Here is a 57,671-nt window from a genome sequence, read left to right as displayed (position 1 = left end):
CGAGAGACAATTGAGAAACAAATGAACATGATCCGGCATAAATTTCCATCGCAAGAATCAGCCAGTCGTTTTGGGCGCAAATCTCGCTTGCCAGTTCCTTGAACCGTGATTCCACTTGACCAACGAGAACTTTCCGCCGATATCGCGGACAGAACACGAAATGATAGTTGATGAGCGATACGGTAGTTTTCGTATGGCGATATTCTTGTCCCATGCCATAATTGTATCGGTTCAACGAATAAACTCCAACACACTTCATACCACTTCTGAAGGAGTGGGCTTTCGCGCGGGATTTCTGTAACATCTTCAATGTAACATCCAAAATTTCAGAATTCAAATCCCAAATCCGTCATTCGCCAGAGATTACATAAAATGGCGGAATCAGTGGAAAGGTATGGATAACCTGGGAGTGCAAGGGGGGAATGGTCGTGAGAAGGAAGCGGCGCTCCAAAGTGAAAGCGCGCAAACAGCCAAAAGTGTGGAACATTCCCGCCGATCAACCGGATCGCGAAGTGTCGCCCGATCTGGATGAGACGTTGTCCCATCTGTCCAATGTGTGGGAGAAGTGCCACGATCTGGAGATCCGCCGGCTGGATGCAGGGGGCAACCGCTTGGCCATCGTGTGGCTGGACACCCTGGTGGACAAACTGTTGCTGCAGGAGGGCATCGTGGAACCGCTCACCCGCGCGGACAGGCGGATTGTCTCACAGGCGCAGCTGGGCAATCTCCTCCAGGTTGGAAGCCTCCAGTGGAAAACGGGGTGGCGGGATGTTGACGCCTGTCTGGCCGCAGGGAAAGTGGCCGTCTTCGCGGAAGGGATTGCCGGAGCAGCCATCGTGGAACTCATCAAAACGCCAGGGCGGCAAGTCGAGCGGCCCGTCGTCGAAGCAGCGGTCCTGGGACCGCAGGAGGCGTTCATCGAGGACATCGAACAAAACATCGGCCTCATCCGCAAACGGATCAGAAGCCCCCGCCTCAAGATGGAAATGGAGACCAGAGGAACAGTAACCCGCACCCGTATCGCCCTGCTCTACGTCGAGGGCATCATCAAGCCAAGCATTGTAACGGAACTGAAACAGCGGCTGAAAAAGGTACAGCTGGACGGGATCCTGGAAAGCAATTACGTCGCCGAGTACATCCGTGATGCGCCCCGGACCCTCTTTCCCACCGTGCAATTCACGGAGCGTCCCGACGTGATCGCCTCCTCCCTCCTGCAAGGGCGTGCCGTGCTTCTCGTGGACGGTTCCCCCATGAGCATTTTGGTGCCGACAACACTTTTCAGTTTTTTGCAGTCAAGCGAAGACTATTACGAGAATTATCTCGTAGCCACTGTCATCCGTGTGCTCCGGCACGTCCTCTTCTGGCTTTCGATGTTGCTGCCCGCATTGTACGTCGCGCTGTTGAGCTATCACCAGGAAATGCTGCCGAGCCGGCTCTTGATTACCATCGCGGCGAGCCACGAAGGCATACCGTTTCCCACCGTGGCGGAGGTGCTGATCATGGAAGTGATCTTCGAAGCGCTGCGCGAGGCGGGGCTTCGCTTGCCCCGGTCCATCGGGCAGTCGGTCAGCATCGTAGGGGCACTGGTGATTGGAGACGCGGCGGTATCAGCGGGACTGGTCTCTCCGCTGGTCGTCATGGTCGTTTCCCTGACGGGGATTGCCTCCTTTTCCGTACCGTACTACCACCTGGGGCTCACGTCGCGCATCCTCCGCTTCATCTTCATCATCGATGCCGGGTTTTTTGGACTCTACGGCATCATCCTGATGGTATTGCTGCTCCTGATTCACCTGGCGTCGCTGCGGTCGTTCGGGGTGCCGTACCTGGCACCGATCACGCCTTTCGTCTGGTCGCAGGCGGAGGATCACAAGGACTTGTTTTTCAGGGCACCCTTCCGGAATGTCAAAAAACGGCCTCATTTGTACGAGCCGGCCGACAAGAGGATCCCCTAAACGCTGGAGGGTGACAAGATTGCGGATAAACACATCTGTTTCCAAAAGGGCCATTTGTCTGATGCTGGCTGCTGCCGGATGGGTTCTCTCCGCCTGCGGGGACTTGACGGAAATCTCCGACCTGAACATCGTCGTCGGCTTTGGCATCGATAAAGATGGAGAGGACGTGCGGGTGACGGTACAGATGCGGAACGTGGTGGTCGGGGCAACCTCAACGGAAGGCATGGGCCAGCAAGGGGGAGGAGGCGGGGGCAAGGAGTATATCAACCTTTCCTCCGAGGGCAGGACGGTGGAGGAGGCGGTTGAGAACTTGCGGCGCGTGGCTCCCCGGCGTCTCTATTTTGCGCACAACACGGTTGTGGTGTTCGGCCGCGAATACGCCGAAAACGGCATCGATCCGGTATTGGACTTCCTTCTCAGGAGCCGGGAGTTCCGCCGCACACAGCTTTTTTGCGTGACATCAGGCACAGCCGAGGAGGTGCTCCATGCCACCGTGGGCGGCATGGAACAGGTCAACGCGCTGGGGCTGCAGCGGCTGCTCCTGCCGGCGGACATCGAATTTGTGATTGCGCCCACCACGGAAAGGATCTTTTTGAACCAACTGCTCTCTCCCTCCCATGTGCCGCTCATGACCTGGGTCGATGTGGAGCGGGAGAAGGCAACCCTCAAGGGAGTGGGACTGTTTCGCGGCGCCAAGCTGGCGGAACTGCTTCCGTTCCAGCTCGCCCAATCTCTTCTTCTGTTGCGGGGGGAGATCGAAACCTATACCGTCGAGCTCCCTTGCGACCAACCCAACCGGAAAAGCGTCGTCCGGATTCGCTTTATCCGGCACGAGCTGAAGCCGCTCCGAAAGGGCGGGGACATCGCGTTTCACGTCCATATCCGCGGGACCGGCGAGCCTGTGACGATGTGCCACGGGAACTATCTGGAGCCGGAGACGTTCAAGAAGATGAAAAAAGCTGTAAGAAGCCAATTGGAGCAACAATTGAGAAAGACGGTCGCCTTTTTGCAACAACGAAAATTGGACGGCGCGATGTTTGGGTCGGCGGTGTACCGGGTTGATCCAAAGTGGTGGCGAGCCCACGCCAAGGAGTGGCCCCGGCTGTTTGGCAAGGTGCCGGTGAAAATAGACGTGCAGGTGGATGTGACCCGGCCGGGGATGTTGACCACGCCGCCGGAGCACAACTACACGCCCGAACTGTTTCCGCCCAAATCCGTTCCGGGAGGGGATTGACCGTGTTTATTGGGATCGTGCTGTGCTATGCCGCAGGAGCGGCGATGCAAGGATACTTCGCCTGGAAAAAGGGGGAAAAGCGCGAATGCGTGGTGTTGCTGGGGCTGGTTGCCGTGGGCGTCCTGTTTGCCACCTTATATTACACAGGCGCAAATCAACGGATCTATCCTCTGGAGATCCTTGAGCGGTTGTTCCGGCCGCTGACGGAATGGATCTACGTCGCACTGTAGGGGGATGGCATGTACGAACAAATATCCCGGTTGCAATTCATCTTTCTGATGTTCTGGCTCGTCATCGGGACGGGAATTTTACTCCTTCCGTTGACCATCGCGCAGTTTGTGATCCACGATGCCTGGATGGTGGGACCGATTTTTATTCTGGGGACTTTTTTCCTCTCCGGCATCGTCTATCTCTTTGTCCGCGTCTTTCCCGGGCAGAATCTGATTGAAGCGTTGCAAACGGCGTTTGGTCCATGGCCCGGCCGGGTTCTGGGGGTTTGGCTGCTCGTCTGGATGTTTCTCAACAACTGTCTGATTTTCCGGGAGATGACCCTGTTTGTCACCATCAACTTTTTCCCGAATACGCCGATTTATGTTTCGGCTGCCGTTTTTATGGTGCCGGTGATCTACGCGGTGTTTAAGGGAATAGAGGTCGTGGGACGGGTGGCGGAGATCATATCTCCATGGGCCATCGGCACGACATTCGCGTTGTACCTGCTGGCTCTGCAGAACGCCGATTTTTCCAACGTCTTGCCTCTGTTGGCCGACGGATTTTCGCCCGTCCTCAGAGCCTCCCTGGTTCCCTGGATGTTTGCCACCAATTTCATCATCGCGCTTCTGATGGTACGCAACCTGAAAGAACCCCGGAAAATGGGCAAGGATGTGCTGATCTCCGGCGTCGCGGTGGGCTTGACCGGCCTGCTGGCCGAGTCGGTGACATCACTGGTGCTCGGTCCGATCCGATCGTCCTCTCTGTTTCCCGTTTTGGAAGTGATCCGTACCATTCGGATCGGCACCTTTTTGGAACGGCTCGACCCGCTGTACGTGATCACCGTGATCACCACCATGTTCCTCAACGTGGCGGCACTTTTCTACACCATGCTGGTTGCCGTTCAGTCGCTGTTTGGCTGCAAGAGTTACCGTCCGTTTGTGACGGCCGGGGCGCTGGCGGTCGGAACCGGGACGTTTTTTCTGATGGAAAACAGCGGAAGATTGCTGGAATACGTCATGTATACGGCGCCCGGTTACTACTTCGTTACGGCACTCGGCATTCCCATCCTGGCCATCGTCGTGCAGTGGGCCAAGCGGCTGCTGACCCGGAACCGCCCGCAAGGGAGACGCCCGGCCGGAAGCGGAGGGGCTTCTGCGGCCAAGCCTTAAGCAGATCTCCGTACCCACGTATCACTGGCATCTGAGAATGGCGGTTCGCAAATGAGCGTTTGAACTCGCCGGGAACCTCAATTATTTATCACGCTGCCTGCATTTGGATCTGAATCCACACATTCGCCACAAACAAAAATTTTTCCCTTCGCTATTGACTTTGACAAAAAAGCGGATTATAGTGTAATCATGGTTTTTGGTTGACTTGATATTCAATCAAAAAGGTGGATGAATCATGGCGCATTACAATGTGGACGTATGTATTGTCGGCGCGGGTCCAGCCGGCGCATTCCTGGGGTTTCTGCTGGCCCGCAAAGGGATTAAAACCCTGCTCATCGAACGCCATGCGGAACTTGACCGTGAATTCCGCGGCGAACACCTTCATGGCGATGTGGCAACCTTATTAAAGAAATACCGGCTGTTTGACAAGGTGAAGGAACTGGGGATTTTGCCGATGAAAAGGGTCGAATTTTTTCACGGCGCCAAAAGAGTGATGTCCATCACGCCCGAGCTGTTTGGCATCGAGCATGTCGGCATTCACTTCCCCCATCAGCACCTGCTCAGCGCGCTAATTGAAGAAGCGCGGCAAACCGGCTGTTTTGAATTGCTGATGAATACAACCGTCAAGGAGTTAATGATGGAGCAGGACCGGGTGACGGGGTTGAAAGCGAAAAGCAAAGACGGCGAAGTGGAGGTGCGCAGCAAAATTGTCGTGGGGGCCGATGGAAGGCATTCCAGCGTAAGAAAACTGGCCGGCATTCCGACAAAAATCAAGAAGCACGGTTACGATGTGCTATGGGCCAAAATTCCGGCTCCGCCCGATTGGGAGCCGACGATGCGGATGGTTCTCGTCGATCATACGCAAATTACCCTTTTTGCCTGCACCGGCGGTTTCTTGCAGATTGGCTGGCAAATTGCGGAAGGATCGTTCCCTTCCCTCAAGAAACAGGATTTCCGGCCATTTATCGACACGTTAATCAAAGCCGCGCCGGAATTAAAGCCATATGTGGAGCGGCATATTTGCGATTGGAATGATTTTATGTGCCTTCCCGTGCAAAGCTGCACATGTGAAACCTGGGTGAAGAATGGCTTGATCATCATGGGTGACGCCGCGCATACGATGAGCCCGGCCGGCGGAATCGGCGTCAATGCGGCGATGAAAGATGCGGACGTTCTTGCACCAATCATCTGGGACGCCATACAAGACCAAGATTTTTCCCGGGACAAATTGATCGCGTTTGAACAGATGCGAAGGGACGAAATCGACAAACTGCAGGAAGGTCAGGTCCGGCAGGAAAAGGCCATGCAACGCTTGAATGGCAGCAAACTTCTCAAGCACCTGTTTTACTGGAATATGCGGGTTTTGGACAAAATGCCGTGGAAAGGAAAAATCTTTGCCAAAATGTACGCCGCAAACAGATAAACGGGGGAACAGCGCATGCCCAGAACGGAAGAACAAAATCAGCAAATCCGGGATGAACGCAGGGAACAGATTCTTCAAGCAGCGTTGAAAGTGTTTGCCCGCAAGGGCATGGCCGCCGCCAAAATCAGCGACATTGCCGCTGAAGCGGGATTAAGCCACGGTCTGGTTTATCATTACTTCAAATCCAAAGAAGACATTTTCGTCACACTGGTAAAAAAGGCATTGCAAGGGTCATCTCTCGTCGTTCAATACGCGCAACAACAAGAGGGGTCCCCTCTGCAAAAACTGCGTTGGATGACGCACATGATTTTGCAGCATATTGCCGGCGAGGGGGCGTATCTCTTTTTGATCATGATGCAAGCTTTTACATCTGATGCGATACCCGAGGAAGTGAAACAAATGATGGACGATGGGCTCGCCTTTTCCGCCATCAAGGCCACCTTGCCTTTAATCAAAGCCGGTCAACAAACCGGGGAAATCCTGCAGGACGATCCGGAAAAATTGGCGGTCCTCTACTATTCCCTGATTCAGGGTCTGGCCATCAGCAAGATCCAATGGAAAGATTGTCCGCTGCCGGATGCCGACATGGTTTTGAGATTGTTGAAGGCGAAAGGATGAAACGGCTGCAATATCACCCTCTATTCACATCGCTATCTATTCACATCGCCTATTTCAGTTTCCGCTGCCTCCGTTTCTTCAACCGCCATCTCATCAAACGTTCTAACGTTCCATGTTCTAACGTTCTATTATGAATTTCCCGAATCACCTTTCTTGCAGAGAAATCCTGCGCTGGGCTTCATCGGACTTCCCCACTTCGATGAAGCTCTGTCTTTTTGAAGAAGGGGTGAATAAAATCTCCTTTTTCTCTTGAACGGCTCTTTGCAGTTTCTGAACCATGAACCCTATTCCTTTGCAATCACTTAGCGGATATGCCAATTTGCTGTTGTCAAAAACATATTTTGCCGAAAGGATCACCCAATCGCTAAAAAATTGAAGCGCATATTGCTGACATGCTTTATGAAAAGTGCCGATATAGGCATGTCTGGCTTCTGTCGCCCCTATGGACGGCGCTTTATCCCATACCTTCTTCGAACCGCATGGGACAATACATAACCGCTTCATCCGCCTCTGTTTTCCCCTTCCCCATTTGTTCCATCAGGCCATTTCTTTTGAGTAACGGCCCATGATTTGAACCACAGTTGAAAACTTCTCAAAAAAAGAACCTTCGATCCAAAGGCAGATCAAAAGTTCTTGGCGAAGAATTTCCAATAAATTCCATATCTCTGTTTTTTCATCCAAGCCCTTGTTTCTACAGCCAAAAGATTAACTGTAAACCAGTTCGCTTTCGGTCAGACCCAGCGTCTGCGAGGTTGAAGCATGAATTTCCTGCAAAAGATCCGGGTTTTCCGCGAGTGAGACGCCATAGGAAGGAATCATTTCTTTGATTTTCGGTTCCCATACTTTCATTTGTTTCGGGAAGCATTTTTCCAATACCTCAAGCATCACATAAACGGCAGTAGAAGCGCCCGGAGAAGCGCCGAGCAACGCGGCTACCGAGCCGTCAGCGGCAGTAACCACTTCCGTACCGAATTGCAGGGTTCCTCTGCCGCCTTCCTTTGTATCTTTGATCACCTGCACACGTTGGCCGGCGACCACGATCTCCCAATCTTCCCTTCTGGCGGTCGGAACAAACTCGCGCAATTCTTCCATGCGCTGCTCATTCGATAGCATCACTTGCTGGATCAGATACTTTGTCAACGCCATCTCTTTTACGCCCGCCGCCAACATCGTCAGGATATTATGCGGTTTTACGGAACGGATCAGATCAAAATAGGAACCCGTTTTCAAGAACTTTGGTGAGAAGCCGGCAAACGGTCCAAACAGCAACGTTTTTTGGTTATCAATATATCGGGTGTCAAGATGCGGCACCGACATGGGAGGAGCACCAACCTTGGCTTTCCCGTACACTTTGGCATGGTGCTTGGCGATCACTTCCGGATTTTTACATACCATAAACAGTCCGCTTACCGGGAATCCGCCAATCCGTTTTGACTCAGGAATACCGGTTTTTTGCAGCAACGGCAGACTTCCGCCCCCAGCGCCGATAAAAACGAATTTTGCCGTATGGTATTCGATGTTGCCAGTGTCGAGATCATGCACTTTCACGATCCACGAGCCGTCGCCCGCACGTTTAATATCCTGAACATGATGCTTGTATCGGATCTCGACGTGTTGACGCTTCAAGTGGTCAAACAACATGCGGGTTAACGCACCGAAGTTGACATCGGTTCCCGAGTCGATTTTTGTGGCCGCGATCGGTTCCTTCACGGTACGGCCTTCCATGATCAGCGGAAACCACCCTCTTAACTTAACAGGATCATCAGAAAATTCCATCCCTTTAAACAGGGGGATGCTTGACAGCGCTTCAAACCGTTTTTTCAAAAACGCGACGTTCTTTTCCCCTTGTACGAAACTCATATGAGGGATGGGCATGATAAAGTCCTGCGGATTCCGAATCAGATTTCGGCTTACCAGATAAGACCAAAACTGTTTGGAAAGCTGAAATTGTTCATTCACTTTTATCGCTTTGCTGATATCTACCGATCCGTCCGGTTTTTCGGGTGTATAGTTCAGCTCGCATAGTGCGGCATGGCCCGTACCTGCATTATTCCATTCGTTGGAGCTTTCTTCGCCTGCGGTTGCGAGTTTCTCAAAGACCTTGATTTCCCATTCCGGCGCCAACTCTTTCAGCAAGGTTCCCAACGTCGCGCTCATGATGCCGGCACCAATCAAGATCACGTCTGTTTTGTTCTGTAGGTTGCTCATGACGACTCCTTCCTTTTCCCCTATACTCGCTAAACATGCAGGGGCTCCCGCTTAGGCATTAAAAAGGAAGGCCCCCACCTCGGAACACACCTTCCGTCTCATTTAAACTACCATACTCTATTATGATACCTATAGTTACAAATATCTACTATAATTTGCTGGGGATAAGCCATTTAGAGACTGGCAATGATGGAGAATCCTTCTACAAGGGCCGGAAACTCGCAAGATGAAAGCCTTAACCCAACTTCGCGTGAGGGTTAAGGCTTTTATATTAATCAGTTTAGGTCGTTTCACATAGATCAAGGGATTAAAGAATGTATTAGGATTATTTATGATACGTCTCCCCGCGCTGGATCTTGAACGCCCGGTAAAGCTGCTCCAGCACCATCAGGCGCATCAGCTGGTGGGGGAAGGTGAGCCGGGAGAAGGACCAGAGCAGATCGGCCCGCTCCCGTACCGTGCGGGACAGTCCCAACGAGCCGCCGATCACCAGGTACAGCTGGTGCGTCCCGTAGGTGGCCCACTCCGCCATCTGCGCCGCCAACTCCTCCGAGCTGAGCATCTTCCCCCGCATGTCCAGCACCACCACTTTTGCCCCCGGCGATCCGTCCGGCAGGCGCTGCAGGATGCGCTCCCCCTCCCGCTCCCGAACCTGCTCTTCCTGCGCGGCGGACAGATGCTCCGGCGCCTTCTCCTCCTTCACCTCCACGATGTCCAATCGCGCATAGGGCCGGAGCCGCTTGACGTAGTCCGCAATCCCTTGCTGCATGTACCGCTCCTTGATGCTCCCCACAGCCACCAGCGTCACTTTCATGCCAGACCCCCACAAGTTCTGAGATGCCGATTTTTGGCATGACATATTCTCACATGACATCAATGTATCACAAATACCTCTCGACCGCCTCCATCACCTCATTCGGCGCTTCAAAGGGGACAAAGTGCCCCACACCCGGCAGAAGACGCACCTGGTCCAGTTGCGAGAAAAACCGGTCCAGGCGGTCTGCCCATGCGGCGCGGATCACCGGATCCTCCTCTCCCCACAAGACGGTGGTGGGGTGGGCGATCTTGCCGAAAAGAGGGTTGGGCGAAGCGTCCTTGGAAGCGGCCGCGATGGCCATCTGTGCAGCGAGGGCGCCCAACGTCCGGTAAAAGGCGACACTGCTTTTGAAGGCGCCGGGGCGCGCGTACACCGCCACGATTTCCGCAAACTCTTTCGGCCGTACCGCCTCTTTGCGGCCCACCCAGTGCGTGTAAAAATGTTTGAGGTAAATGTGCACCGTGTCGCGATTGTAGCCGACCAGTTCCTCTGCGAGCGGCAACTGGTGAAAATGCTGGTACCAGAATTCCCGCTGCGTGGCCGGTTCAAACTGCCGCTCGCCGATCCCGGGATAGGGCGGGTTCAGCAGCACAAGGGCACTGATCTTTCCCGGAGCCATGCGGACCAGCACCTGGGCCGCCATCGCCCCGATGTCGTGCGCCACGAGGATGACATCGCTCAGCCCCAACCTGTCCAGCAGGACAGCAACATCCTGCGCCAGGGAAAGCGCGCTGTACCCTTCCAGGGGTGACAGATCCGGCTTGTCGGAATCCCCGTAACCACGAAAGTCAGGCGCGATGACATCGGCTTTCTCGGCCAATGCCGGAATGATCCGCCGCCAGTCATACCAAAACCCCGGCCAGCCGTGCAGCAGCACCACGGGGCGGCCCTCCCCCTGCCGGACGTAGTGCAAGGTAACACCGCCCGTCCCTTCCGTCCTCCCATGCCCCCAGCGTTCATCGTGCGGCGGCACATCCAAAAAAAGAGCCTTTTCCATTCTCCATCTCCCCCATTCTTTTTCACCAGGTTGCGTTTCCCTTACTTCCTTACTTAACCATGCCAATAATCCATTTTTTCCATGCTTGCGTTCCCCGCTTGCCTTGCTCTCGTCGTGGACGAAATCGCCAGTTTACCACCAGTTTAAACGAACGACGGGAAACCCACATTCCCTCAAATGTAGGAATCGCTCGAATGTTTCATTGGCAATCAGACTCCGATATAATCGATGTAAAGAACTCCCATGTCATCGTGTCATGAAGGGAATGTCAAACCTTATCAAGAAAGGCGCTGATCGGGATGTTGAAAAAGTTCATGGCGAAGCTGGGCGTCGGCTCGGCCAAGGTGGACTTGGTTTTGCACAAGCGCGAATGGATGCTTGGCGAAGACGTCGAAGGGGCGCTTCACATTGAAGGGGGAACGGTCGAACAGGACATCCGTCAAATTCTTGTCGAATTGGCCGTGAAATTGACGGCAAACGGAAAGGCATTTTCACACCGGATCACCTCGATCCCCGTTGCCTCCTCTTTCGTGATCCGTCCCGGCGAAAAAAAGATCTTGCCTTTTACGTACCGCCTGCCGAATAATTTGCCCATTTCCAGAAGGGGCGTCTCGTACAGCTTTGTGACGCGTCTGGATATCGCGGGAGGCGTCGATCATTTCGACAGCGATACAATTCAAGTGCTTCCCCCAGCCAGGTTTGCGAACATCATCCGTGCTTTGGAGATGCTGGGCCTTCGCGAAAAAGCGGATTCCGGAAAACTCAACGGCTATCTCCAGGCGTTTGCGTTTTTCCCCACAACCCACTACAAAAACCGCCTGGAGGAAGTGGAACTCGCCGCAACCATCGAGGAAAACGGCATCCGGTTGTTCCTGGAAGTGGACATGATCCCTTACCCGTTAGGGTTTGGCGAAAGAGAATTGAGACAAGAGATTTTCCTTGAAAACAAACAGCTGGACAATGTCCAGGCCCTCTCCGCCCATTTGCGGATGATCATCGAAGAGATGCTGCAAAATCCCGAGCCATACCGGTTCAGACACGCTTCAGGAAAGCCTGCTCATGGCCACGTCTGGCGTCACGGCCACCGTGGAAGCGGCATGACGGAGGCGATGGGCGGCTTCGTCGCGGGCATGCTCGGCGGCATGCTCCTCAATGAGCTTTTTGACTCCGATGGGGCGGATGGAGCAGGCGAAACCGGCGGTGAAGGCCTCGATCTGGGCGGCTTTGATTTCGGGGATTTCTTTGGCGGCGGCGATAGTGGGGGATTCGGCGACGGCGGGGGATTTGGCGACAGCGGAGGGTTTTAACCGGGCTTTGCCATCGGGGTCAGGCGGATCACCGTCTCCCGCAGTTCACCGCCTCGCAGGTAGGAAATGCGCACCGTCTCTCCCGGCCGCTTCCGTGTGTAAAGATACCGGCGCAAATCGGCCGCCGAGTGGATGGACTGATCATCCATTTGAACAATCACATCCATGGGCTTAAGGCCCGCCTGTCTGGCGGGCGGGTCTACCCGCAATACGACGACCCCGGAAATCACCTCTTGCGGCAATCGCAACTGATTTACCCGTTCCTGGTTGGGAATGGCCTGCAAACTTTTCGGCGTAATCCCCAGGTAAGGCCGCTGAATCTGTCCCTCTTCAGCCAGCTGCCGGATAATCGGAAGCGCGTCGTTGACAGGAATGGCAAATCCCATCCCCTCGATCCCGGCATCGGAAATTTTCAGGCTGTTGATGCCGACCACTTCACCCCTCAGGTTGACCAAGGCACCGCCGCTGTTTCCCGGATTGATGGCGGCGTCGGTCTGAATCGTCTCCAGCTCCCACTCCGCCTCTCCGTCGCCGTCAAAGTCCAGCGGGATGGCACGGTTGGTGGCGCTGATCACGCCGGCCGTTACCGTCTGCGAAAAATCCAGCCCAAGCGGGTTGCCAATGGCGATGGCCTGTTGGCCGGGCACCAGTTGATCGGAATTGCCGAAACGGGCCACCCCCTTGACAAACCGGGCGTCAACGGCCAGTACCGCCAGATCGGTCAGCGAGTCCGCGCCAAGTACTTTGGCCGCTGCCCGGTCACCGATGCCGCAGACCACTTCCACCTGGCTGGCCCCTTCAATGACATGGTTGTTGGTGACCACATGGGCCACGTTTCCCTTCACTTCATACACCACGCCGGAACCGGTGCCCGCCTCGACCATTTCAGCCTGCCGCCTCATCCCGTCGCCCGCCCGTTGCAGGTTCACCACCCCGACCACGGCGGGACGCACCGCCTCCACCGCCCGCACCATGTCGGTCTCACGGCGGTTTAAGCGGCCCAGGACTTGCGGGGTGGGGCTTCCCTGGGGACCAAACCGGTAACCCCCGGCAGTGCCGGTGGTGTCACCGGCTTGTGTGCCCGCTTCATACCGCACCGGTCTCCATCCCCTGCCGGCCCCGGGCCCTCCCGATGCGCCGCTCCCGTCTCCTCCATCGTCCAAAAAGGCGGGGAGGATCATCAGTCCAAACATAGCGGCGATCACCACCCCCGACCAAAAGATCAAATAGCGCCTCCCCCCGACCGGCTTCCTGTCATCGTCCGGTCGCCGCTCTCCTTGCCAGTTTTGTTCTGACATCTCGTCACCTCCAGAATTCCCCACCAGCCGGTCTTTTCCCGCCCGGGAATCATACGCGTTGTCTTTAGTGTCTGAATCAGGGGGGCATTTATGCACCATCACGCCGGGGGGATAATTCACTCTCTTGCGGGGAATCCTGATCAATATCTTTTTCGTGCAATGACAGGCCAACATCTGACAGGGGGTGGGTTGATGCGGTTCTCCCCGATGGAAGAAATCAACTGGGTGGCCCAGTTGGGCGATCTGAAGGAAAACCATTACAAAAACACCTTGATCCTGACGGCGCTCGTCGAAATACTCGTGGAACGCGGAATCATCCGGCGCGACGAGGTGTTGCAGAAGGCGTACCAACTGGATGAAGAACTCCTGAAGCACCCGCAGCTGTGGAATTAGCTGTGGAATAATGGCAGGAACAAAACGTTTGCGCCTCCCGGAAAGGGAGGCGCAGCCTGCAGAAGGCCTGCATGAGAAGGCCTGCATTTATGTACCATTTATCAGTCGTATATCAGTCTTATCATGCGCGTCATGAACCTGAAACGGATTTCAGCGGCGTCGGCCGGTCCGGGAAAGTGGCGGCCAACGTCAGCTCTTTCCCCACTTCAATCTGTTCCCGGCGCAAACAGTGCTCGACCGTCAGATGGGCCAGTTCCTGCAGATTGTTTTCCTGGCTCAGGTGGGCCAGGAACACCTGCCGGATGGCGGAACCCATCTTCAGGATCTCCAGGAGCGTATCACCGGCCGACTCATTGGACAGGTGGCCCGTATCGCTCAAAATCCGCCGTTTCACTTCCCAGGGGTAGCGGCTCATCCGGAGCATCTCCACGTCGTGATTGGCCTCCAGGATCAGGATGTGGGAGTCGCGCACTTTTTCCATGACCTTGCGGCTCACATACCCCAAATCGGTGGCCAATCCCAGCTTGGCCTCCCCGTGATAAAAGCAAAATCCCACCGGCTCCGCCGCATCGTGGGAGGTGGGAAAGCTTTCAATCTCCAGATCGCCGATGCGAAACCACCGCCCCGTTTCAAAGACCCGGCATTGTCCTTCCGGAATCTCGCCCACCTGTGCGGGCATGGCCCTCCAGGTGCCGCTGTTGGCGTAAACCGGCAGCTGGTAACGGCGCGCCAGCACACCGACGCCCTTGACATGATCGATATGTTCGTGGCTGATCAGGATGGCATCCAGCTGATTCGGGCCAATCCTGTGTTCCGCCAGCAACTGTTCCAGCTGCCGGCCGCTGAGGCCGGCATCCACCAGCAGGCGCACCTCGTCCGTTTCAATGTAAAGCGCATTGCCCGTGCTGCCACTGGCCAACACTGAAAACCGCATTTGTTCTCCTCTCCATTTCTGCCACTCTATTCCATCTCTGCCGCTCTTTTGTTTCTGCCGCTCTCTTTTGCTGCCGTTCCAGTCAGACGGGAGGGCTTGGCTACAGCCGTTTACGGCAAAAGCTCAACGTTCTCTTCATTCCGTGCCATCCGCGACAAATTCCGTGCCGGATTCCGTGCCCGTCAGACCTCTCCGCTCCGGTTCATCCAGTTCCAGGCTGCCGGTGATGGCATTGACAAAGAGCACCTTGCGGCTTGTCTTGCCGCCGGGTTCCGGCTGATCGAAGACCACCCGCCAAACCGGGTTTAGCACCTGCTCATCGGCGTTGTACAGCCGTCCGTAGTATCCGAAGCGGATCTCCAAGAGGGCGGATCTGGGGGGAAGGTATTGGTTCTCCAGCAGGCTGTACACTGCCGTTGCCGCTGGAATCAGGGCCGGCGCCTTTTCACGCTTGCGGATCTCCACCCAGGATTGCCGGTAACCTGTCACCTTTCCCGCTTTTACCTCAACCTCCAATCCGACGTTGAACATCGGTACGTCCTCGGCCATTTGGACATACCGCCAGAGGCCTGCGGTCGACAGGAGCGGGTCTGGCTGGTACTGGCGGGCCTTCCAGATGAGATCGGCGGGCAGTTCGGGCAAGCCGTCGGAACGAGGCGATATTTCCCGGACCAGGGGATAGGGCTCCAGGAGCTGAACCGCCCACTGGTTGGGCTGCCGCTCACTGGGAAAGCGCCTGAACGCTTGCGTCTCGGGAGGGGTCACTTCCCGAAACTGCACGGTCAACACCCAGCCGTCCGGGATCTCCACGGGAACCTCTGTCTTCACGTCAATCCGCTTTTGCCGCAACTGCTGTTCCAGTTCCTGCTTGGCCGCCGCAAAGCCTTCCTCCAGGATGGACTGCCGTTCCACCAGTTCCCAGATGAGCAGCAGGTCAAGGATCAGAAAAGCGACGATGAGGATGCTTTTCGCTCTGCTCCAATCCATTCCCATCCCCCCTCATTCCGCCGCATCCAGCCAGCGGAAAGCCCCTGACGGTTCTGCCAGCACCCAGCCTGGTACAAGGCGCACCTGCCCCTTTGCCAATTCCATGCGGTAGGCCACCCGCGCCTGCCGCACCGGGACGCCTTCCCGCTGCAGCTGAAGCAGGCGTTGATACACCACATCACCGGCAGGCAGAATCCGTGACTGGCGTTTTAACCTCTGCCCCAAGCGATACAGCGGCCGCTCCAGGGAGATCACCTGCGCTTCGGGCTGCATGCTGACCAGCAGCCGCCCGTCTTCACCGGTCCCTCCGGTGCCGTACACCGGATAGGGTCCATGATAAAACCGAAAATGCAACCGGATTTGCTCCTGCCGGAATTGCTGATATCCGTCGATCAGGTAGTCCCCTGTCCAGCCTCCATGCTGATTGACAAATTGCACCGCCATCCCGGAATACCCCATCCTTTCGTTCCCCTGGCTTGCCTGCGAAAAAGCCATTGGCGCATCATAGACCAGGCGCAACCGGGATGGTTCCACCTGCAGGCTGCGGCTGCCGTCGGTGTAGACGGATACGCCATCGCGCGTGATCATTTCCCGGATATAGGACGGATCCACAAACAGGTACGGATTGATCATCTCCAGCGTGATCGGCTCAAGGCGCACCACTTCCTCCGCCACCTCAAGCGGTGCGGCCGGCAGGTACCAACCCTCAGGGGCGCCTTCTGAGGCAGGTGCAGGCTCCCCTTCCTTTCCGCTTTCCGCCGGCACGACGCCGGACGGCGGCGAATCCGGCGAGGAGGCAGCTGCCGGGGAAGCGGCGCCCGAAGACGGCGATTTCGCGGCCGGCAACCGGTTCGCCGCTTGGGAAGCGGGGTAAAAATGCACCTTCGGCAAGCCGGCAGCCGATTGGAGCAGCATTTGCCACTCCGGCGGCTCCGCTTCCACCACACCGCGGGCTGCCTGCCGCCGCTCCTGATCGATGAAATAAAGCCAGATCTGACCCTCCGCCCCTGACCAGGCCCACAGACGGGTGACGGCTTCCATCTGCCCCGCGCCGGCCTCCACCCCTTCCCAGATCACAGACAGTTCCTTAAGCGGCACCCGAAAGCCGTACTCCAGCTCGATGCCGACCGCCCGCCTCATGCCCAGCCAATCCAGTTCCGCCCAAGAGACCGCTTCCAGGTTCCTGACCTTCCATTCGGAAAGCTTCTCCAACGCCATGCGGTGAGGATGAGAATAGGGCAAGGCCATCCGGTGCGTTCCCGATTCGTGAAAGTAGATGACCTGCGGTGCGATCAGCTGTTCCGGTTTCCGTTCCTCCCCGAGCGGCGGGATAGAAGTGTAGTTCTTCTCCACCGCCGTGAAAGGCGGACGCTGGTACCACAACAACCAGGTGAGAAAGATGCTGAGCAGGACCAGAAACACCAGGAGAATGGATTTCCCCGTCTCGATCATTCGCCGCTGCAGCTCGTTCATCACCCTACCCCCTCTTTTTCCGCCAGGGGAACGGTGAAATAAACCGTGGTGCCTTTGCCAACCTGGCTCTTGAGCCAAATGTTCCCCCCGTGAGCCTCCACCACTTTCCGGGCGATGGACAACCCGAGGCCACTGCCGCCGGCCTGGCGTGAGCGGGCCTTGTCCACGCGGTAAAAACGGTCAAAAACGCGCGGCAAGTGCTCCTCCGGGATGCCGATCCCGGTGTCCTGAACCGAAACCAGGGCTTCCTGCCCGCGCTGGGTGAGGCGAATCCCGATCTGGCCGCCGGAAGAGGTGTACTTCAGCGCGTTGGAAAGCAGGTTGTCCATCACTTGCTGCAACTGATCCCGGTTGCCCCAGACAACCGGCTTTCTCTCCAGGTGAAGCTCCAGGCGAATCCCTTTCTCCTGCGCCGGCAACTGGAACCGCTCCACCACCTGCTCGATGAGCCTGGCCAGCGGCAGCGGCTCCAGCGCCGTCTTGGCCTCGGACGAATCCAGCCGGGACAGTTTCAGCAGATCTTCCACCAAACGGATCATCCGTTCCGTTTCCTGGTAGGCCACCTGCAAGAACCGCTGCCGGGTCGCATCATCCTCCACCGAACCGTCCGAGAGGGCCTCCAGGTAACTCCGCAGCGTGGTCAGCGGGGTGCGCAGTTCGTGGGAGACGTTGGCCACAAACTCGGCATTGACCGCCAGCGCTTCCCGCAGCCGCCGGCTGAGATGGTTAAAGGCGGCCGCCAGTTGTCCGATCTCGTCGCCGCTATGGACATTCACCTGCCGGTCAAAATCGCCGCGGGCCATCGCCTGGGCCTGCCGCGTGATCTCGGAAATCGGCCGGGTAATCGTGCGGGTGACAATCACTCCCAGGACGGCTGTCAGGATCAGCGCGATGGCTGTGCCGCTGGCGAACAAATTGGTGATCTTGCCGATGGTCTGGTACACCTCTTCCAGCGACGCTTCCAGGAATACGGCGCCCAGAACGCGTCCCTCCCGCTGAATGGGGATCGCGATCAACTGCTTCCGCTGTCCGGTCTCCGGATCCAGGCGAATCGCGTCATTCCGCAACCCCAGCAAGGCCCTGTTCACTTCGGTTTGCAAATTTTTCTGGCCCACCCTCTCCTCGGCGTCCCAAGTGGCGCTGAGAATGACGCCGTTGTTGTCCAGCACCTGAACTTCCACGCCGTTCATCACAAAAAACTGCTTGACCAGACCGTCAATCTCTTCGACCCGATCGCCCGCCTGCATGTACCGCTCAAGGTTGGCCGCCAGGAGATTTCCCTGGGCGTACATCGTTTCCGTAAAATTGGCCACATAATAGCGCTCCAGGGAGCGCAGGAAATAGACGCTGATGAGCTGCATCGCCAGGAGGATCAGGAGGACGAAAATGACGGTCACTTTCCACTGAATCCCCAACTGGCGCGAAAATCTCTGACGCAGTAGCTGAAGCGGGAATCTCTGACGCAGCAGCTGGAGCGGGAATCTCCGGCGCAGCGGCGGCGGACTCCCGCGCTGCGGCTCCCTCCCCTTCACGCATTTTGCCTCCCCGGCTCCTGCAGGTAATAGCCGACGCCCCGGCGCGTCAGGATGTACTCGGGGCTGCTGGGATCGTCCTCGATCTTTTCACGCAGGCGGCGAATGGTCACGTCGACCGTGCGAACGTCGCCGAAATAGTCGTATCCCCATACATCCTGCAACAATTGCTCCCGCGTCAACACCTGTCCGGGGCGCTGACTCATATACTCCAGCAGCTCAAACTCCCGGTGCGTCAAATCCAGCGGTTTTCCACGCTTGGTGACGGTGTAGGAAGAAAGGTTGAGCTCCAGTTCGCCGATCTTCCTCACCCTGGCCTCATGCAGGGAGCTTCCCGTCTCGTAGCGGCGCAGATTGGCCTTGACGCGGGCCAGCAGCTCCCGGTTGCTGAAGGGCTTGGTGACGTAGTCGTCGGCACCAATCTCCAGCCCCAGCACCTTGTCCACCTCGCTGTCCTTGGCGGTCAGCATGATGATCGGCATTTGCTTCTTGTGGCGGATCTGCCGGCACACTTCAAACCCGTCCAATTCCGGCAACATCACGTCCAGCAGCACCAGATCGGGAGAGCCGGTCAACGCCTTTTCCACCGCTTCCTTCCCGTCGTAGGCGCAATCCACGTGATATCCTTCCCGCTCCAAGGTGTATTTCAGGATCTCGGCAATCGGCTGTTCATCATCCACAACCAGGATCCGCTTCATGCACTTCCCCCCTTCCGAACCTCGTTCAGCCAGATGTCATAGGAACGTTCCAGGGATTGGCCAAACACCTCTTCCCAGGCCCGTTCAAAGGGAATCTGGCGGGCCAGCTGTTGATGAAACCTCACCAGCGCCTCCTCACCGTGCACCTGTTTCATGAATTGCACCCATTTAAAGGACTGGCGGTAGGCCAGCGCCACATTTTCCAGCTTGTCAAAGTCACGGTGCAGCTGGTCGAAGGGATAGAGGGGCTGCTGATTCAGCCGGTTGTCCAGGCTCACCCATTCATACCCAATCATCTCATATTCCACCAGCTGCGCCAATCCCTCCGTGTACCAGCGGGGAAAATTGTTGTTGGCCAGCATGTCCAGGTACAGATGGGTGTATTCATGGACCAGCGGCCCCTCATGGTGGTACCATTCGGCCAGCTCCCGCCCACCCGGGGAAGCGGCTCCGGTATCAGGAAGCAAGACCCGCGGGGACAACAGGTAGATGACACCGCCGTAATAAACCCCGCTCGCTTTTTCCGAAGCGGGCCAGCCAAACCGTTCTTGCATCTGTTCGTGGTGCGCGTACAGGACCAGCGGCACCGGCTTTTGCGGGGCAAACCGGAACTGCTTGGCAAATTCCCGGTAGACCGTCTCCGCCTCGGCCAGTACCAGCCCGGCGTACGGCTCATCCTCTGGCAGGTAGGAGAGGATAAAGTGGTCCGAGGCGGCTTTCTCCCAGCCGGCATACCGGAATTGTTGCTCCATCAGCTGGTTGGCCTGGCGGAATGCCGGTTGGGCCAGCGGCAGCTTGTACACGGCGGACACCAAGGCCACCCCCGTCAAAAAAGCCAAAACCACACCTATCCACCGGCGTCCGAATGCGGCACGCATCTCCTCTCCCTCCCGTCCCTCCAATCGGTTGTCTCCATTGTACCATACCGGTTCGCAGGCAGGTCAGGACCAGATTCATGCAAAAAAAGACGACAAAAAAAGATGACGGGCTAAAAACCGTCATCTGACTCTATCCTCTTACAACATCTTATAACATCTCTAACGGATTGATCGGGCGGCCGTTTTTCAGCACTTCAAAGTGCAGGTGCGTCCCGGTGGAGTGCCCGGTGGAGCCCATGACGCCAATTTTCTGGCCCCGTTCCACGACCTGGCCCACCCGCACGTTGATAGAGCTCAAGTGGGCATAACGGGTGCGGTATCCGTTGCGGTGATCGATGATCACGCTCTTGCCGTAACCGCCATCCCAGCCTGCAAACACCACGCGCCCGTTGTCGGCCGCCAGGATGCTGTAGCTGGAAGGACGGGCGATATCGATGCCGGCGTGTAACCGCCCGTCACGCATGCCGTAACGGCTGCTGATATAACCGCCGACCGTCGGCCAACGAAAGACGCCGCTGCCCCGATCGGCCACCACCTTGGTTCCCTTGGCGATCACCCGATTCTGGGGCTCTTCCATGATCTGCTCCTTGATCGGACGCTTGGTTTGGATCTGGCCGTTGATCTTCGTCACTTCGTATGTAACCTGCTTCGTTCCATGCTTGCCCTCGCGGAGTACTTTCTGCTCACCTTTCAGCATGGCCGGCTCTTCCACAACCTCTGTGGCAAAGGGAACCGTCTGGATCTCCTTCGTCTCTTCCACAATACGCACTGACAGGAGCGGCACCTTGGCCGTGACCACCAGTTCCTGTCCTGGCTGCAGCCGGGAGTTCTCATCCAAGCCGGGATTGTTCTCCAGCAACTGCTGGACGGTGGTGTCGTAGCGGGAAGCGATGGTCCACAAAGACTCCCCTTCCCGGACGGTATGTTTCCGCCCCGCCAGCGTGCCGGCCTCAAGCAACCGGGCGACCTGCTGCGGCTCCATCACCTCGTCCGGGTCAACCGCTACCTCCCTGGTGGCAACCGATTGGACAAACGCCACTTCTTTCACCACGGTCCTGCTGTTGCCGCGGGCACTGCGATCCGTGTGCGGCGTCCGCGCCAGCTCGCCGGAATAGCGCTGCCGGTATGCGCCGAGCAACCGATCGAGGCTTTCCTGGTCAGTCACGACAGCCACTGGCCGCCCGTCGATGACCAGTTGCACCCCTTTAGCCTGGACAGCCACCTTCTGTTTCAGCACCTTCAGAACCTCGGCATCCTGGCTCTGCCCCTTGTATACCCACTTCGGCTCCGAAACGGTGACGGCCTGTGTCAGGGCGAGATCCGCTCTCCCGGCCTCCTCCCTCGCAGCCGCATACTGCTTTTGGAGCCAGTTCTGGACGACGTCCGGATCGCTCACCGTGCCGATCACCTCGTCCCCCACCAGCACCGGATACAGCGGGACGCTTTGCGCCTGGATGTACTGGTACCCGCCAAAGGTGACGGCGCCGGCCATGGTTACCGTTCCCAAACCGATCAGAAACTGCTTTTTGTATTGTTCAAGAAAACGCTTGATGTCTGGCAACCGCTCCTCTACCTGCTCCCGTTTCTCCTCCGGTCTCATCCCATCCTCCTCAAGATTTCCCCATGAATGGCCACAGCTTACCACATCCGGAAATGAGGATCAATCGCTTGTCTTCAGGGAATTGATTCCATCAGGTCATTCCATCAGGTGATGCCATCAGATCATTCAGGCGTAGACGCCCCGCACCAGGCATGTCTGCTCGCGGCCGGGGCCCACGGAAAATGTAACCAGCGGGATGCCGGTCAACTGGGTGATCCGCTCCACGTAGTGGCGGGCGTTGAGCGGCAGCTCATCCAGCGAGCGGACACCGCTGATGTCCTCGGTCCAGCCAGGCAACTCTTCGTAGATCGGCTCACATTCGCGGAGCACGTTGAGACTGGCCGGGAAATGTTCCAGCTGCTTGCCGCGATAGCGGTAGGCGACGCAGACCTTGAGCGTGGGGATGCCGGTCAACACGTCAATGGAGTTCAGCGCCAGGCCGGTAATCCCGCTGACCCGGCGGGCGTGGCGGACGATGACGCTGTCAAACCATCCCACCCTGCGCGGCCGGCCCGTGGTGGTGCCGTATTCCCGTCCGACTTCGCGGATTCGTTCGCCGATTTCGTCATGCAGCTCGGTCGGAAAGGGACCGTCGCCGACGCGGCTGGTGTATGCCTTGGCCACGCCGATGACGTGGTGAATCTTGGTCGGCCCGACGCCGGAGCCGATGGTCACACCCCCGGCCACCGGATTGGAAGAGGTGACAAAAGGATAGGTGCCCTGGTCAATGTCCAGCATCACCCCTTGCGCCCCTTCAAAAAGGACACGGCGCCCCGCGTCAATCGCCTCGTTGAGGACCACCGAGGTGTCTGTGACATAGGGGGCAATGATCTCCGCATAATGCATGTAGGCATGGTATATTTCGTCAAAGTCGAATCCTTCGCTCTCGTAGACCCGTTCCAGCAGGTGATTTTTTTCCTTCAGGTTTCGCTCCAGCTTGGCCCGGAATTCCTCCGGTTCCAGCAAATCGGCCACCCGGATGCCGACACGGGCCGCCTTGTCCATGTAGGCAGGGCCGATGCCCCGGCCGGTGGTGCCGATCTTCTGGCTGCCCTTTTGCTTTTCCTGGAGCTGATCCAGCCGCAAGTGATAGGGCATGATCAGGTGGGCGCGGTTGCTGATTTTGAGGTTGGACGTCGAAAACCCCTGTTCATGGATGTATGCGATCTCCTGGACCAATGTGGCCGGATTGACCACCATCCCGTTCCCGATGACGCAAAGTTTGTCTGGATAAAAGATGCCGGACGGAATCAGGTGCAGTTTATAGGTTTTCCCGTTTAAGGAAATGGTGTGCCCGGCGTTGTCTCCGCCCTGGTAACGCGCCACCACTTCCGCTTTTTCAGCCAGGTAGTCGGTGATTTTTCCTTTTCCCTCGTCTCCCCACTGGGTCCCTACGACGACAACGGTAGCCATGTTTTACCCCCTGTGTGGTTATTACCCCTTCAGTGTAGCACAACGGAAATGGGCGCACAAGCAAAATACCGAACGTTCTGGACATGCTCGTCCAATACCGTTCGGTATTTGCGCACCAACGTATTCTCAGGCGCCGACCGGTTCCGCGTTGCGCTCCAGACTGACAAATTTGTTGAAATTTTTCAGGTACAACAGCTCCACCTTGCCGGTGGGCCCGTTGCGTTGCTTGGCGATCAAGATTTCCACGATATTGGGCCGGTCCGTTTCGGGGTTGTAGTAATCGTCCCGGTAGAGGAAGGCCACCACATCGGCATCCTGCTCAATGCTGCCCGATTCGCGGATATCCGAGAGCATGGGCCGTTTGTCCTGGCGCTGCTCGACGGCCCGGCTGAGCTGCGAAAGGGCGATCACCGGCACCTCCAGCTCGCGGGCGATGCCTTTGAGGCTGCGCGAGATGTCCGAAATCTCCTGCTGCCGGTTATCCCCCCCGCGGCCGCTGATCAGTTGCAGGTAGTCAATGACGACCAGGCCGAGTCCCTGTTCCGCCTTCAGGCGCCGGCATTTGGCGCGGATGTCGAAAACAGTCAGGTGCGGGGTATCGTCAATGAAAATGGGCGCTTCCGCCAGGTTGGTCATCGCCAGGGTGAGCTTTTCCCAGTCGGCCGGTTCCAGGTAGCCGGTGCGCAACCGGTGGGAATCGATGTTCCCTTCCGCGCTGAGCATCCGCTGTACCAACTGAATGGCCGGCATCTCGAGACTGAAGATGGCGACCGGTACCTGGGCCTGAATGGCCACATTCTGCGCCACGTTCAAAGCGAAAGCGGTTTTCCCGACACTGGGACGGGCGGCGACAATGATCAGGTCCGACTTCTGAAAACCGGAAGTCATCCGGTCCAGGTCCGGGTAGCCGGTGGGCAGCCCGGTCACGCCTCCCTTGTTGGTATAGAGCATTTCGATGCGTTCATACGCCTGCATGATCACATCCTTGATGTTGAGGAAGCCTGCCGCATGGCGGCGCTGCGAAATTTCCAGGATGCGCCGTTCCGCTTCATCCAGGATGACGCGGGCATCCTCCCCGCCGGAATAACCGGCGCTGGCGATCTGGGTAGCGGCGGCGATCAGGCGCCGCAACATCGCCTTTTCCTCGACAATCTGCGCGTAACTGTGAACGTTGGCAGCGGTGGGGACGGAGGTGGCCAGTTCGCTGAGGTACGAGATGCCGCCCACCTCCTCCAGTTCCCCTTTGTCCTGCAAGGCGGCGGTGACGGTCACCAGATCCACGGGTTCGCCTTCCTCCAGCAGGCGGCACATGGCCTGGAAGATCTTCTGGTGGGCTGGCCGGTAAAAATCCTCCGGGCGCAATGTTTCCATCACCGCAAAAAGCGCATCCGGATCAATCAGGATGGCGCCGAGCACCGACTGTTCCGCCTCGATGTTCTGCGGCGGCATGCGATCCAGAAACACGTCGCTCATGCCGTTTACTCCTTGACCACCTGGACGCACAGCATGGCCTGGACACCGGGAAACAGGCGGATTTCCACTTGTGTGGTTCCCAGTTCCCGAATCGGTTCAGGAAGCTGGATCGTTTTCCGGTCCACCTTCACGCCCTGCGAGGCCAGCTCTTCCGCCAGCCGCTTGGCCGTGACGGCGCCGAAAAGCCGCCCGCCTTCTCCCGCCTTGGCCTTGATCGTCAGCACCATCTCGTTCAACTTCGCGGCCACTTCTTGCGCAGCCGCCTTCTGCTGCGCCTTGCGCTCGGCCTCTTTTTCTTTTTGCGAGGCCAGTTGCTTCAGGTTGCCCTCGGTGGCTTCCACGGCCAACCCGCGGGGAATCAGGTAGTTGCGCGCGTAACCGTCAGAGACCTCTTTCACCTCTCCCTTTTTTCCCTGTCCCTTGACATCCGCCTTAAAAATCACTTTCATCACCCATCATCCCCTTTCACTGCTTGTTCCAGCTGAAATTCCTCCAGCACCTGCCGCAGCTTTTGGCTGACGGACTGGATACTTCCTTCGGACACCTGTGCCGCCGCATTGGTCAAGTGACCGCCGCCGCCCATCCGCTCCATGATCACCTGTACGTTCACCTCGCCCCAGGAACGGGCGCTGATGTTGATCAGGCCATCCGGCCGCCTGGCAATCACAAAGGAGGCTTTCACGCCTTCCAAGGTCAGCAGGCTGTCGGCCGCCTGGGCAATCAAAAGCTGTTCGTACGTCTTCTCTTCCTGGCCGGTGGCCAGGGCCATTCCGCCGTGCAGGAGCTCGGTCTTCTGCAGCAGCTCCATGCGCCGCAGGAATTGGCCCAAATCCTCTTTCAGCAGGCGCTGGCAGATTTCCGGCTCCGCGCCGTGGCGCCGCAGGAAGGAAGCAGCCTCGAAGGTGCGCACGCCGGTCCGGAAGTGAAAGTTTTTCGTATCCACGACGATCCCTGCCAGCAGGGCGGTGGCCTCCAGGCGGCTCAGACGGGCGTCGCCCGCCTGGTACTGGAGCAGTTCGGTGACCAGTTCGCAGGTGGATGAGGCATACGGCTCAATGTACAACAGCAGCGGATCCTCGACCATGTCATCGCTGCGCCGGTGATGGTCAATCACCATCACCCGCCGCGTCTGCTGCAGGAGGCGGGAATCAATCGCCATGGCAGGCCGGTGATTGTCCACCATCACCAGCAGGGTGCGCGGTGTGCAGAGGTAAAAAGCTTCATCCGGGGTGATCAGTGCCTGGGAGAGGCTCTCATCCTCCTTGATCCAGTGGAGCAACTTGTCGATCGCCGGATTGGGCTCATCCAGGACGATATACCCCCGCTTGTCGTTCAACAGCACCGCCTTTAGCACCCCGATGGCTGCGCCAAGGGCATCCAGATCGGGAAACTTGTGGCCCATGATGAGGACCAAATCGCTTTCCAGAATGAGGTTCCGCATCGCATGCGAGATGACACGGGCGCGGACGCGCGTTCGCTTCTCCACCGCGCTGGACTTTCCGCCGTAAAAGGTCAGTTTCTCACCGATCCGCACCGCCGCCTGATCGCCGCCGCGGCCAAGGGCAATCTCCAAGCTGGAAGAAGCCATCTGGCCCACTTCCGGGGCGGACCTGCCTCCCGCCCCGAAACCGATGCTCAGCGTAAAGGGAATCGGTTGATTCTGCGTCATCTCCCGTACCCGATCGATAATCTGAAACCGATCTTCCTGCAGCTTTTGCAGGTGCTCCAGATCCGTGACGACGAGAAACTTGTCGTTGGTCAGGCGCCGGATGAACATGGAATATTCCGCCGCCCAGTCGGTAATCGTCCGCGTCACCTCGGCCAGCAGCAAGGTGTGGTTTTTCTCATCCATCCCCTGGGAAACTTCTTCCAGGTTGTCGATCTGGACGATGCCGATCGCCACCTGTTCCTGCTGGTACCGCTCCTTGAGCCGGGCAAATTCCGTGACATCACTGACGAAAAGGAGCCGTTCCTCCGCGTATACCTGCACGTCCAGCACCTGTTTGCGCCAGGTGATCTGGTGCCGTCCGTCTTCCCCAAGCTTCCCCGCCAGCACCGGCAACACCTCAAGCAGCGGCACGCTGACGAAATTGGGAATCTGCAGGAGCTCACTGATGAAAGGATTGTGCCACTCCACAACCCCTTCCTCGTTGAAAAGGATCATCCCGACCGGCGTGCGCTGGACCACCTTGTCACCAGCGCGGCGAATCCGGTAGGTCAAGGTGGCGACATAGCCGATGAAGTCTTCGCGAAACGATTTTTCCGCGTACCAGGCGTAGATGGCCAATCCGAGAATGGCCATTCCCCCCACCCAGAGATACAGCCAATGATACAAAAACAAGAGGATGGTCAAGATGGCCAGGAGCACAAAGGCCAGGATCATATGCAATCCATGCCAGCGCCGATGAATAAACTCAGGCACCCTTTGACCTCCTTTAAATTCAAGGGATGACACCGCTCAAAGGGACGAAATCCGCTCGCGCAACGGAAAACCCACATCCACAATCCCCAGAATACTCAACACCAGGGAAAATAACAAGGAAAAAGGTGGGAGAATCAGGCCAACCACCGCCAGGACGGGAACGGACTTATGCAGGTTGCGCGCTTTTGCCAGAAAAAAGACAAAAGAGAGCCCCTGAATGATAAACAACACTTCAAAAGCCGCCTGCAGGTTGATGAGCACCGGTTCCAACGCCGCCACGCGGGAGGATGGAGGGATCAACATATATAACAGGACGGGCAAATAGAGAAAGAGCAACAGACGGGGAAAGCGCCAGGTATGGAATGCGGGCAGACGCGGCGCGGAAGTGCCCAGGCGCCGCAAAACGGTTCCCCCGATCCAGTGCGTCAGCAGGCTGACGGTTGCTGACGAAAAGAAAAGCAGAAAAGGAAACATCCGGACGAGCATGTCCGGCAACTGTGCCAACTGCGGATTCTCTGGCACGTCAAGTCCCATGCTTTCCAGCCAGGACTGGGTCATGCGCAGGGATTCCTCCATGGCCTGACGCAGATCCTGCAGCATATTGACGGAAAAAAACAAATTCATAATTACCAGCATGCACAAAAACGAAACCAACGTGGCAACCATCCCGGCTGAAAAAGCAAGGTATGCCTCACGGCGCAGCCGGTAGACCGTGCCCATCACCCCGCCTGTAAGCCCCGACCAGAGCGGCAGAAACACCGACGGCAGCCCGACCAGGATCACGGTCAGCAGCGTGCAGACGGTGACCACCGCCACCAAGTCCCCCGCCCGGTGCCGTGCCGCGTAGACGAGAAACGGAACGGGCAGCACCAACGTGCTCACCACGCCCAAAGGCGTAAAATAGGACAACAAAAGGAGGACGGCATAAATCCCGCTGACCATTGCCCCTTCTGTCAATCTTCTGGTGTCCATGCGCACAAGCCTTCACCCCACTTATTCCCCAATCCTTCCGGCGGCCAAGTACTCCTCCAGGACGCTCCAATCCTGATACCACTCTTCCAGCGGATGCCCAAGCTGCTTTTGCCGGCGGATCTGTTCCAACATCTTTTCTTCCAGCCGGTAAAACGGGATCCCCAAGCGCCTCGCCAGGGCATAATGGAGCAGTACCATGGCTGCCATGTTTTCCACAATCGCCTCGTCATCCGCCTCATGCAAACCACGAAACAGGGATGCCAGCGCCTCCGCCATCTCCGTCTTTAACCCGTCCACCACTTTGAGTTGTTTGGCGATAAAGACCTGTTTTTCCGGCATGGCCTTCCCCCTTGCCACACATTGTACTATGTATTTCCACAGGTATCGTCCAATTCCTGCAACGATGCGGCAAAAGAAAAGGGGACCGAAGTCCCCTTGGCGACCGTTTATTCGTTTGTGTACGGCAACAAGGCCATCTGACGTGCCCGCTTGATGGCCCGTGTCAGCTTCCGCTGGTACTTGGAAGAGGTCCCTGTGACACGGCGGGGAAGGATTTTTCCGCGCTCGCTGATAAACCGCTTCAGGAGTTCGACGTCTTTGTAGTCGATTTTCTCAATCTTATTGACGGTAAAATAACAAACCTTTTTCCGCCGGTTCCCGCGTCCTCTGCGCGCCATGAACTCTGCCCCCTTTCTTTTGAACAACTTCATTGAACAGCTTCCATTGATTTATCCTGAAACCTAAAACGGCAAATCGTCTTCCGAGATATCGATCGGCGTTCCCTCATTGGCAAACGGATCCGCATCGTCATCCATGCCGCCAAATGGTTGCGGGCCGCCAAACCCGGTGGATGGAGGAGTCTCGCCGAAGGAACCGCCAGAGGCACTTTGACTTCTGGATTCCAGAAAACGTACGTTATCCGCCACCACTTCCGTCACACGAATCCTCTGGCCCTCGTTATTTTCAAAAGTGCGGATCTCCAGCCGCCCTTCCACCGCAGCAAGCCGTCCTTTGCGCAGGTAATTGGCACACAGCTCGGCCAATTGCCGCCAGGTCACAATATTGATAAAATCGGCTTCCCGCTGGCCCTGCTGATTGGTATAGGGACGATCCACAGCCAGGGTAAACGTGGTCCTTGCCACGCCATTGGCCGTATAGCGCAGTTCCGGATCCCTCGTCAAGCGCCCGATCAAGATGATGCGGTTTAACATTTTCCTCCCCCATTCCCCCGCCGGCCTGTCAGGCAGGCATGTTGATCACTCGTCATCCCGGATGATCATGTGGCGAATCACTGCGTCTGAAATCTTCAGCACCCGATCCAGCTCCGTCGAAGCTTCCGGGTCGCTGTTGAAATTCATCACCACGTAATACCCCTCACGGAAGTGATCGATTTTATAAGCAAGCCGCCGCCTTCCCATTTCGTTCAACTGGGTGATTTCTCCACCGCGGCTTGTCACCACATCCTGGAAGCGGCTGACCAATTCTTTGATGGCCTCTTCCTCCAGGTCTGGGCGCAAAATGTACATCACTTCATAAGGCCGCATCCTTTGCACCTCCTTCTGGACTGAAACGGCCCCCTTGGCGGGAGCAAGGAGTGAATCGTCTGATATGGAAAGACAAAGATCCACATTACGGGATGATAACACATTTTTCATATGGATGCAATTGCACGTCAGCCCTGTTTGCACATTGTCCCATTATTGACAAATAAAACTTTATTCCCTAAACTAAGACTAAATGAATAATGAATCAGATAAATCAAATAAGAACGAACTTTAATTACAAGGGAGATGGGTATATGACAACTGTCAACACAGTAACAGGTCCGGTTGATTCGAGTGAGTTGGGTTTGACACTGATCCACGAGCACATGAGGGTACGTTCTGAATCGGTCGCGTTCCAATTTCCTCACCTATACGACGATGAATATGATTTCAACAAAGCTGTCGAACAGGTGAACGCGGCAAAGGCCCTCGGGGTGAAGACTATCTGCGATCCGACAGTTATGGAACTGGGTCGCGACATCCGTTTTATAGAACGGGTATCACGAGCCACCGGCGTACAAATTGTTGCGGCAACCGGCATCTATTCCTACCACTACGTTCCGCCACACTTTCAGAACAGGGATATTGACTATATGGCCGACCTGTTTGTCCGTGATATTGAAGTGGGCATCCAAAACACCGATATCAAGGCTGGTTTTATAAAATGTGCAACAGATGCGCAGGGCATCACCCCTGACGTGGAAAAGGTGCTTCGTGCGGCAGCTCGTGCCCATCTGAGGACGGGCGTACCTATTATGACCCACTCTCATCCGGCGAGCGGAACAGGGTTAAAACAAATGGACATTTTTGAAGAAGAAGGAGTGGATCCGAAGCGGGTATTGATCGGTCATTGTGGTGATACAGACAGCCTGGAGTATCTTCTTCAGGTGGTGGACAGGGGACCGTTCATGGGAATGGATCGCTATGGATTGACGGGTCAGTTTGGCTGTTCAACTGAACGGCGAAACGCCACTGTGGTGGAGTTGGCCAAGCGTGGCTATGCAGATCGGATGTTACTCTCGCAGGATTATTGTTGCACCATCGACTGGTTTCCAGAAGAGACAGCACGTCAGATGTTCCCCAAGTGGTCGATGACTTATGTGCTCACCGAAGTGATCCCGGAATTAAAACGGGCTGGGGTGACCGATGAACAAATTCATCTCATGATGGTGGATAACGCACGCAGATGGTTTGAAGGATCCTAATAACTGTTGTAGCAATAGACAGATCGCGATGTTCAACACAAGGGCGGTCAAGCATGCAAAGTTTTAAGTAGGTGTTCAGGGAAGGAAAAAAGCGGAATAAAAGCGGAAACAAAAGGGAAAGAGACCTCACTAGGGCAAAAAAAAAACACTGTGCTTGAACGCGCGGTAAAAAGGAGTGAGGTCTCTATGCTTTATAAATAAAATACTGCCATAAAAAATATAGCAACAAAAGAAATATACCTGCGCGGGGAGAGGTCCATTCCTCATCCGGTTGGTGTGAAATAAGGTCCCCGTTGATCCTTGGAAGGAGGCGAAACCATGGCATCCGTGTATGCGCACAAACCGTGGTTGAAACATTATCCGGCATTTGTTCCAAGCGAACTCCCCTTACCCCAGAAGAGCATGATCGATCTCTTTGAAGAAAGCGTCCGAAGGGCGGGGGAGGCGCCAGCGATCCATTATTTCTATGAGACGATCTCCTATCGCCGGTTGAACGATTTGGCCGACCGGTTCGCCACCCTGCTCGCCCGGTGGGGCGTCGGCCCAGGCGACCGGGTGGCGCTCTACCTGCAGAACAATCCCCAGTTTCTCATCGCCCAGTACGGCGCGTGGAAGCGGGGCGCCATCGTGGTGCCCCTCAACCCCATGTTCAAGGAAAAGGAAGTCCGGTATCACCTGCAAGACTCCGGAGCCAAGGTCCTGGTGGCGCTGGACTCCCTGTATGCCGCCCATGCAGAGACGGTGATCGGCGAGACGGCTGTCGAACAGGTGGTCACCACCCATGAGGCCGACGGGTTGTCCGGCGACCGCTGGCGTCAGATCACGCTCTTGACCCAGACGGAAAAAACGGTGCCGGCCGGCACGGTCGACCTGTTTCCGGCGTTGGAACAAACGGCGCCCGATCCGGGTGCGCGGGCCGAGGTGAGGCCGGAAGACACGGCGTACCTGGTCTATACTTCCGGGACCACCGGTTTGCCCAAGGGAGCGATGAACCTCCACCGGAACATCGCGTTCAACGCCAATGCGTACCGCACCTGGATGCAAATCGGGCCGGACGACACGGTGTTCGGCATGGCGCCGCTCTTTCACATCACCGGCATCGTCGGCCACGCAGCCCTGGCTGCCTTGGCGGGGGTGCCGCTGGTTTTGTTCCACCGCTTTGATTCGGAAGAGGCCTTGCGCATGATCGAAACGTGGCAGCCGACGATGACCGTGGCCTCCATCACGGCCTACATCGCCTTGATGAACGCTCCCGGCGCCAAACACGCGGATGTCCGTTCGCTGCGGAAATGTTACAGTGGGGGTGCGCCGATTGCGCCCAGCCTGGTCGAACAGTTCGAACGGCAATTCGGCGCCTACATTCACAACATCTACGGGTTGACGGAAAGCAACTCGCCCACCCATGCCGTGCCGATGGGCGCAAAGGCCCCTGTCGATCCCGGCAGCGGCGCGCTGTCGGTCGGCGTGCCCATTCCCAATGTGGACGCGAAGGTGGTCGATTTGGAAGACCCCGACCGCGAAGTGGGCGTCGGTGAAGCGGGCGAATTTGCCGTACGCGGCCCGATGATTTTCTCCGGTTATTGGCAGAAGCCCGAAGCCACCGAAAAGGCGTTTCACAACGGGTACTTCCTGACCGGAGACGTCGTGGTCATGGACGAAGAAGGCTGGTTTTACGTCGTCGACCGCAAAAAGGACATGATCAACGCCTCTGGGTACAAGGTATGGCCACGGGAGGTGGAGGATACCCTGTATCAGCATCCAGCCGTCAAGGAGGCGGCGGTCGTCGGCGTGCCCGATCCCTACCGGGGAGAAACGGTGAAAGCTTTCGTGGCCCTCCGGGAGGATTACGCGGGGAAGGTGACGGCGGAGGAGATCATCCAATTCTGCAAGGAACGGATGGCGGCTTACAAATATCCACGGATGGTGGAGTTTTTGCCGGAAATACCAAAAACAGCTTCCGGCAAATTTCTCCGCCGGGAGCTGCGTGAAAGGTCGACTTGATGGCCTTTTTCAGACATTGAAGCGGAAGTAGATCACGTCGCCGTCCTGGACCACGTAATCCTTCCCTTCCAGACGGATCAGTCCTTTTTCCCGGGCGGCCGCCATCGATCCGGCCGCCATCAGATCGTCATAAGCCACCACTTCCGCCCGAATGAATCCCCGTTCAAAGTCGCTGTGGATCACACCGGCCGCCTGGGGCGCTTTGGTTCCCTGGCGAATCGTCCAGGCCCGCACTTCCTGTTCACCGGCCGTCAGGAAGGTGATCAGTCCGAGCAACCGGTATGCCTGCCGGATCAACCGCTCCAGTCCGGCTGCCTCAAGCCCCAGCTCGCGCAGGAATTCCCCCCGTTCCTCCGCGGGCAACTCGGCGATCTCCGCCTCCACCCGGGCACTGATCGGAACCACTTCCGCCCCCTCGGCGGCGGCAAATTCCATCACTTTCTGGACATGAGGATTGTCAAAGGGACGGGCCACCTCTTCCTCACTGACATTGGCCACATACAGCACCGGCTTCATCGTCAAGAGGTGCAAATCCCGCACCAGCAGACGCTCCTCATCGCTCAAATCCACCTGACGTGCCGGCCTTTCCTCTTCCAGCGCCTGTTTCAGCCGCTCGAGGACGGCCAATTCCTGCTGAAACTTCTTCTCACCGCTCTTGGCCTGCCGGCGCGTGCGCTCGATGCGCCGCTCCACTGTTTCCAGATCGGCCAGGATGAGCTCCATGTTGATGGTGCGGATGTCGTCAAGCGGGTCAATCCGGCCCGCCACATGGGTGATGTCTGAGTCCTCAAAACACCGGACCACGTGGGCGATGGCATCCACTTCACGAATATGGGCAAGAAACTGGTTGCCGAGCCCCTCTCCCTTGCTGGCTCCTTTCACCAGGCCGGCGATATCGACAAATTGAAAAGCGGTCGGCACCACTCGCCTGGATTGAAACATTTCCTGCAAGTGGACCAGCCGCTCATCGGGCACTTCCACGACACCCACATTGGGATCGATGGTGCAAAAGGGATAGTTGGCCGCTTCCGCACCTGCCTGTGTAATCGCATTGAACAGCGTTGATTTGCCCACATTGGGCAACCCGACAATTCCCGTTGATAACATGGTTCTCCTCCGATTGCAAACGTTCAAGTCTTGTTCAAGATTCCGTCTTCAACTCATCCTGTCGCGAGTCGTCCTGGTAAGGAATCAGTACCTTCTTCATCTTGCGGACAAACTCCCTGCGGGGCATCAGGACGCTGTGCCCGCACCCGGTGCATTTGATGCGGATGTCCATGCCCATGCGAATCACTCTCCAGGCATTGGTTCCGCACGGGTGCGGCTTTTTCATTTCCACGATGTCGTAAAGCTGAAAGCTTTTCTCCACGGTCGGCTTCATCTCCCCGAGAAACCGTGATGGTTCGGCAGGCTGTCGTCGCCGCGAATCCAAGACAGCAGAAGACAGCCGACAAAAAACAAGCTGGCCATTCCGAATATAGGATAAAGGATTTTCACTAAAGTGGCAAACCCGAAATAACTGAACGGGATGATCCCGATCACCAGGATCGCGAGGATGAGGGAGTGCGGCCAAATAACGATCACCTTAAGCCGCGTGGCCAGACTGAAGATGCTGCTCAGCGCCGTGGTGTAAATCGCCAGCCACAGCGACAAGAACACCAGCTTTTCGACCCGGAACGGGAAATGGCCGGCCAGTTCGAAGAGGAGAATCTCCCTCTCCGCCGCCACATCCACGGGCATGTTCAGGAGGGCGCCATTGAGCAGCCAGGCGAGACCTCCCAGGAAGAGGCCGCTGAGCAGCGATCCGATGGCCAGTTCTCGGGGGTGGCGGCTTTCCCTGGCCGCCATGCAGAGAACACCTATCATCGGCACCAAGTTGAATGAGGTGTATACGACGGATGAAGCCCAGACCCCATAGTACGGTTGGAAGCGCGCCTCAAAACGCTGTTCAAGCTGTTCCGTTTGTTCTCTTCCTTGAGAATCGCCTGGTTCGCCGCCCATAAGATAAAAAAAGGCGATGGCAGCCAGCATCAGGACGAGCAACGGAATCAGCCAGCTGTTGAGGGAAAGCAAGCCCCGAATCTGGAAGATCAACACGCTGAACACCAAGACGGCGATGGCCAGCACGCCGAGATGAAAGGGCAGCCGAACGTCCGCGAAGACGGCGCCGCTTGCCGCAAACATGACGGCAGACAATGAAAACAGGTAGAACATGATCAAGCCATCATACACCCTGGCCATCAGCGGCGACATCAGGCGGAAGAGAAGTTCCGAGTAGCTGGCCGGCTTCGTCTGCCAGCTGATGCGCAAAATGACCCAACAACACAAGGCATAAAGCCCTGCAAAGAGGAGAATGCCTTGCCCGCTGCCCGCGCCGTATACCGTAAAAAACTCCCATATCTCCCTTCCCGAGGCAAACCCTGCCCCAATGGTGGTTCCGACAATGGTCATCGCCAGGCGAAAACTGTTGCCCAAGACGCCCGTCCTGCCAGCTGCGCTCATCTTACCGCCTCTTTCCACGCGTCATTTTCCTCTTTCGGACAATCCCCCTTCTCATGTATATTTCCAATTCTTTCTCCGTATACTAGTTAATAATGTTTGGACGATTATTGCAGAAACGGTGTGACGCGATGAGAAACCCTCCCAAACCATTTGCATCCAACCAGACGCTTTGCCGAATCCCATATGATGACGCCAATGCGACGGAGGTGCTGGCACAGGCCCTGGTCCGCTCCCTGCTCCCGCACGTCCATCAGCGGGAATTCTTGTGCCTGGCGATCGGCACCGACCGCTCCACCGGGGATGCTCTGGGCCCCTTGGTTGGTTCGCAGCTTGCGCAACTGGCTCCACAGGGGCTGACCATTTATGGCACATTGGACGAGCCCGTCCATGCCATGAACCTGAAAGAACAGATCGAGCAGATCCACCGCAGGCACCCGAACGCCTTTATTCTCTCTGTGGACGCCTGTCTGGGGCAGTACAAGCACATCGGGATGATTAGTCTCCAGGAAGGAAGCTTGCGTCCAGGCGCGGGTGTCAACAAACGCCTGCCCGAAGTGGGCGATCTTTCCTTCACCTGCGTCGTCAACGCGGGCGGGTTTATGGAGTATTTCGTCCTGCAAAATACGCGCCTGGCCCACGTCATCAAAATGGCGCAGGTGATGGCCGGCAGCATCCACCTGGCCTTTACCCGCTTGCACAGGATGGCTTACAAAGACGGACCGCTGGTTACGATTCAGAGTTTGGACAAAAAAATGTCACCAAAAGGTGACCAGCGCGGTGAGTTCAGCACAGGCTGAATCTTGGAACCAGCCTGCAAGGCAGGAGCAACGCCGTTCGGGCGGCCGTCAGGCGCGTGACAACGGCACCTCGGGCGTGCTCTTGTTTCCGTCTGTTCTCTTGTTTTGGTCCAGCACTTTGCTCGCCGCCGCATGTTGAATCGCTTCCTGTTCTTCAGGACTGAGCGGATAGGCGGACTGTCCCCCGCTGAGCGGCTTGGCGTACACGCTGCACTCGCCTCGGGAATAGATGCTGGTGATCACGACACCATCCAGCCGCTCGTTGACCCAGGCAACGGAGAAGCTCAGATCATTGCCCGTCTCCCGGAACGCGTTGTAACGAATCATCCCCACGCGGGAAACGTGTTGTGCCTGCTCCTGCTTCAAGCGGGCCATCTCCTGCGTGCATTGTGCCAGCTCCTGTTTCAAGCCGGCCACCTGCGCTTGCAGGGATTCCTGTTCTGTCAGCAACTGATGGAGCAGATCCCCTCCCTGCTCACTCCCAAGGTGCGACAATAGCTTCCGGTATCGCCGCCGGATCTGACGAATTTGTCTGGCTTGAACCCCCCAGATGATGAACAGGATGAGCTGCACGAGAAAGATTCCAAGCAAGATCAGGGCAATCCAAAACAGCGCGTTGTTGGTGTCAGAGATGGCGGACAAGGCGGACTGCCAATCCATTTGAAAATCCGTCGGTGTATTCATCGCTCGCATGTTCGTCTCCCTTATCTACCGTGTGACAAATGATTTAAGGTGAAGATCAAATCAGTTCCCGCACGGCGGCGACCAGTTTTCCGATCTCGTCATGCGTATTAAACAGGCCGACACTGGCACGCACCGTGCCGCTGCCAAGCGTGCCCAACCGCTCGTGGACCAACGGCGCGCAGTGCAAGCCGCCGCGCACGGCAATGCGAAAGTGTTCATCCAGAAGAATGGCCACCTCCTCCGAATGGTAGCCTTCCACCTGAAACGAAAGAACCCCCACTTTTGGCTGGCCCAGCGGCGGACCATAGACGGTAACCCCCGGGATTTGCTCCAGTTCCGACTGCAGATGCTGGATCAATTCCCATTCGTGGCGGAAAATGGCATCGACGCCCCGGGCCAACACGATCTCCAGTCCGGCTGCCAGGCCGGCCAGGCCTGGCGTGTTCAACGTACCGCTTTCGTACCGTTCCGGCAGGGAAACGGGCTGATCGGCATCCGACGAATGAATCCCCGTACCACCGTGAATCAGCGGCACCAAATCCAGTTCCTCGCTGATGTACAGCCCTCCGACTCCTTGCGGCCCGTACAGCCCTTTATGCCCGGCAAAAGCCAAGAGGTGAATGCCCATCTCCTCTACGTTGATCGGCAGAACGCCGGCGCTCTGGGCCGCATCCACCATGAACGCCACACCCTTCTGCCGCAAGCGTTGGCCAACGGCACCGATGTCGGCAATGGCGCCGGTGACGTTGGACGCATGGTTGAGAATGACCAGCCGGGTATTTTCGCGCAAGGCGGAGTCCACCTCTTCCGCTGTCGGCACCCCCCATCGGTCCCCTTTCAGGAAAGTGACCTCCACCCCATTCCTTTGCAGATGCAAGAGAGGCCGCCGCACGGCATTATGTTCCATGCCGCTCGCGATCACATGGTCTCCCGGGCGGACGAGGCCTTTGATCGCCTGGTTGATCGCTTGCGTCGCATTGAGAAAAAAAAGGATCCGTTCAGGATGCCGGATGTGGAAAAGTTCAGCCGCCCGCCGGCGCGCGAGGGAAACCTGCTCCTGCGCGCGTCTGACCAGCTGATGGTCGCCTCTGCCAGGATTGACCGCGTATTCTGCGAGACACCTCATGACAGCTTCCCGCACTTCCGGCGGTTTGGGAAAGCTGGTGGCCGCCTGATCCAGGTAAATCACAAACCCTCTTCCTTCCCTTGCAGAATCCGTTCGATAATCCGGTTCAGGTCTTCTTCAGAATAAAAGTCGATCTCGATGCGGCCTCTCTTCTTCCCGGTTTTAATCCTGACGGAGGTGCCCAGGTTTTGCCGCAGCACCTCCTCTATATTTATGACGTAAGTATTGCGCGCAGGTTGCTTTTTCCGCAATGTTTCACGTGAAACATTTTGCCGTTGTTTTTGGATCTCCTCCTCCAGTTGACGAACGCTCATCTTCTCGCGGACGACTGTTTCCGCCAAACGAATCTGGGCCTGCTCATCAGCCAGCCCGAGAAGGGCGCGGGCGTGTCCCATCGAGACTTCGCCGGAGGAAAGCATTTCCTGCACCCGCGGAGGCAACTGGAGAAGGCGAAGGAAGTTGGCCACATGTGGACGGCTTTTTCCCACTTTGGCCGCCAGCTCTTCCTGCGTCAGGCCAAACGTCTGCATCAGCTTGTCATACGCTTGGGCAATTTCCATCGCATTGAGGTCTTCCCGTTGAAGATTTTCGATGAGAGCGATTTCCATGACCTGCTCATCGCTGAATTCCTTGACGACGACCGGCACCGTTTTCAGGCGGGCCATCTTGGCGGCACGCCAGCGGCGCTCCCCGGCCACAATTTCGTAACCATGCAGGGACTTGCGAACGAGAATGGGCTGAATCATCCCATGCTGGCGAATCGACTCGGTCAACTCCTCCAATCCTTCTGTGGAAAACGTTTTCCGCGGCTGGTACGGATTGGGGCGCAATTGGCGAACCGATACCTGCTGGATGCTGTTTTCGTCGCCGTCCATTTGCGGCAGAAGGGCGTCCAGTCCCCTGCCCAGACCTTTACTCACATCCCATCACCTCTTTGGCCAACTCGCGGTACATTTCGGCTCCCTTGGAACGATGATCGTAGGTCAGGATGGAAAGGCCATGGCTTGGCGCTTCGCTGAGACGGACGTTGCGGGGGATGATCGTCTGATACACTTTCTCGCGAAAATATTTTTTCACTTCCTGTACCACCTGGATGCCCAGATTGGTTCGGGCATCAAACATCGTCATCAGCACGCCTTCGATTTCCAGTTCGGTGTTGAGGTGCTTTTGCACGAGACGGATGGTGTTGAGCAGCTGGCTGACGCCTTCCAGCGCATAATACTCACACTGGATGGGAATCAGAACGGAATTGGCGGCGGTCAGCGCGTTGACGGTGAGAATGCCGAGGGATGGAGGGCAATCGATCAGGATGTAGTCATAATTCTGTTCCACCAAAGAGAGCGCTTTTTTCAGCCGCACTTCACGAGACATGATGGGAACCAGTTCAATTTCTGCACCGGCCAGTTGAATGGTAGCCGGAATGATCCAGAGATTTTCTTCCTTCGTCGGCAAAATGGCTTTTTCCGGGTATATATCATTAATCATGACATCATAGACACAGTACTCCACTTCTCCTTTATTGATGCCAATCCCGCTGGTCGTGTTACCCTGCGGATCGGCGTCCACCAGAAGCACCTTGCTGCCAAAAGAGGCCAGACTGGCTCCCAGGTTGATGGCGGTGGTCGTCTTGCCGACGCCGCCTTTTTGATTGGCGACCGCGATGATCTTGGCCATGTATACTCACCTCGGATTGGGATCTGCAGAAAAAAACACCCCGTTCGAACGGGGGACAATGGAAGTTTCAGACAACCCTATTATACATGATGAACATTTTTCATGAAGATCATTTTTTTGGAATTCGGATGATAAACTGCACGTACTCTTCATGTTCCTCTTCCCGCGCATCAATGTTCATCCCGCTGCCAGTGATCATCTTCACCGACTGGCGAATTGTGTTCAGCGCGAGGCGTACATCTTTTGAGAACGCGATCCGTTTGGATTTTTTGGCTGGCTGCTGTTTTTGGGCATCAAGATATTGTTTGACACGTTGCTCCGTCTGTTTGACATTCCATTCATGCTGAAGAATCTCGGACAACACTTTTTCCTGCAACTCGGCATCGGGGAGGGAAAGCAGGGCACGGGCATGCCGTTCGGTGATCTGCCTTTTCATCAGCGCGTGCTGAACCGACTCCGGAAGATTGAGCAGGCGCAATTTGTTGGCAATGGTGGATTGACCTTTTCCCAGCCGCTGCGCCAGGCTTTCCTGCGTCAGCCCATGCAATTGCAACAACTGTTGATAGGCATAGGCCTCTTCAATGGCCGTCAGGCCTTCCCGCTGCAGGTTTTCGATCAGGGCGATGGAAGCAGCCTGCGCATCATTCAACGAGCGGACGATCGCAGGAATGGTCGGCAGATTCAGCTTTTTCACCGCGCGCAGCCGCCGTTCGCCGGCGATCAGCTCGTATTTTCCATTCTCCAATTCCCTGACCACGATGGGCTGGATGACGCCATGCGTGCGAATGGTCTGGCTCAATTCCTCGATGCGTTCATCGTCAAAGACGGTCCGGGGCTGATAGGGGTTGGGAGAGATGAGCTCAACAGGGATCTCCTTCACCTCTTCCACCGCTTCAACCTCATCCGCCCACTCCTCCCGCCTGCCGTGGGAAGAATCCTTTTCCGAAAAACCAAACCACTTGCTCAGATGCCCCTTCACAAGCCATCACTTCTTTCTATCGTTAAACCAATCTATCTTTAACGAACCAGTACAGTTTGCCTTGCCAAAAATAAGAAAAAGACATGGGGTGCTTGATCATCTTTTCGACATGCCACGCAAAAAATCCTTCTCGCCAAAACCGATTTCGCCCGAATGCTGATGCTCCATTGTCTCTGCGGTTCGGTGGAGGAAATGGCGGAATGGGTACGCCGCCACCATCACGATGCACGTTCGTGTGGCGGTTTGTTTTTCCTCTACATTTTACCACAACGGCTTCGGCCATTTTTCCTCTCCCATGCCCGATCCATTTACTCTTTTATTAAAACGGAACATCGTTGTCCGTTGACCACCATAAAATGGTTCCCTCTGCCGGCGGAAATGAAAACGACCGGCAGAAATGAAAACCAGAAAAATTTCTCGGCAGAGTTTCACGTTCAACACCACAATCATCGTTACGGGTAGCCCTAAGGATGTCTGACAGGTATCAATAACCCATCTCCGGTTCCCTGCAAGTTTTCTGCTCCTCTTTTCACCCACTCTTTTCTTTATTTCAAATTAAGTGCCGTCGCGGCGTTTGATGCTTTTCCTAATTTATTAAGAATGGAAACCAACAGGGTCGGCATTGTTTCACGTGGAACAAAAAAGACCTGACAAGCGTCAGGTCAAAGCGGTTGTTTGGCGGGCATGCCAGGCTTGCGCGGAAAAGCTTTTGGCGTCGCCGCCTGTTTGCCGATTACATAAAGCGTCCTTTCGCCTGCCTCATCAGGCAAATCAAAGCGGTGTTCCGCGATCCGCCCCCCGCCCAGCCGGCGAATGGCCGCACGCGCCTCCTGCTTTTCCTGTTCCGCTTGCGCTCCCTTCATGGCGATAAAAACCCCGCCCGTGCGGACAAACGGGAGACAATACTCGGACAATACATTCAGGCGGGCCACAGCCCGGGAGATGGCCACATCATATCGTTCCCGGTGCTGCGGGTGACGTCCCACTTCCTCCGCACGGCCGTGGATGAGTTCCACATCAGAAAGCTTGAGTCTGGCCACCACTTCCGCCAAAAACGAGATCCGTTTTTTCAGCGAATCCAGCAGCGTCAACCGGATGTGGGGAAAGGCAATCTTCAGCGGAATTCCCGGAAAGCCCGCCCCCGTCCCGACATCCATCAGCCGCCTTGTCCGGGTGAAATCGTGGACAAATGCGGGTGTCAGCGAATCGTAAAAATGCTTCACATACACCTCGCGCGGCTCGGTGATGGCGGTGAGGTTGAACCGTTCATTCCATGAAAGCAACAGCTCCAGGTAATCGGAAAACAGGCCCAACCGGCTTTCGTCCAGTGCAAGATGAGGCGCACAAGCGGCTGCAAGCCACCGGTTCAACGACTGGCTGTCGTGACTCACGCTGACGTCCTCCGTTCCATTTGTTCCAGATAGATCATCAGAATGGAGATGTCCGCCGGATTCACGCCTGAAATCCGGGATGCCTGTCCAATGGAGAGAGGACGCACCTTGCTCAGTTTCTCCCGCGCTTCATGGGAAAGGCCGTGAATGGCGTAGTAATCCAGCTTGTCGGAAAGACGCTTGTTTTCCATCCGCTTCATTTTTTCCACTTCGGCAAGCAACTTGTCGATATACCCCTGATATTTTATCTGGATCTCCACTTGTTCCGCCGCTTCTGGGATCAACACTTCCGGCGGCGGTGAAAGATGGGCCACATCCGCATAGGTGACCTCCGGCCGGCGAAGCAGGGTTGCCAGTTCCACGGCATTGTCAAGCGGCGCCGTGCCAAGCGATGCCAGATAATCGTTCACTTCAGGCGTCGGCTTGATTTTGGTCGTCCGCAGGCGCTCCAGCTCCCGCTCAATCTGCGCTTTTTTGCGCAGGAAGCGCTGGTACCGTTCCTCCGAAATCAGGCCGATTTCATATCCGATCTCAGTCAGCCGCAGATCGGCGTTGTCGTGGCGCAGCAAGAGGCGGTATTCGGCGCGAGAGGTGAGCAGCCGGTACGGTTCCTGCGTTCCTTTGGTCACCAGATCGTCGATGAGCACGCCGATATACGCCTGCGAGCGATCCAGGATGACCGGCTCCTTCCCTTGCACCTTGCGGGCCGCATTGATCCCCGCCATGATGCCTTGCCCGGCAGCTTCCTCATAACCGGAGGTGCCGTTGATTTGGCCAGCCGTAAAGAGGTTTTCCACCACTTTCGTCTCCAGGGAAGGCCAAAGCTGTGTGGGAACGATGACATCGTATTCAATGGCATAACCGGGACGCATCATCTGGACGTTTTCCATGCCCTTGATGGTGCGCAGCATCTCGACCTGAACCTCTTCCGGCAGCGAGGTGGACATGCCTTGCACATACATTTCATTTGTGTTCCGGCCTTCCGGTTCGATAAACACCTGATGACGGTCTTTGTCCGCAAAACGGACGATCTTGTCTTCAATCGACGGGCAGTAACGCGGGCCTGTTCCCTCGATCCCGCCATTGTACATCGGCGCCCGATGCAGGTTGTCCCGGATCAGCTGGTGCGTTTGCGGGGAAGTATAGGTCAGCCAGCATGAAAGCTGATCCTGCATCCGGCTGAAGTCGGTCGTCTCGTAAGAAAAGGCGCGCGGAACATCGTCTCCAGGTTGTTCTTCCATCTTTGAAAAATCCAGGCTGTCGCGGTTCACCCGCGGTGGCGTACCGGTCTTGAAGCGGGTCAGTTCAAATCCCAGTTCTTGCAGATGTTCAGCCAATCCAACAGACGGCTGCTGGTTGTTCGGCCCGCTCTCGTACTTCAATTCCCCGATGATGATCTTGCCGCGCAGGTAAGTGCCTGTCGTGAGGACCACCGTCTTGCTGCGGAAGATGGCCCCGGTCCTGGTTACAACTCCGTAACACCGTCCATCCTCTACCAGAAGCCTTTCCACCATCCCCTGCAAAAGCGTCAGACGGGGCTGCCGTTCAAGCGTTTTTTTCATTTCTTGCTGATAGAGAAACTTGTCTGCCTGGGCCCTCAGCGCCCGCACCGCAGGGCCTTTTCCGGTATTCAGCATCCGCATTTGTACATAGGTCTTGTCGATATTCCGTCCCATTTCGCCGCCAAGGGCATCAATCTCTCTCACGACATGGCCTTTGGCCGGTCCGCCAATGGACGGGTTGCAAGGCATGAACGCCACCATGTCCAGGTTGATGGTCAAAAGCAGCGTTTCACAACCCATCCTGGCTGCCGCCAGCGCCGCTTCGCAACCTGCATGACCCGCGCCCACCACGATTACGTCGTAACTTCCTGCTTCGTATGGCATCGTCCTTCCCTCCTTCACAAAACGAATGTTACTTTCCGAGACAAAACTGCGAAAAGATCTGATCCAGCAGCGCCTCTCCCACTTCTTCCCCGATGATTTCACCCAAAAGAGACCAGGCACGCCGCAGATCAATTCCGATCATGTCCACCGGGATCTGTTCCTCCAGATGACGCAGCGCTTCGGCAAGCGCATCTTCTGCCTGGGTGAGCAAACGAATATGCCGTGCATTGCTGAGGTAGGTGAAGTCTTCCGTCTCCACTTCTCCTGAAAGGAACAGTTCGGCGATTTTATCCTCCAGTTGCGCTAGCCCCGGCTCGCCCACTGTGGAGGTTTGCACCACCCTCCCAGGAAAAGCCGACTCCAGCTCCTGCAAATCCAGGCGCAGCGGGAGATCGGCTTTGTTGGCGACCAGTATCGCATTGCGATCCTTCACCATGGCCAAAAGCTTTCGATCCTCTTCCGTCATCGGCTCGCCGCTGTTTACGACCAGCAGGATCAGATCGGCCTCTTCCAGCGCCTTGCGGGAACGCTGGACGCCGATTTGCTCCACCAGATCCGCCGTTTCCCGGATCCCCGCCGTGTCCACCAGGCGCAGGGGAATCCCGCGGACGGTCACCATCTCTTCAATAATGTCGCGTGTCGTCCCGGGAATGTCCGTCACGATCGCCCGGTTTTCACGGGCCAGAGCATTGAGCAGCGAAGATTTTCCCACATTGGGCCGGCCGATGATCGCGGTGGATACCCCTTCGCGCAAGACGCGCCCCTGCCGGGCCGAGGCCAGAAGCTTGCGAATCTCTTCCCTGAGCCTGGCTGTCTCGTTCAGCAAGTGTTGACGGGTCAGGTCTTCCGCATCATATTCCGGATAATCGATGGTGACCTCAAGATGCGCCAGCAGCTCCAGCAATTGCTGCCGGATGGCGCGGATCTTTTCCGACAGCCTGCCTTCCACCTGGCGGATGGCAAGTTTCATCGCCCGCTCCGATTTGGCGCGGATCAAGTCGATGACCGCTTCCGCCTGCGCCAGATCGATCCGACCGTTTAAAAAGGCCCGCTTTGTAAATTCACCCGGTTCCGCAAGACGTGCCCCCGCATCGAGAATGAGCTGCAGCACCTGCTGTACGCCGACAATGCCCCCGTGGCAATTCACTTCCACCACATCTTCACGGGTAAAGGTATGCGGCGCGCGCATCACCGATACCAAAACCTCTTCCACCTTCTCCCCCGTATCCGGGCGGATCAGATGGCCGTAATGGATCGTATGGCTCTTGACTTGCGCAAGCGGGACTTTGCCGCGAAAAAGGCGATCGACAATCGGTATCGCCTCCGGCCCGCTGACGCGGACGATCGCGATGGCTGCCTCACCCAGCGCGGTGGATATCGCCGCAATGGTATCCTGTTCCACTGGCAACACCTGCACTTTGTCCTCTAATGCTGCAAAACGCTTTTATCCCTGAATTTTCAGGGTAACACAATTCAAGTATGAATAAAAGTGGAAAAGTAATCCGCTATCCATCCTGTCGCTCATGGGGATCGGCAGTCGGCAAAGAGGAGGAGGTTGCATGCGGTCGTCGTTGAGCGTCGCCTCGTTTTTGGGATGTGGTGCGGTGGGATGGTCGTTGCAAGGATGGCTGTCGCAGGGAGCGATTTTGCGACACGGAGGATTGCGCTGACCGAGGGTCGGAAAACGATTGCCTGGGATAGATGACGACATGCCTGCGGCTTCCTTCTCCCCGGCTTTCTGTGTACACGTCCCGGTGTTCACGCAGCGACATGTGGATCACCCTTCGTTCCCGGGCGTTCATCGGTTCCAAAGAGACCGGCCGGGCCGTTCGCACAGCCTTTTCGGCAAGCCGCCTGGCCAAATTTTTCAATGCCTCTTCCCGGCGCCGCCGGTAATCGCCCGCGTCCAGCTCCACATTCAGATACTGTTCCGCGTACCGGTTTGCCACCAGGGAAACCAAATGCTGCAGCGCATCCAACGTCTCACCCCGGCGGCCGATATACACCCCGACCTGTTCGCCTACCAATTGCATGCGCAGCCGGTCTTCATCCGCATACACTTCCAGCTCGGCCGGCACACCGATGCAACGGATGACATCCAAAAGGAACCGCTTCGCTTCATCGACAGGGTCGGCCAGCCATTCCAGCTCCACTCTGGCCTGCCGCCTGCCAAACCATCCGAGAATACGCCGGGCCGGCTTTTCCAGGATCCGGATCCGCACCTGTTCCCTCGGCACGCCAAGCTCCTTCAGCCCGGCTTCGATCGCCTCTTCAACCGTCCTTCCCTCGGCCAGCACTTTTCTCACTGCGCTGTACCCTCCTGAACTTTTTCAGCGTACAACACCTTGTAGAGAAAATAGGTCTGCAAGATAGAGAACAGGTTGCTGTAAACCCAATACAATGACAGGGCAGCCGGAAGCGTAATGGCGATGAACAGGATCATGGCCGGCATGAACACGCTCATCATCCGCAACATCTGTTGCTGTTGCTGCATCTGCGCGGTCATCGTGGACGGTGTGGGCATCATCTTCCGCGTGACCACGGTCTGAAAGTAGGTGGTCAGGGCAGCCAAAGCAGGGAGGAGGTAAATCGGATCCGGAGCCCCCAGGTTCATCCAGAGAAAACTGTGTTCGCGGATTTCCGCGTTTCGCATGATCGCGTGGTAAAAAGCGATCAGAATCGGCATCTGGATCAAAATGGGCAAACAACCCATCAACGGATTCACATTGTGTTTCTGAAACAGCTTCATCGTCTCCATCTGCAGCTTTTCCTGGTTGTTCTTGTATTTTTTCTGCAGCTTCACCAGCTCAGGCTGAATCGCCTGCAATTGCTTGCTGCTCTTCATCTGTTTATACATCAGCGGCAGGATGAGAAGACGAATGAACAACGTCACCACCAAAATGGACAGGCCATACGATCCGGCCATCCATCCCGCGACGGTGTCCAGCGACCATGATAACGGATACACAAAATAACGATCCCAGATGCCGCCATTGGGATCAATGGGTTTCATGTAGCTCTCTGGTGAGCAGCCTGTCATCATGAAGACAATCAGCAGCAAACCGAAAAGTACACCTATTCGCCTGACCAAGAAAAAACCTCCCAAATCATGTGAAGTAACAAACGTTTCCGTTCATCTCATCAGGGAACTGGATCGTATCCTCCAGGATGAAAAGGGTGGCATTTGACAATTCGGCGCATGGCCAAACAGCCCCCTCGGATCACCCCGTGCTTCTTGATGGCCTCGATGGCATAATGTGAGCAACTCGGATAAAAACGGCATGCAGGTGGTTTCAGAGGTGAGAGAAATCGCTGGTAGAATCGAATCAAACCAATCAGGAGATGTCGCATCGGTTCGCCTCAAAAATGGATTGGTGGCCGGCAAGAAACAAAGCGTCCCTTGCCGTCTGTCAGGATTGGCTTCCCCGCTGCCGGAAAATCTTTCCCTTCCAGAACAGATGGTTCAAACTCTTCTTCACACCTTCAAAGTCCAGATCCCGGGCCCGGTTGCGGGCAATGATCACCAGATCCAGATGATCCCGAATTTCCTCCGCCTGCAGGCGGACCACTTCCCGAATGAGCCTTTTTACCCGGTTGCGAATGACAGCATTGCCGATCTTTTTACTGACGGAAACCCCCATCCGGAATCGCTCTACCTCTGGGTTATGAAAAGTATAGCAGACAAACTCACGATTTGCTACCGATTTCCCGCACTGGAAAACCCTTTTAAAATCCTCCCGCTTCGACAATCGCAACTGGCGCGGCAACATGCTGACGACAGTATCCTCCTAGTTCTATCAATCTCCATAGATATAGAAAAAAGGCCTGGATTAGGCCTCTCTTCTTTTTACGCAGTAAGCACCTTTCTCCCTTTTCGACGCCGGGCCTGCAACACTTTACGGCCGTTTTTCGTGCTCATCCGCTTCCGGAAACCGTGCACTTTTTTCCGCTTCCGCCGCTTGGGTTGATAGGTTGGCTTCATGAAGACACCTCCTCCCTTCGGCACCCCACAGACGGCTCCCCATCTGCGTCGCCTTGTTTGTCGCCTTGATTCGTTTGTCGCCTTGTTTCACTTAAATATAATGACTCCCGGGTCGTCCCAGATAGCAGTAACATCTTTGTTATTCTATCCAGTGTCCGGGAACATGTCAAGAAAACGGACAACCCTTGACAAGAAAAGACAAAACTCCCTTTCCACAATCCACAAATCATCCGCGATTCCCCATTGTCCACATGTGGACAAACCGACCGCGCAACCAATAAAAATTCACAGGCTAATCACAATATCTAGTGTTGTGGACAGCATCTATCCACAACCTTTTGAAATCCGGGACAACCATCCTGGAGAGGCCGGAAAAAGAATTGCGACAGGCCTTTTTTTTATGCTATGATTAGGACTACTGACTCTGTGGACAAGTTCATCATGCAAATAAGTTACCCACAACCTGTTGATAACTTTGTGGACAGTTTCCATAGGTTGTGGATATTTTTGTCTACAGGCTGCGAAAGTTGTGGATTTTTGCCACATTGCGCAATCCCCCAGCAAGGAGGATTTACCCGTGCCAACTGTGCAGGAAAGTACCCAGATCTGGGAAGAAGTGATCGAGCAGATCCAAAAGCGAGTGAGCAAGCCCAGTTACGAGACCTGGCTGAAAGACACCAAGCTGGAACGGATCGACCAGGATACGGCCGTCATCCAGGTGCCCAACCCATTTATCCAAAACTGGCTGCAAAAGCACTACAGCGATTTGCTGCAGGAAATCTTTTACGAAGTGACGGGGAATCTGTTGAACTGCCAATTTGTCCTGCCTGAACCCCAGAGCAAGGATGCGACCCACGACGCCGTCAAACAGATTCACATCCAGCTCAAGCCGGAAAAAACGCATCCGTCGCGCTTTCATAGCAATCTCAATCCCAAATACACCTTTGACACCTTTGTCATCGGCGAAGGAAACCGCTTTGCCCATGCCGCTTCGCTGGCCGTCGCCGAATCGCCGGCACAAGCGTATAACCCGCTTTTCATCTACGGAGGCGTCGGACTGGGAAAAACGCACCTGATGAACGCCATCGGCCATCACGTTTTGGAGCGGAACCCCCACGCAAAAGTGATGTACATGACTTCGGAACGGTTTACCAATGAATTTATCCACGCCATTCGCGACAATCAGGCCGTGATGTTTCGCACCAAATACCGGAACATCGACGTGCTGCTGATTGATGACATCCAGTTTTTGGCCGGCAAGGAGCAGACGCAGGAAGAGTTTTTCCACACCTTCAACGCGCTGCATGAGGCCGACAAGCAGATCGTGATCTCCAGTGATCGTCCCCCCAAAGAAATTCCAACCTTGGAAGACCGGCTGCGTTCCCGTTTCGAATGGGGGTTGATCACCGACATCCAACCTCCCGATCTGGAGACAAGAATTGCGATTCTTCATAAAAAAGCAAAAGCAGAACAACTGGAGATCCCGCCAGATGTCATTCATTACATCGCGAACAAAATCAGCACCAACATCCGCGAGCTGGAGGGAGCCTTGATCCGGGTGGTGGCTTACTCTTCCGTCATCAACCGGGACGTGGACATTCACTTGGCACAAGAGGCATTGAAAGACATTCTCTCCCCTGAACAGTCCCGGCCCTTGACCATCGAGGACATCCAAATCGTGGTCGCCGAGCACTATGGCATCAAAGCGGATGAAATGAAGGCTAAACGCCGGACCAAGGATGTCGCATTCGCGCGGCAGGTGGCCATGTATCTGGCCAGGGAACTGACCGATTATTCACTGCCGAGAATCGGACAGGAGTTCGGGGGACGGGACCACACCACGGTGCTGCACGCGCACACCAAGGTGGAACAACTGTTGCAGCAAGACATCCAGTTGCAGGATAGCATCAAGCGGATTCAAGACCGCCTTCAACATATGAGAAATCCGTCATCCGCCCTGTGAACAACGATTTGTGAACAACATGCTCTGTTTTCCCTGAAGTTATGCACAGTGGATAACTGTTTGCGCCGTCACTTCACTCATTTTATCCCCTTTATCCACAATCCATAATAGTACTGCCAAAAGAAAAGTCTTTTGATCCTACCATATGTATGATGCCGCAAGCGAAAACATGCCGCCTGACTTCTCGCGCGGCTAAAAAATTCAGGAAGCCCGAAGATCACACAAACCCGGAAAGATCCAGAGGAGAAGAGAAAAGATGCTGATAACCATCGACCGTATGTGTTTCAACACGGCTGTCCAGCAAGTGCATCACGCTGTCAACAGCCGCACACCCATTCCCATCTTGACAGGCATTTTGTTCATCGCAGATGAAAACGGCTTAACACTGGCGGGCAGCAATTCCGACATTTCGATACAAACCAAAATTCCGCTTCGTTCTCCGGCTGAAGCTGAAGAGGAAGAACCGCTTCTCGTACACCGGCCGGGCAAAGTGGTTTTGCCGGCACGCTACACGGCGGAAATCATCCGGCGCCTGGACGGCGAAAAGCTGACGATTGAGGTCTCGGCCAACTACACGGCCAAGATCACCTCCGGAAAGACGGAGGTTCTCCTCAACGGCCTGGATCCGGAAGAATATCCCGCCCTGCCCGGCTTTGACTGGGAGAACAATCCCTCCATCGTGCTGCCCGGCAACCTGTTGAAAACGCTTATCCAGCAAACCGTGTTCGCTGTCGCGGAATCTGAAACCCGGCCCATTTTGACGGGCGTCTGCTGGGAAATGCATGAGGGACGGTTGCGCCTGACGGCCACCAACAGCCACCGTCTGGCCAAAAGGGAGACCCCCATCGAAGTAAACGTTCCGCCTTTTGAGCAAGTGATCATCCCGGGGAAAAGCCTGAACGAACTGCTCAAGCTGATTGAAGGCGAAGAGTCGGTCGAGATTGCGTTCACGCAAAACCAGATCCTGGCCAAAGCGGAGAACTGGCTCTTTACCTCAAGGCGGCTGGAGGGGTTTTACCCCGATACGAGCCGGATCATTCCCCAATCCGCCAAAACGGAAGTGCTGATTTCCAACCGCATCCTGCATGACGCGATCAACAGAGCCTACCTCTTTGCAAGAGAAATCAAAAACAATGTGGTAAAATGTTCAATACAGGAAGGGCAGCCACTGGTCATCACTGCCGATTCGCCGGCTGTCGGGCAGGTTACGGAAGAGGTTCCAATCCTTGGTTTCAGCGGTGAAAGCGCGCATATTGCGTTTAACGCCAGGTACATGCTGGAAGCGTTGCGGGCCATCGACAGTGAGGACGTGCAGCTGTTGATCACCGGACCGATGAGCCCGTTCATCCTGCGTCCGGAAGCGGATGACTCGTTGATCCAATTGATTCTGCCGGTGCGAACCAATTGATTGAAGGAAAGAGGGCGTTTCATGTGGAATGGAACAAGGAACGGACGCAAAAAAGCGAGCACCAAACGCTCTCGATACACACCCCCTATATCACCTTGGGACAGTTGCTCAAACGCGCCGGGGTGATCGACACGGGCGGCGCGGCCAAACAGTATCTGGCAGACAACGAGGTGCTTGTCAACGGCGAAAGGGAGGTGCGGCGCGGTCGCAAACTGTTTCCGGGTGACACGGTGGCCGCAGGTTCCCGCCAGTGGCTGATTACCCGGGAAAACACCCGGGAATAAGTAGGATGGCAAGCGATGTTTTTAAGCGAACTTAGCCTGCAGAACTTCAGAAACTACAAAGAATGCCAGCTGGCATTTTGTCGGCCTCTGAATATTTTTTTTGGGCAAAACGCCCAAGGAAAAACCAATCTGTTAGAGGCGATTTTTCTTCTTGCGATGGCGAAATCCCACCGTACCAGTCAGGATCGGCAACTCATCGGCTGGGGAGAGGAAGAGGCCCGGATTGCGGGAAGGCTGACGCGGCAAGGACGGGAGGTGGAATTGTCTCTCCATCTGTCCGGAAGAGGCAAGACAGCCCGCATTAACCGGCTTGAACAACAGCGGCTGAGTGATTTTATCGGCCACCTCAATGTGGTGATGTTTGCGCCGGAAGATGTCAACCTCGTCAAGGAAGGTCCTGGCCGGCGCCGCCGTTTTCTCGACATGGAAATCGGACAGGTCAGTCCCAGCTACCTGTACGACTTGACCCGTTACCATCGCCTGATTCAGCAGCGGAACCGCTTTCTGAAAACGGGAGAGGCGGCCCGGCAACTGGCGTTGCTGGATACGTGGGATGAACAATTGGCGCAAATCGGTGTTAAAATTTTACAGAAACGTCTACAATTTATAAAGAACTTGCAAAATTGGGCTGCGGCTCTGCATGAGCAGGTGACCCAAGGACGGGAACATCTGGAGCTCCGGTATCAGATGACGATCCCCCTGCGACAGCAGGATAATCTGGAGGAGAATGTCGCCGCTTATTATCGGGCGCTGGTGGAAGCGCGTCCCCAGGAGATGCGGCGCGGAACCAGTCTGGTCGGCCCGCACCGGGACGATCTCCGCATTTTGGTGAACGGAAAGGATGTGCAGATGTTCGGTTCGCAAGGGCAGCAGCGGACGGCAGCCCTTTCCCTCAAGCTGGCTGAGATTGAGTTGATCCGCGAAGAAGTGGGCGAATACCCGCTGCTTTTGCTGGATGATGTCTTGTCTGAACTGGACGTCCAGCGGCAGTCATACTTGATCTCCGGAATCCGGCCGGAGGTGCAGACCTTTATCACCACCACCCATCTGGAAGGGATGGAGGGCGCAATTTTGGATACGGCGGATGTATATCACGTCGAGAGCGGGCAGGTTAGAAAGACCATGTAACACCAGTGGACGGAGTGGTGAACCTTGTACATTCACATCGGCGGTGAGATCCTGCTGCGGGCCCGGGAGATCGTGGCCATCTTTGACGCGAGCATCCTCAAGAAGCAAAAGCAGCTTTCTCTGCAGCAGGACTGGCTGGTGATCAGTGACCAGTGCAAATCCATTGTCCTTACAACCAACCGTGTGTATGCCTCTCCCATTTCGCCGGGAACATTGCGAAAACGTCTCGTGTTCGGGAGAAGGTTCAATCCTCAGGAAGAGGGGTCAGGCTCCCGGTGATGCCTGCTGCTGGCCATCAGGAACTTGCAACCGGGGAAGAACAAGGTGACAATAAGAGCAGGAATACCCTGAAATGTAGAGAGCAGGTGAATGGATTGGCAGGTCGTCAAACCACAGTGGATACGCAGGCGTATGACGAGACGCAGATTCAGGTGCTGGAAGGCCTGGAGGCGGTTCGCAAGCGGCCCGGCATGTACATCGGTTCCACCAGCAGCCGCGGGCTGCACCATCTGGTCTGGGAAGTGGTGGATAACAGCATTGACGAGGCGCTGCAGGGACGCTGCGATCACATTCAGGTGGTGGTCCATGCCGACGGCAGCATCACCGTAGCGGATAACGGCGCCGGGATTCCGACAGGGATTCATCCCAAAACGGGGAAGTCCACCGTGGAGACCGTTCTGACCATTTTGCACGCAGGCGGAAAGTTTGGCGGCGGCGGTTACAAGGTGTCGGGTGGATTGCATGGCGTGGGCGTTTCGGTCGTCAATGCCCTTTCAGAATGGCTGGAGGTGACCGTCAAGCAGAATGGAAAGGTGCACTTCCAGCGGTTTCAGCGGGGGGTTCCCGAATTTCCGCTCAAGGAAATCGGTGAAACCGGGGAAAGCGGGACCACCATCCGATTCAAGCCGGATCCGGAAATTTTTCAGGAGACGACGGAATTTGACCACACCACGCTCCAGAATCGTCTCCGCGAGCTGAGTTTTCTCAACAGCAATGTCACGATTCAGTTGATCGATGAGCGGAAAGGCAGTGAGCAGACGTTTCACTATGAGGGCGGGATCCGCTCATTTGTCGATTTTCTCAACAAAGGCAAAACGCCCATTCATGAGGAGCCGATCTACCTTCGTGGACTCCGCGAAGGCATTGAGGTGGAAATCGCGCTTCAGTATACCGAGAGTTTTAACAGCATCATTTATTCCTACGCCAACAACATCCACACCCATGAAGGGGGCACGCATGAATCCGGCTTCAAGAGCGCCCTGACCCGGGTGATTAACGACTATGCGCGAAAAAACAATCTGCTCAAGGAAAATGAGTCCAACCTGATTGGCGATGACGTTCGGGAAGGTTTGACGGCCATCATCAGCGTGAAGCTTCCGGATCCGCAGTTTGAAGGCCAGACCAAGACCAAGCTTGGCAACAGCGAAGTGCGTGGGATCACGGAGTCGCTGTTTGCCGAAGAGTTCGGGATATACCTGGACGAAAACCCCGCAACGGCGCGCAAGATCGTGGAGAAGGCGCTGCTTGCGGCGCGGGCGCGCGAGGCGGCGAAAAAAGCGAGGGAGCTGACCCGGCGGAAAAACGCACTCGAGGTCAGCGCGCTTCCCGGGAAGCTGGCCGACTGCGCCTCCAAAGATGCTTCCATCTGCGAGCTGTATCTGGTGGAGGGGGATTCGGCCGGCGGTTCGGCCAAACAGGGGCGGGATCGCGTCTTTCAGGCGATTTTGCCGTTGCGCGGAAAAATCCTCAACGTGGAAAAGGCCCGCCTCGACAAAATCCTTTCCAACAACGAGATTCGCGCCATCATCACGGCGCTGGGGACCGGAATCGGTGAAGATTTTGACCTGTCGAAGGCCCGCTATCACAAGCTGATCATCATGACGGATGCGGATGTGGACGGGGCGCACATCCGGACGCTGCTCTTGACTTTCTTTTACCGTTACATGCGTCCGCTGATCGAGGCCGGCTACGTGTATATCGCGCAGCCGCCCCTGTACAAGATCAGCCACGGAAAAGTGGTGCGCTATGCCTACAACGACCAGCAGCTGGAAGAGATTCTCCGCCAATATGAGGGCAAGGGAGAGCCGGAAATCCAGCGCTACAAGGGTCTGGGCGAGATGAACCCGGAACAGCTGTGGGAGACGACGATGGATCCGGAGAGCCGGACCCTGCTGCAGGTGCGGCTGGAGGACGCGATGGAGGCCGACGCCATTTTTGAGACGCTGATGGGAGAGAGAGTGGAGCCGCGACGGGAGTTCATCCAGGAACATGCCAGATATGTCCGCAATCTGGACATCTGACACTCACTGCATGTCCAAAAAGTGACAGAAAGAAAACAGAAAAGAGGGTAAAAAATTAGGATGAGTGCACGCGTACTGGAAGTGGACATTGCCAAAGAGATGCGCGAATCCTTCATGGATTACGCGATGAGCGTCATTGTCAGTCGCGCCCTGCCAGATGTGCGTGATGGACTGAAGCCGGTTCAGCGCCGGATCCTCTATGCGATGAGCGAGCTGGGGATGACGCCGGATAAACCCTATAAAAAGTCGGCACGGATCGTCGGTGAAGTGATCGGGAAATACCACCCCCACGGGGACGCCGCAGTCTACGAAACGATGGTCCGGATGGCCCAGGATTTTTCCTCTCGTTATCCCCTGATCGACGGGCACGGAAATTTCGGTTCCATCGACGGCGACGCGGCGGCGGCGATGCGCTATACCGAAGCCAGGCTCTCCAAAATTGCCACCGAATTGCTGCGTGACATCCAGAAAGAGACGATTGATTTCGGACCAAACTACGACAACTCAGAGAAAGAGCCGCTCGTTCTTCCCTCCCGTTTTCCCAATCTGCTGGTAAACGGCGTATCCGGCATTGCGGTGGGCATGGCCACCAACATTCCGCCTCATAATTTGCGGGAAGTGATTGACGGGCTCATCATGCTGATTGACCGGCCGGAGGCGTCGGTCGCTGACTTGATGAAGGTGATCAAAGGTCCCGATTTTCCCGGTGGCGCCATCATTATGGGCCGGGACGGGATCCGGCAGGCCTACGAGACAGGACGTGGAACCATCACGGTACGGGCCAAAGCCTTTATCGAGGAAGGCAGCGGCGGGAAACACCGGATCATCGTGGAAGAGCTGCCCTACCAGGTGAACAAGGCCAACCTGGTGGAAAAAATTGCCGAACTCGCCCGCAATCGAAAAATTGACGGCATCACGGACCTGCGCGATGAAAGTGATCGGGCGGGCATGCGCATCGTCATCGAACTGCGGCGTGACGTGAACGCCCGCGTCGTGCTGAACAACCTGTACAAGTTGACGGCGATGCAGACCAGTTTCGGCATCATCAACCTGGCGTTGGTCAACGGCGTGCCCAAGGTGCTCAACCTGAAGGAGACGCTGGTCCATTACCTGGACCACCAGCGCCAGGTGATCCGGCGCCGTACCGAGTTTGATTTGCGGAAAGCGGAGGCGCGCGCCCATATTCTGGAGGGGCTGCGGATTGCCCTGGATCACATCGACGCCATCATTGCGCTGATCCGCGGTTCCCGAACCACCGAAGAGGCGCGGGAAAAGCTGATGGATCGGTTCCAGCTCACGCAAGAGCAGGCACAGGCCATTGTGGAAATGCGCTTGAGAAGTCTGACCGGACTGGAGCGGGAAAAGATCGAGGCGGAATACCAAGAATTGCTACAGAAAATCGCCGAATGGCAGGCCATTCTCGCCGATGAGCAGAAGATCCTGGCCGTGATCCGGGACGAACTGCTGGAGATCAGGGAAAAATATGGCGATGAACGGCGCACCCAGATCCAGCGGTCGGAAGGAGAGCTCTTGGAGGAGGATCTGATTCCGGAAGAAGAAGTGGTCATCACCATTACCCATCAAGGATATATCAAACGCCTGCCGATCAGCACGTACAAGAGCCAGAAGCGCGGTGGGCGCGGCGTGGTGGCGATGGGGACGAAGGAAAACGACTTTGTCGAACACCTTTTTGTCACTTCGTCCCATGCCAATCTTCTCTTTTTCACCAACAAGGGCAAGGTATACCGTCTGAAAGCTTACGAGTTGCCTGAGCTCAGCCGTACGGCGCGAGGCACGCCGATCATCAACCTGATCCAGATCGCGCCACGGGAGTCGATCAACGCCGTCATTCCGATCCGTGATTTTTCCGAAAATGGCTACCTGGTTTTTGCGACCAAGGAGGGCGTGATCAAGCGTACAGAGCTTGCTGCCTTTGAGCATATCCGCAAAGGAGGCCTGTTTGCGATCAACTTGCGCGAAGACGATGAGCTGATCGGCGTCCGGCTGACCGACGGCAGCCAGGAAGTCATCCTCGGGACGCGGATGGGCATGTCCATTCGCTTTCCGGAGACGGATGTGCGGGTCATGGGCAGGACGGCCACCGGCGTGAAAGGGATCACGCTGGCCGAGGGAGATTACCTGATCGACATGGATATCGTGGATGAGAAGGCCAATGTGCTGGTGGTGACGGACAAGGGATATGGCAAACAGACGCCGATCTCGGAGTATCGTCCGCAGACGCGAGGCGGCAAGGGGATCAAGACGCTGAACGTGACGGAACGGAACGGCCGCGTGGTCGCCTTGAAAGTGGTTTACCCGGAGGATGACGTGATGATCATCACGCAACTCGGGATCATGATCCGTCTCAATCTTTCAGAGGTGTCCGTCATTGGGCGAAACACGCAGGGCGTGAAGCTGATCCAGATTCGTGAAGACGAAGATGACCGTGTTGCCACCGTGGCACGAATCCCGGCCGCCGAAGAATGATGCCTGGGATTTGGCTGGCGTTGTCAGGGATGTGCCCCCTTGCAAGGGGGCACAATGTCATTTAAGAAAAAAGTTTGTTCAACCTGTTGACAAGCCCAATAAACCTGTGTATGATATAAAATGCGTTTGCGAGAGAGCAAGACAAATGAGCGAAAGCGATGTTCCTTGAAAACTGCACAATGAAGCGAACCTGAAGAGTCAGAGTTGAACTTTTTTCATGGAGAGTTTGATCCTGGCTCAGGACGAACGCTGGCGGCGCGCCTAATACATGCAAGTCGAGCGGGGAGGCAAGCGGAAGCCTTCGGGCGGAAGCTTGCATCCT

Annotated in this window: 55 protein-coding genes, 2 pseudogenes and 1 other annotated feature (1 of these 58 running past the window's edge); of the genes and pseudogenes, 19 read left to right on the top strand and 38 right to left on the bottom strand. The window is 56.2% G+C overall.

The genetic code is table 11. From position 1 onward, the window contains the following. A pseudogene (locus BAA01_04985) lies at window positions 1–214 on the bottom strand (transposase); it reaches 186 nt to the left of the window's first position. Between the two features lie 238 nt (window positions 215–452). Here BAA01_04985 and BAA01_04980 point away from each other — a divergent pair. The 6 genes from BAA01_04980 to BAA01_04955 all read left to right on the top strand — a co-directional run bounded on the left by BAA01_04980 (window position 453) and on the right by BAA01_04955 (window position 6,606). Next, window positions 453–1,952 (top strand): hypothetical protein, encoded by a 1,500-nt coding sequence (locus BAA01_04980; GenBank protein OUM87650.1) that lies wholly within the window; start codon window positions 453–455, stop codon window positions 1,950–1,952. A 19-nt stretch (window positions 1,953–1,971) separates the two neighbouring features. Continuing rightward, complete coding sequence (locus BAA01_04975; protein ID OUM87626.1) at window positions 1,972–3,186, top strand: hypothetical protein; 1,215 nt, start codon at window positions 1,972–1,974, stop codon at window positions 3,184–3,186. A gap of 2 nt (window positions 3,187–3,188) precedes the next feature. After that, on the top strand, window positions 3,189–3,416 hold the full coding sequence (locus BAA01_04970) for a hypothetical protein (GenBank protein OUM87625.1): 228 nt from the start codon (window positions 3,189–3,191) through the stop codon (window positions 3,414–3,416). A 9-nt stretch (window positions 3,417–3,425) separates the two neighbouring features. Further along, entirely contained in the window at window positions 3,426–4,565 is a 1,140-nt protein-coding gene (locus tag BAA01_04965) for a hypothetical protein (protein ID OUM87624.1), read from the top strand. 235 nt (window positions 4,566–4,800) lie between these two features. Then, window positions 4,801–5,988, top strand: a complete 1,188-nt coding sequence (locus BAA01_04960) for a hypothetical protein (GenBank protein OUM87623.1) — start codon at window positions 4,801–4,803, stop codon at window positions 5,986–5,988. A 15-nt stretch (window positions 5,989–6,003) separates the two neighbouring features. Beyond that, entirely contained in the window at window positions 6,004–6,606 is a 603-nt protein-coding gene (locus tag BAA01_04955) for a hypothetical protein (GenBank protein ID OUM87622.1), read from the top strand. Between the two features lie 144 nt (window positions 6,607–6,750). Here BAA01_04955 and BAA01_04950 read toward each other — a convergent pair whose 3' ends face one another. From BAA01_04950 to BAA01_04935, 4 genes are all read right to left on the bottom strand, one after another. Further along, a complete protein-coding gene (locus BAA01_04950; GenBank protein OUM87621.1) occupies window positions 6,751–7,110 on the bottom strand; it encodes a hypothetical protein in 360 nt (119 codons plus the stop codon). A gap of 201 nt (window positions 7,111–7,311) precedes the next feature. Beyond that, window positions 7,312–8,814: a malate:quinone oxidoreductase gene (locus tag BAA01_04945; protein ID OUM87620.1), complete on the bottom strand. Its 1,503-nt coding sequence runs from the start codon at window positions 8,812–8,814 to the stop codon at window positions 7,312–7,314. Window positions 8,815–9,139: 325 nt separating this feature from the next. Continuing rightward, window positions 9,140–9,628, bottom strand: coding sequence for a 23S rRNA (pseudouridine(1915)-N(3))-methyltransferase RlmH (locus BAA01_04940; protein OUM87619.1), 489 nt, complete (start codon window positions 9,626–9,628; stop codon window positions 9,140–9,142). Between the two features lie 67 nt (window positions 9,629–9,695). After that, the gene (locus tag BAA01_04935) at window positions 9,696–10,544 is read right to left on the bottom strand and encodes a hypothetical protein (GenBank protein OUM87649.1); all 849 of its coding nucleotides are present in this window, start codon (window positions 10,542–10,544) and stop codon (window positions 9,696–9,698) included. A gap of 383 nt (window positions 10,545–10,927) precedes the next feature. Between BAA01_04935 and BAA01_04930 the strand changes: the two genes are divergently transcribed. Then, complete coding sequence (locus tag BAA01_04930; GenBank protein ID OUM87618.1) at window positions 10,928–11,935, top strand: hypothetical protein; 1,008 nt, start codon at window positions 10,928–10,930, stop codon at window positions 11,933–11,935. Here BAA01_04930 and BAA01_04925 read toward each other — a convergent pair. Then, on the bottom strand, window positions 11,932–13,407 hold the full coding sequence (locus BAA01_04925; protein ID OUM87617.1) for a hypothetical protein: 1,476 nt from the start codon (window positions 13,405–13,407) through the stop codon (window positions 11,932–11,934). The two genes, BAA01_04930 and BAA01_04925, sit on opposite strands and share 4 nt — an antisense overlap. A gap of 18 nt (window positions 13,408–13,425) precedes the next feature. Here BAA01_04925 and BAA01_04920 point away from each other — a divergent pair, with 18 nt between their 5' ends. After that, window positions 13,426–13,626: a hypothetical protein gene (locus BAA01_04920; protein OUM87616.1), complete on the top strand. Its 201-nt coding sequence runs from the start codon at window positions 13,426–13,428 to the stop codon at window positions 13,624–13,626. Between the two features lie 130 nt (window positions 13,627–13,756). On the opposite strand, the gene BAA01_04915 is transcribed toward BAA01_04920, so the two are convergent. From BAA01_04915 to BAA01_04840, 16 genes are all read right to left on the bottom strand, one after another. Then, the gene (locus BAA01_04915) at window positions 13,757–14,560 is read right to left on the bottom strand and encodes a metallohydrolase (GenBank protein ID OUM87615.1); all 804 of its coding nucleotides are present in this window, start codon (window positions 14,558–14,560) and stop codon (window positions 13,757–13,759) included. Window positions 14,561–14,695: 135 nt separating this feature from the next. Continuing rightward, window positions 14,696–15,547, bottom strand: coding sequence for a hypothetical protein (locus BAA01_04910; GenBank protein OUM87614.1), 852 nt, complete (start codon window positions 15,545–15,547; stop codon window positions 14,696–14,698). A 12-nt stretch (window positions 15,548–15,559) separates the two neighbouring features. Then, on the bottom strand, window positions 15,560–17,020 hold the full coding sequence (locus tag BAA01_04905; GenBank protein ID OUM87613.1) for a hypothetical protein: 1,461 nt from the start codon (window positions 17,018–17,020) through the stop codon (window positions 15,560–15,562). Continuing rightward, window positions 17,020–18,552, bottom strand: coding sequence for a hypothetical protein (locus tag BAA01_04900; GenBank protein ID OUM87612.1), 1,533 nt, complete (start codon window positions 18,550–18,552; stop codon window positions 17,020–17,022). The genes BAA01_04905 and BAA01_04900 overlap by 1 nt, the downstream gene beginning before the upstream one ends. After that, a complete protein-coding gene (locus BAA01_04895) occupies window positions 18,549–19,250 on the bottom strand; it encodes a DNA-binding response regulator (GenBank protein ID OUM87611.1) in 702 nt (233 codons plus the stop codon). The genes BAA01_04900 and BAA01_04895 overlap by 4 nt, the downstream gene beginning before the upstream one ends. Continuing rightward, window positions 19,247–20,152: a hypothetical protein gene (locus tag BAA01_04890; GenBank protein OUM87610.1), complete on the bottom strand. Its 906-nt coding sequence runs from the start codon at window positions 20,150–20,152 to the stop codon at window positions 19,247–19,249. Before BAA01_04890 ends, BAA01_04895 begins: the two co-directional genes overlap by 4 nt. Before the next feature lie 124 nt (window positions 20,153–20,276). Further along, the gene (locus tag BAA01_04885) at window positions 20,277–21,728 is read right to left on the bottom strand and encodes a hypothetical protein (protein OUM87609.1); all 1,452 of its coding nucleotides are present in this window, start codon (window positions 21,726–21,728) and stop codon (window positions 20,277–20,279) included. Between the two features lie 126 nt (window positions 21,729–21,854). Next, window positions 21,855–23,141: an adenylosuccinate synthase gene (locus BAA01_04880; protein ID OUM87608.1), complete on the bottom strand. Its 1,287-nt coding sequence runs from the start codon at window positions 23,139–23,141 to the stop codon at window positions 21,855–21,857. Between the two features lie 126 nt (window positions 23,142–23,267). Further along, window positions 23,268–24,614, bottom strand: coding sequence for a replicative DNA helicase (locus BAA01_04875; protein ID OUM87607.1), 1,347 nt, complete (start codon window positions 24,612–24,614; stop codon window positions 23,268–23,270). A 5-nt stretch (window positions 24,615–24,619) separates the two neighbouring features. Next, window positions 24,620–25,063: a 50S ribosomal protein L9 gene (locus tag BAA01_04870; GenBank protein ID OUM87606.1), complete on the bottom strand. Its 444-nt coding sequence runs from the start codon at window positions 25,061–25,063 to the stop codon at window positions 24,620–24,622. Beyond that, window positions 25,063–27,036, bottom strand: a complete 1,974-nt coding sequence (locus BAA01_04865; GenBank protein ID OUM87605.1) for a hypothetical protein — start codon at window positions 27,034–27,036, stop codon at window positions 25,063–25,065. The genes BAA01_04870 and BAA01_04865 overlap by 1 nt, the downstream gene beginning before the upstream one ends. Window positions 27,037–27,072: 36 nt before the next feature. Further along, entirely contained in the window at window positions 27,073–27,978 is a 906-nt protein-coding gene (locus tag BAA01_04860) for a hypothetical protein (protein OUM87604.1), read from the bottom strand. A 51-nt stretch (window positions 27,979–28,029) separates the two neighbouring features. After that, window positions 28,030–28,347, bottom strand: coding sequence for a hypothetical protein (locus tag BAA01_04855; protein OUM87603.1), 318 nt, complete (start codon window positions 28,345–28,347; stop codon window positions 28,030–28,032). A 107-nt stretch (window positions 28,348–28,454) separates the two neighbouring features. Then, the gene (locus BAA01_04850) at window positions 28,455–28,685 is read right to left on the bottom strand and encodes a 30S ribosomal protein S18 (GenBank protein ID OUM87648.1); all 231 of its coding nucleotides are present in this window, start codon (window positions 28,683–28,685) and stop codon (window positions 28,455–28,457) included. Window positions 28,686–28,748: 63 nt separating this feature from the next. Further along, window positions 28,749–29,219, bottom strand: coding sequence for a single-stranded DNA-binding protein (locus BAA01_04845; protein ID OUM87602.1), 471 nt, complete (start codon window positions 29,217–29,219; stop codon window positions 28,749–28,751). A 45-nt stretch (window positions 29,220–29,264) separates the two neighbouring features. Beyond that, a complete protein-coding gene (locus tag BAA01_04840) occupies window positions 29,265–29,552 on the bottom strand; it encodes a 30S ribosomal protein S6 (GenBank protein OUM87601.1) in 288 nt (95 codons plus the stop codon). Between the two features lie 254 nt (window positions 29,553–29,806). Here BAA01_04840 and BAA01_04835 point away from each other — a divergent pair, with 254 nt between their 5' ends. Both BAA01_04835 and BAA01_04830 read left to right on the top strand, forming a co-directional pair. Beyond that, on the top strand, window positions 29,807–30,757 hold the full coding sequence (locus BAA01_04835; protein OUM87600.1) for an aryldialkylphosphatase: 951 nt from the start codon (window positions 29,807–29,809) through the stop codon (window positions 30,755–30,757). Between the two features lie 318 nt (window positions 30,758–31,075). Next, on the top strand, window positions 31,076–32,758 hold the full coding sequence (locus BAA01_04830; protein ID OUM87599.1) for an acyl-CoA synthetase: 1,683 nt from the start codon (window positions 31,076–31,078) through the stop codon (window positions 32,756–32,758). A gap of 9 nt (window positions 32,759–32,767) precedes the next feature. On the opposite strand, the gene BAA01_04825 is transcribed toward BAA01_04830, so the two are convergent. The 3 genes from BAA01_04825 to BAA01_04815 are packed head-to-tail and all read right to left on the bottom strand — an operon-like array spanning window position 32,768 to window position 35,260. Further along, entirely contained in the window at window positions 32,768–33,865 is a 1,098-nt protein-coding gene (locus tag BAA01_04825) for a redox-regulated ATPase YchF (protein OUM87598.1), read from the bottom strand. 34 nt (window positions 33,866–33,899) lie between these two features. After that, on the bottom strand, window positions 33,900–34,139 hold the full coding sequence (locus BAA01_04820) for a DUF951 domain-containing protein (protein ID OUM87597.1): 240 nt from the start codon (window positions 34,137–34,139) through the stop codon (window positions 33,900–33,902). Next, the gene (locus BAA01_04815) at window positions 34,136–35,260 is read right to left on the bottom strand and encodes a hypothetical protein (GenBank protein ID OUM87596.1); all 1,125 of its coding nucleotides are present in this window, start codon (window positions 35,258–35,260) and stop codon (window positions 34,136–34,138) included. The genes BAA01_04820 and BAA01_04815 overlap by 4 nt, the downstream gene beginning before the upstream one ends. 128 nt (window positions 35,261–35,388) lie before the next feature. On the opposite strand from BAA01_04815, the gene BAA01_04810 reads away from it, so the two are divergent. Next, window positions 35,389–36,057: a spore protease YyaC gene (locus tag BAA01_04810; protein ID OUM87595.1), complete on the top strand. Its 669-nt coding sequence runs from the start codon at window positions 35,389–35,391 to the stop codon at window positions 36,055–36,057. Window positions 36,058–36,105: 48 nt separating this feature from the next. Here the strand turns inward: BAA01_04810 and BAA01_04805 are convergent, their stop codons facing one another. The 5 genes from BAA01_04805 to BAA01_04785 all read right to left on the bottom strand — a co-directional run bounded on the left by BAA01_04805 (window position 36,106) and on the right by BAA01_04785 (window position 40,430). Then, the gene (locus BAA01_04805) at window positions 36,106–36,750 is read right to left on the bottom strand and encodes a hypothetical protein (protein OUM87594.1); all 645 of its coding nucleotides are present in this window, start codon (window positions 36,748–36,750) and stop codon (window positions 36,106–36,108) included. Between the two features lie 46 nt (window positions 36,751–36,796). Continuing rightward, complete coding sequence (locus BAA01_04800; GenBank protein OUM87593.1) at window positions 36,797–37,930, bottom strand: cysteine desulfurase; 1,134 nt, start codon at window positions 37,928–37,930, stop codon at window positions 36,797–36,799. Next, complete coding sequence (locus tag BAA01_04795) at window positions 37,927–38,787, bottom strand: stage 0 sporulation protein J (protein ID OUM87592.1); 861 nt, start codon at window positions 38,785–38,787, stop codon at window positions 37,927–37,929. The genes BAA01_04800 and BAA01_04795 overlap by 4 nt, the downstream gene beginning before the upstream one ends. Continuing rightward, complete coding sequence (locus BAA01_04790; GenBank protein OUM87591.1) at window positions 38,780–39,541, bottom strand: sporulation initiation inhibitor Soj; 762 nt, start codon at window positions 39,539–39,541, stop codon at window positions 38,780–38,782. The genes BAA01_04795 and BAA01_04790 overlap by 8 nt, the downstream gene beginning before the upstream one ends. Window positions 39,542–39,650: 109 nt before the next feature. Further along, entirely contained in the window at window positions 39,651–40,430 is a 780-nt protein-coding gene (locus BAA01_04785; GenBank protein OUM87647.1) for a nucleoid occlusion protein, read from the bottom strand. Window positions 40,431–40,712: 282 nt separating this feature from the next. On the opposite strand from BAA01_04785, the gene BAA01_04780 reads away from it, so the two are divergent. After that, window positions 40,713–40,982 carry a hypothetical protein gene (locus BAA01_04780; GenBank protein ID OUM87590.1) on the top strand — a complete coding sequence of 90 codons (270 nt, stop codon included), beginning with the start codon at window positions 40,713–40,715 and terminating at the stop codon, window positions 40,980–40,982. 200 nt (window positions 40,983–41,182) lie between these two features. Here BAA01_04780 and BAA01_04775 read toward each other — a convergent pair whose 3' ends face one another. From BAA01_04775 to BAA01_04745, 7 genes are all read right to left on the bottom strand, one after another. Beyond that, window positions 41,183–41,890: a 16S rRNA methyltransferase G gene (locus BAA01_04775; GenBank protein OUM87646.1), complete on the bottom strand. Its 708-nt coding sequence runs from the start codon at window positions 41,888–41,890 to the stop codon at window positions 41,183–41,185. A gap of 17 nt (window positions 41,891–41,907) precedes the next feature. Continuing rightward, on the bottom strand, window positions 41,908–43,797 hold the full coding sequence (locus tag BAA01_04770; protein OUM87589.1) for a tRNA uridine(34) 5-carboxymethylaminomethyl synthesis enzyme MnmG: 1,890 nt from the start codon (window positions 43,795–43,797) through the stop codon (window positions 41,908–41,910). A 28-nt stretch (window positions 43,798–43,825) separates the two neighbouring features. Then, on the bottom strand, window positions 43,826–45,199 hold the full coding sequence (locus BAA01_04765) for a tRNA uridine(34) 5-carboxymethylaminomethyl synthesis GTPase MnmE (GenBank protein OUM87588.1): 1,374 nt from the start codon (window positions 45,197–45,199) through the stop codon (window positions 43,826–43,828). Window positions 45,200–45,302: 103 nt separating this feature from the next. Next, window positions 45,303–46,103 carry a hypothetical protein gene (locus BAA01_04760; protein ID OUM87587.1) on the bottom strand — a complete coding sequence of 267 codons (801 nt, stop codon included), beginning with the start codon at window positions 46,101–46,103 and terminating at the stop codon, window positions 45,303–45,305. Further along, window positions 46,100–46,888 (bottom strand): preprotein translocase YidC, encoded by a 789-nt coding sequence (locus tag BAA01_04755; GenBank protein OUM87586.1) that lies wholly within the window; start codon window positions 46,886–46,888, stop codon window positions 46,100–46,102. The genes BAA01_04760 and BAA01_04755 overlap by 4 nt, the downstream gene beginning before the upstream one ends. A 319-nt stretch (window positions 46,889–47,207) precedes the next feature. Then, complete coding sequence (locus BAA01_04750; protein OUM87645.1) at window positions 47,208–47,564, bottom strand: ribonuclease P protein component; 357 nt, start codon at window positions 47,562–47,564, stop codon at window positions 47,208–47,210. Between the two features lie 80 nt (window positions 47,565–47,644). Further along, complete coding sequence (locus BAA01_04745) at window positions 47,645–47,779, bottom strand: 50S ribosomal protein L34 (GenBank protein OUM87585.1); 135 nt, start codon at window positions 47,777–47,779, stop codon at window positions 47,645–47,647. A gap of 586 nt (window positions 47,780–48,365) precedes the next feature. Between BAA01_04745 and BAA01_04740 the strand changes: the two genes are divergently transcribed. The 7 genes from BAA01_04740 (at window position 48,366) to BAA01_04710 (ending at window position 57,349) form a co-directional block, all read left to right on the top strand. Further along, on the top strand, window positions 48,366–49,742 hold the full coding sequence (locus BAA01_04740; protein OUM87644.1) for a chromosomal replication initiation protein DnaA: 1,377 nt from the start codon (window positions 48,366–48,368) through the stop codon (window positions 49,740–49,742). Window positions 49,743–49,998: 256 nt separating this feature from the next. Continuing rightward, a complete protein-coding gene (locus tag BAA01_04735; protein ID OUM87584.1) occupies window positions 49,999–51,150 on the top strand; it encodes a DNA polymerase III subunit beta in 1,152 nt (383 codons plus the stop codon). Window positions 51,151–51,173: 23 nt separating this feature from the next. Beyond that, window positions 51,174–51,434 carry a hypothetical protein gene (locus BAA01_04730; GenBank protein ID OUM87643.1) on the top strand — a complete coding sequence of 87 codons (261 nt, stop codon included), beginning with the start codon at window positions 51,174–51,176 and terminating at the stop codon, window positions 51,432–51,434. A gap of 15 nt (window positions 51,435–51,449) precedes the next feature. Continuing rightward, a complete protein-coding gene (locus tag BAA01_04725) occupies window positions 51,450–52,562 on the top strand; it encodes a DNA replication/repair protein RecF (protein OUM87583.1) in 1,113 nt (370 codons plus the stop codon). Between the two features lie 24 nt (window positions 52,563–52,586). Further along, entirely contained in the window at window positions 52,587–52,841 is a 255-nt protein-coding gene (locus BAA01_04720) for a hypothetical protein (protein ID OUM87582.1), read from the top strand. Between the two features lie 95 nt (window positions 52,842–52,936). Next, the gene (locus tag BAA01_04715) at window positions 52,937–54,862 is read left to right on the top strand and encodes a DNA gyrase subunit B (GenBank protein OUM87642.1); all 1,926 of its coding nucleotides are present in this window, start codon (window positions 52,937–52,939) and stop codon (window positions 54,860–54,862) included. A gap of 60 nt (window positions 54,863–54,922) precedes the next feature. Beyond that, the gene (locus BAA01_04710) at window positions 54,923–57,349 is read left to right on the top strand and encodes a DNA gyrase subunit A (protein ID OUM87581.1); all 2,427 of its coding nucleotides are present in this window, start codon (window positions 54,923–54,925) and stop codon (window positions 57,347–57,349) included. A 61-nt stretch (window positions 57,350–57,410) separates the two neighbouring features. Here the strand turns inward: BAA01_04710 and BAA01_04705 are convergent. Further along, window positions 57,411–57,671, bottom strand: a pseudogene (locus BAA01_04705) (hypothetical protein). Continuing rightward, window positions 57,561–57,665, top strand: a sequence feature (possible 16S ribosomal RNA but 16S or 23S rRNA prediction is too short). It overlaps the preceding pseudogene by 105 nt.

Origin of the sequence: Bacillus thermozeamaize, assembly GCA_002159075.1 — a bacterium.
GTDB classification, from domain to species: domain Bacteria; phylum Bacillota; class Bacilli; order ZCTH02-B2; family ZCTH02-B2; genus Bacillus_BB; species Bacillus_BB thermozeamaize.
The sequence above is the reverse complement of the archived record's forward strand: the minus strand, read 5'-3'. Positions and strand labels throughout refer to the sequence as shown.

Coding starts and splice junctions, on each gene's coding strand:
- BAA01_04860 (OUM87604.1), bottom strand. CDS start 27,978: ATGGTCAGCGGGATTTATGCCGTCCTCCTTTTGTTGTCCTATTTTACG.
- BAA01_04850 (OUM87648.1), bottom strand. CDS start 28,685: ATGGCGCGCAGAGGACGCGGGAACCGGCGGAAAAAGGTTTGTTATTTT.
- BAA01_04940 (OUM87619.1), bottom strand. CDS start 9,628: ATGAAAGTGACGCTGGTGGCTGTGGGGAGCATCAAGGAGCGGTACATG.
- BAA01_04945 (OUM87620.1), bottom strand. CDS start 8,814: ATGAGCAACCTACAGAACAAAACAGACGTGATCTTGATTGGTGCCGGC.
- BAA01_04905 (OUM87613.1), bottom strand. CDS start 17,020: ATGAACGAGCTGCAGCGGCGAATGATCGAGACGGGGAAATCCATTCTC.
- BAA01_04830 (OUM87599.1), top strand. CDS start 31,076: ATGGCATCCGTGTATGCGCACAAACCGTGGTTGAAACATTATCCGGCA.
- BAA01_04820 (OUM87597.1), bottom strand. CDS start 34,139: ATGAAGCCGACCGTGGAGAAAAGCTTTCAGCTTTACGACATCGTGGAA.
- BAA01_04880 (OUM87608.1), bottom strand. CDS start 23,141: ATGGCTACCGTTGTCGTCGTAGGGACCCAGTGGGGAGACGAGGGAAAA.
- BAA01_04885 (OUM87609.1), bottom strand. CDS start 21,728: ATGAGACCGGAGGAGAAACGGGAGCAGGTAGAGGAGCGGTTGCCAGAC.
- BAA01_04725 (OUM87583.1), top strand. CDS start 51,450: ATGTTTTTAAGCGAACTTAGCCTGCAGAACTTCAGAAACTACAAAGAA.
- BAA01_04870 (OUM87606.1), bottom strand. CDS start 25,063: ATGAAAGTGATTTTTAAGGCGGATGTCAAGGGACAGGGAAAAAAGGGA.
- BAA01_04835 (OUM87600.1), top strand. CDS start 29,807: ATGACAACTGTCAACACAGTAACAGGTCCGGTTGATTCGAGTGAGTTG.
- BAA01_04960 (OUM87623.1), top strand. CDS start 4,801: ATGGCGCATTACAATGTGGACGTATGTATTGTCGGCGCGGGTCCAGCC.
- BAA01_04950 (OUM87621.1), bottom strand. CDS start 7,110: ATGAAGCGGTTATGTATTGTCCCATGCGGTTCGAAGAAGGTATGGGAT.
- BAA01_04735 (OUM87584.1), top strand. CDS start 49,999: ATGCTGATAACCATCGACCGTATGTGTTTCAACACGGCTGTCCAGCAA.
- BAA01_04955 (OUM87622.1), top strand. CDS start 6,004: ATGCCCAGAACGGAAGAACAAAATCAGCAAATCCGGGATGAACGCAGG.
- BAA01_04965 (OUM87624.1), top strand. CDS start 3,426: ATGTACGAACAAATATCCCGGTTGCAATTCATCTTTCTGATGTTCTGG.
- BAA01_04855 (OUM87603.1), bottom strand. CDS start 28,347: ATGCCGGAAAAACAGGTCTTTATCGCCAAACAACTCAAAGTGGTGGAC.
- BAA01_04825 (OUM87598.1), bottom strand. CDS start 33,865: ATGTTATCAACGGGAATTGTCGGGTTGCCCAATGTGGGCAAATCAACG.
- BAA01_04805 (OUM87594.1), bottom strand. CDS start 36,750: ATGCGAGCGATGAATACACCGACGGATTTTCAAATGGATTGGCAGTCC.
- BAA01_04780 (OUM87590.1), top strand. CDS start 40,713: ATGGCGGAATGGGTACGCCGCCACCATCACGATGCACGTTCGTGTGGC.
- BAA01_04840 (OUM87601.1), bottom strand. CDS start 29,552: ATGCGGCCTTATGAAGTGATGTACATTTTGCGCCCAGACCTGGAGGAA.
- BAA01_04710 (OUM87581.1), top strand. CDS start 54,923: ATGAGTGCACGCGTACTGGAAGTGGACATTGCCAAAGAGATGCGCGAA.
- BAA01_04930 (OUM87618.1), top strand. CDS start 10,928: ATGTTGAAAAAGTTCATGGCGAAGCTGGGCGTCGGCTCGGCCAAGGTG.
- BAA01_04745 (OUM87585.1), bottom strand. CDS start 47,779: ATGAAGCCAACCTATCAACCCAAGCGGCGGAAGCGGAAAAAAGTGCAC.
- BAA01_04845 (OUM87602.1), bottom strand. CDS start 29,219: ATGTTAAACCGCATCATCTTGATCGGGCGCTTGACGAGGGATCCGGAA.
- BAA01_04790 (OUM87591.1), bottom strand. CDS start 39,541: ATGGCCAAGATCATCGCGGTCGCCAATCAAAAAGGCGGCGTCGGCAAG.
- BAA01_04915 (OUM87615.1), bottom strand. CDS start 14,560: ATGCGGTTTTCAGTGTTGGCCAGTGGCAGCACGGGCAATGCGCTTTAC.
- BAA01_04810 (OUM87595.1), top strand. CDS start 35,389: ATGAGAAACCCTCCCAAACCATTTGCATCCAACCAGACGCTTTGCCGA.
- BAA01_04895 (OUM87611.1), bottom strand. CDS start 19,250: ATGAAGCGGATCCTGGTTGTGGATGATGAACAGCCGATTGCCGAGATC.
- BAA01_04770 (OUM87589.1), bottom strand. CDS start 43,797: ATGCCATACGAAGCAGGAAGTTACGACGTAATCGTGGTGGGCGCGGGT.
- BAA01_04920 (OUM87616.1), top strand. CDS start 13,426: ATGCGGTTCTCCCCGATGGAAGAAATCAACTGGGTGGCCCAGTTGGGC.
- BAA01_04925 (OUM87617.1), bottom strand. CDS start 13,407: ATGTTGGCCTGTCATTGCACGAAAAAGATATTGATCAGGATTCCCCGC.
- BAA01_04875 (OUM87607.1), bottom strand. CDS start 24,614: ATGAGCGACGTGTTTCTGGATCGCATGCCGCCGCAGAACATCGAGGCG.
- BAA01_04910 (OUM87614.1), bottom strand. CDS start 15,547: ATGGATTGGAGCAGAGCGAAAAGCATCCTCATCGTCGCTTTTCTGATC.
- BAA01_04815 (OUM87596.1), bottom strand. CDS start 35,260: ATGAGCGCAGCTGGCAGGACGGGCGTCTTGGGCAACAGTTTTCGCCTG.